This window comes from Neobacillus kokaensis (assembly GCF_014656545.1).
Lineage (GTDB): Bacteria > Bacillota > Bacilli > Bacillales > Cytobacillaceae > Neobacillus > Neobacillus kokaensis.
The window spans coordinates 19388-77058 of record NZ_BNDS01000013.1; the positions used below are offsets into that span (position 1 = coordinate 19388).

The following is a 57671-nucleotide window of genomic DNA, read 5'->3' on the forward strand; positions in this document are numbered from 1 at the left end:
CCGCCTATTTTTGGCCTTCATTCCGCTCTTGAAACAACTGTCAACTGTCCACCTCAGAAGTACAAATATCCATGAGTGGTGCCTGACACCAATTTCCTATAATATAAACATAAACGGTTGTTGCCGCGTATTTTAAAAGATTGGAGTTTTCATTTATGGTTAGGGCTAATTTGAATTTATCAGTTTCTGAGATTTTGGAGCGCGTTAAGGAGTTTGCAGGTAGTGAATGTAAATTAGGGGCGGCCAGTTCTGAGGCTGAATTAGATGCTCAGATAAGAGCAATGAGTAAAGCACAATTGATGGATACATTTATTGATTCTTTTGAAGGAAGCATTAGCAGCACTGAGATTTGTAGTTTTGTAAAAGCTATATTTGATTTTGATTTAGATGTAGTCCCTGTTCTCTCAAAAGAATTGGCAGAACAGCCATCTGAGCCTGCTTCCAAGGAACCTCTAATCAGAAAAATTCTTGACTCGCAATTCAATCAGCCAGGGCAAAGACCAACGGGGGCGGCAATCCGGCAAATCATTAATCAAGTTACTGGGATTAATTTAGATGCCATTTCTTCTTTAGAGGGTGCAAGAATTTCTTTATTTTCAAAGGGAAAATGGGTAGTTCAAAATAACCATGATCTGTTCGTTGTTGATACAGGAGATGGTGATGTAGATGTGAGCGTCTACCCTACAAAGTATTTTACTGCCCAAACGGGATTAACAGAGCTGCCGGCAGAATTACAGTACTCATTGTCCGAATTTGGCTTTAAACATGAAAAACAATCCGGAAATTTCTATTATTCCAATCCGGCTTGTGAGGCTGTCCCGGATTCTTTTAAAGGACAAACCATGGGAGCTATTCTTAAAGTTATCCGAGATTCTTATCGAGATTTATAATGATATATATGTAAACCTGCCTGTTATTGTTTATCCCAGGAGCTTTCTGGCGACACTCCGGGGAGCCTTCTCATGCGCGGCTAGGGGCTCCCCTTATCTCTTACTTTCCAAACGAGGATAAAAACTTCACCCGGTCGCCCATTGGCGGCACATTATTATCGACCAGCGCTACCTCAAGAACAGCAGGGCTATTTCCATTCAACAAGTTATCGATCATGTCTTGAGTGATATCTCTAAGCTCCGTCACCCTAAAACTTGGTATATTCATAGCCGCCGCCATCGCACTAATATTAATCCCCTCTTGTTCAAAGGAAGGATGAGTCCGATTGAACTGCAGGGCATGACCATGGTACACCATTCCTAAGCGAGCATTGTTCATGACAATAAATAGAATCGGCAAATGATATTCCTTAGCTGTTAAAATTTCCATGCCGTGCATGAAAAAGCAGCCGTCTCCTGTAATACAAACCACCGGACGTTCAGGCTCAGCCAGTTGAGAGCCAATAGCAGAGCCAATACCGCTTCCCATCGCTCCAAAATGTACATTAATATTATATGAATCAGTATCTACAACCTTCATGTACTGAATCACATAAGACATAAACTCACCAATATCAACCGTATATCTCGTTGAGACAGGCAAATATTTTTGGATGTTCAAAAGTACATTTTTTGTATTATACTCCTGCCCATCTCCTGCTGCATCACTCTTCACTTCAGCAGCTCGTTTTACCGCTTTTCTTGTGAGTCCCAACGCCCTTAATTCCTCAATCAAAAATAGTAAACTTAAATTAATATCACCAAGAACAGGAAGGTCCACCTTATACTTACGGTTAAATACAGTATGGTCAAAATCCATTTGGACCATAAACCGATCTTTTGTAAGGTTTGCATTATAATTATTCGTTGCTGTTTCACCCAAGCTTGATCCTACAACCAGTAATACTTTACCATCACCTTCGTTAATCAAGTTGGAGGCAGATTCATGACCGGCAAATCCAAACACTCCGGCTAAAAGAGGGTAATCCTCAGGAATATATCCCTTTGCTTGCGGTGTAGTAATAATCGGCCAATTCAGCATTTCTGCCAGCTCTTGTAAATGCTCAACAGAGTTCCGGATTCCCTGTCCCGCGAAAATATACCCATGTTCTCTTGTTACGAGTTCCTTTGCTGTCTCTTTAATGACATTCAGGTCTGGAATAATCGGATTTCTTTTAGCCGCAGCCGGGATGGCCGCTGCCTCAACCTGCTTGTGCTGTACATCGATAGGAAGCGCAATGTGAACAGGTCCCGGCACCCCGGAAATCGCTATTTCCACTGCTTTAACTACTTCCTCAAGAACATTCTTTGACTCCATCACGGTCACGCTATATTTCGTGATCGGCTGAAAAATAGGCTGTGCATCTAATTCCTGTGACGCATTTAACCCTATTGTCGTTACAGGAACAGCACCCGTAATAAATAAAATCGGTAAATGCTCACGCATAGCATTTGCAGCCCCTGTCACAAGGTTGGTTCCGCCAGGACCGCTTGATCCAATACAAACGCTGATTTGATTGGTGTATTTGGCATAAGCCGCAGCCATATAAGAGGCCGCCCCTTCATGTTTGGTAACAATAGGGGTGATCTCTGGCATTTCATTCATTTCGTCAAAAAATGCGTTGACGGAGCCTGCCGGAATCCCGAAAATATGCTTTACGCCACTTCTTTTTAAATACTCCAAAACAATTCTTGCTGCTTTCATAAGCACACCTCACTGTTGAAAATATTTATTTACAATCTCATCCGCTGTTATAGGGCGGCTGAAATAGTAACCCTGCATCAAATAACATTGTCGAGATGCCAAAAATTCAGCTTGTTCCTCTGTCTCTACACCCTCTGCAATCACATTCAGATTTAAGTTTTGGGCTAGTGTAATAATCGTATTTGTTATGGCGGCATCACTCTTTGACATATGCCTTATAAAGGATTTATCAATTTTCAATGTAGATATTGGCATATTCTTCAAATAACCCAAAGAAGAATAGCCTGTCCCAAAATCGTCAATAGCAATATTGATTCCTAAATCTTGGAGCTTTCTCATCGTTTTTAAGGTCAACAATGTATTTTTTACAATTAAATTTTCAGTAAGTTCTAGATGTAAAAATTCAGGTAGCAGCTCTGTTTCTATTAAAATGCTTTTTACCTTGGAAAATAAATTGTTTTGTTCAAACTGTCGGGCTGATAAATTTACAGACATGCTGATTAGCGGATATCCTTGATCATGCCATTGCTTTAATTGCCCGCAGGCTTTTCTTAGAACCCATTCCCCTATAGGAATAATTAATCCTGTCTCTTCTGCAATTGGAATAAATTTATCTGGAGATATAAGGCCATGTTCGGGATGATTCCATCTCAGCAAGGCTTCTACTCTCTCAATCTTCTTCGTTTTATAGTTCATAAGCGGCTGGTAATAAATCACCAGCTCATCTCGTTCAAGAGCTTTGTATAAAGCATTTTCCAGCTTAATCGTTTCAAATGTTCTTGTATCCATTCCTTCACTGAAGAAATGGTAGCTGTTTCCTGATATTTCCTTTGATTTGTACATAGCCGTATCGGCATTTTTAATTAAAATTTCTCCGGTATCGCCGTTATCAGGAAATAGGCTTATCCCAATACTTGTTTTTATATACATTTCATAATCGTTTAGGTGAAATGGACTTGAAAAAGATCCAATAACGCGATTCACTATTTTTAAAACTTCATTTTCATTTTTGATATTAGGTAAATAAATGGTGAATTCATCACCGCCTTGCCGTGATACAGTGGCACTTTCCGGAACACAAACCGTTAACCGATTGGCGACCTGTCTTAGCAGCATATCCCCATAACTGTGCCCCATCGTGTCGTTAACAAACTTAAAGCGATCTAAATCTAAGTATAGAACCGCTAATTTTTCTCCATTTATTTTCGCATGCGTCAGACCTTGATTTAACCGATCTTTTAACAAAACCCTATTCGGCAAATCTGTCAAACTATCAAAATAAGCATGATACCTAATTTCTTCCTCCAATTGCTTTCTTTCAGTAATATCTTTGAAGGTAACGACCTCGCCGACAATCTGATCCCCTTCCTTTATGGAAGAGATGACGTATTCTACCGGAAAGCTGGATCCGTCCTTTCGAAAAAACTCCGCATCCTTACTATTTTGCTTCGTGCAGTTTGCTGTTTGTTTACTAAAAATCAAACAGGCTGGCTTTCCGATTAACTCATTTTTCCTTTCATAACCTAACATCGCGGCTCCAGCCGGATTACAAAACGTAATTTTTCGATTAAGATCCAGTCCAAATATGCCTTCACCTGCGGAGTTAAGAATTAATTCCTTTTCCCGGCTTAAATTCTGTAATTCCGCTACAACACGTTCCAATTCCTTATTTTTCACTTTTACTTCTGAAGTTCTTTCCTCGATAATCAACTCTTGTTTTTCCATAAACAAAAGATTTGATAATGTCGAAGCAGTAGCATCCACTATTGATTGAGCCAGCTGTATTTGTGCTTCAGAATAAAAGAACTCCGAATCATCAAGATTCACAATAGATATTTGCCCTAAAGCCTCCCCCATTGAAATTAACGGAAGCATGAACAGACCGGTAATACCAAAGTTCCTGCAGACCTCATGGTTCGGTCTATCATCAGCAAAAACATCTTGAATGAGGATGGGCTTTTTGGTTTCAATAACCTCTTGCATGACAGCATCATTGCTTTGATCAATGATGATTTTTTTATGCGTATTCATCCAATCTTCTTCTGTCCAGTCACTATCCTTACTTAACTTCGCTGGTTTAATTCTTTTCCCAGCTAATGGATCGAGCAAATGAACTCCCGTATTATAATTATCTAGGACCTTTCCAAGATAGGAAAAACAAATATCAAGACTTTCTTGCATCGTCGAACACATAGATAAACCACGGGTCACATCGAGAAGCAGCTGTTTCTCAGCTATTAGGTTTTCTTTATATGTTAAATTTCTTGAGTTTTGTATTGCAACAGCAGCCATATTGACATAAGCTTCGACCGTTTGAATTTCATCCTCGGTTAAGTTCATTGGAATGCCATAATCAAACAAAAAGACAAGGCCAAATAGCTCTTCTTCAAATGAAATGGGAAGTACAAGTAACGATTTAATTTTAAAGCCTTCGACAGCCCGCGGGTCTGGCCGGCTGTCCTTTGAGGTATCAGGAATATAAATGGCACGTCTGGTTTCTATCACTTCTTTGGCCAGCAGGTCAATTTCCGTATCAATCACATGCATGTCCAGTGTCCAGCCATTAATCACCTCTGGTTTTCCGACATATCCTCTAAATGTCCCATCTTCCTGCGGTAAGTAGATTCCCACAGAGTCACATTGAACAATTTCTTCAGATATTGCGATGGTTACTTGTTCTAATACTTCGCGTAAATCCCGCTTTGTATTAATGATTTTTGTTATGTTTGCAAGTCGAGAATACCTCGTTTGTTCTTTAAACATTCAGATAAACTCCATTCCTTGGCATAGTTTTTTCATTGAATTATCGTCATGTGCTTATAAACATTTTTCGACTTTTTTCTACATTATTCTTATCTAAGTTTACAATACTATTGGTACCATGGATAGATAAATATACATAAATTAGTACTTTAGATAGATATAAATACCCTATTTATTTTGGAAAAACCTGAAGTAATAAAATAGTATTTAGACCTGAATTCAAACCACTTCAAAAAATGACCAAATATAAAAGGCACGAAACCATCTAGGATTTCGTACCTTTTAGAAAAATAAATATCTAGTTATTCAGATAAGCCCAGGCATATTGTGCGTAGAGTTCCGCTCCCGTAGTAAGGGCGTCTTCGTCAATGTTGAATTTGCCGTGGTGGTGTGCCCATTGTGTGTCTTTTTCAGGATTACCGCAGCCTACAAGAGCAAAGCTTCCCGGTGATTGATCCAAATAAAAGCTGAAATCTTCACCGCCCATGGTCGGCTTTTCATTGTACAGTACACCATCTCCGAATGCCGCAGCAGCTACCTTTTGGACAAGGTTGGCACTTTCCTCGTCGTTAATAACTGCTCGGGTGCCGCGGATGTAATCTACCTGCGCCTCCGCTCCGTAAACGGCAGCCACCTGATCAGCATAATGTTTGAGCTGATTTTCAATGTGTTCTCTAGTTTTTGGGTCAAAACAACGTACGGTCCCTTCAATCACCGCATTTTCTGCAATGACATTGAAGCGTGTCCCGACGACCATTTTACCGATTGTAAGTACAGCCGGCTGCTGTGGATCAACCGTTCTTGAGACGACCGTTTGTACATTCATTACGAAAGAAGAGGCAACGATTGCTGCATCAATACAAGCATGTGGTATTGCTCCGTGACCGCCTCTGCCCTTGAATGTTACGGTAAAAAGATCTGCTGATGCAAAAGATGGTCCTGGCGAACAGGAAACTTTGTGCGTTGGCATTTGTGACCAAATATGGATGCCGAAAACGTTATCGACACCTTCCATCGCTCCCTGTTTCACCAATTCATTCGCACCTGTTGCCACTTCCTCAGCTGGCTGGAAAATCAAACGCACATTTCCAGGCAATTCTTCTTTTATTTCACTTAACGCTTTGGCCGCAATTAAGAGCATAGAGGTGTGGGCATCGTGGCCGCATGCATGCATTTTTCCTTCTTCTATTGATGCATAGGGCAGATCCTTGTTTAATTCTTCGACCGTTAATGCATCCATATCAGCTCTTAGCGCGACGGTTTTACCTGGCTTACCGCCTTCAATTGTGGCAATTACGCCAGTCGGTTCAGTTTTTCGATAATGAACCCCCAGCTTCTCAAGATACTCGCAGACAAACGCTGTTGTCTTAAATTCTTCCCACGATAATTCCGGCTCACGATGAAATTTCCGGCGCAGCTCAGTTAGTTCCCCGCTATATTTTTGAATAGCTTCTTTTATTGCTGCATGAATCATTTTTATTCCGCCTCCGTTAATTTCTTTGCTGCCTCATATAGAATCTGTACAGCATTTGCTAAATCCTGCGAATCGGACCATTCTTCCGGACAATGGCTCAGGCCGTCTTTACTTGGGACAAACAGCATGCCTACATCTGTAACATCTGAAAACACCATCGCATCATGGCCAGCCCCGCTGTTTATCGAACAAAACGGAATATTTAATTCACTGCATTTTTCGCTCAAAAGGGCGATAATCTCTTGGTTCATTGCCTTTGGAGGCATATATAATTGCTGCTGCACTGAGTTTTTAATCCCAAACGCATGAAAGGATTCGACTAATTGCTGCACCTGGCCAATCATGTTAAGAATATGTTCTTCTCTTCCGGAGCGGAGATCGACTGTAAAAACTACTTTGTTCGGAATCACATTTGCTCCATTTGGAAAGACGTGAAGGCGCCCCGTTGTGATAACTGAGCCCTCCCCTTCACTTAAAGCAATTTCCGGCAGCTGTGCAATCATCTTAGCAGCCACAACTAACGCATCTGAACGGCGATCCATCGGTGTTGTTCCCGCATGTCCTGCCTTACCCTCTACTGTTATCTCTAATTGGGCTAGGCCAACAATAGCTTCTACCATTCCAATTGGAATACCCTTTTCCTCAAGAATTGGTCCTTGTTCAATATGCAGCTCCAGATAGGCTTTCATTGTTTTCGGATCTCTTTTCTTCGGAAGCGATGGATCCAGCCCGATTTCAGCCATAGCTTCAACTGTTGTAATACCACCCTTATCGGTTAAATTTATAAACTCTTCCTCGCCCAATGACCCGACAATCCCTCTAGACCCCATCAAGCCGCCGCCAAACCGTGAGCCTTCTTCTTCGATTAAAGCGATCACTTCTAACGGATATTTCGGTTTAATTTTATTTTTAGCAAAAAGGGCTGCAACCTCAAGCCCTGCTACCACACCGGCGGGACCGTCATAGGAACCGCCGTTTGGTACAGAATCAAAATGGGAACCGATTAATACACTAGGTGCATCTTTTAATGTCCCTTCAAGCTTGCCGAAGATATTCCCAAGTCCGTCCTCGCTAACTTGTAAACCGTACTCCTTCATTTTTTCCTTTAAATATTCCCTAGCTTGCAAATCCTCCTTGCTATAAGTCAGCCTTGTCGTGCCCTGCCCAGGTGTTGCTGTAAATTGACTTAACGCCTCAATATGACCTTCAATTCGTTGTTTCAAGTCGTTCAATGAATTTCCCTCCAATTATTTCAAGAATCCAACAAATATACCTGCTAAGATAACCGATACAATCGTTACGGTGACGAACCCGCCCACGAGCATCGGCGGCAGCATCCGGCTTGTCAATATCTCTCTTTCCTTTTCATCCTCAGTTAACGATTTTATGACTTCATTTGTAATAATATAATCAGCCGGAAATCCGTATAAAGCTGTTAGTGATACGGCGAACGCCATCTCCTTGCTTACTTTTAACAGCTTGCCGGCAATAAATGAGAAGATATACATCCCGATGACACCTAAAACAATCGTTCCAATCAGCGGATAAATAATTTGAAGCATCATCCCTGGTGTTGCCTGTTTTAACCCATCAAAAATGAACAACATTAACGCCAATAGCGCAAAGCCAAAGCCATTTGCTTTTTGTAGCACCTGCTTTTCGAGAAAACCGACACTTGAAGCAATCACACCGAACAACAGACACAGAACAAACGGACTGATGGATACATACGGTGCCGTTATAGTAGAAACTAGATAAGCAAGGTAGGCCACAACTGCTAATCTAAAAAACTTAAAGAATTCAGTGTTATATTTTTCCGGCATGTGTTTAAACAGTTTAAGTTCCATTTTGCCAGATGCTGATGCCGCAACTACTTCTGCAGCTGCCATTTCTTGTTCATTGAATTCCAATTTCCCGCTGCGGTATTGGCTAAGAAGTCTTTTTCCTTCTTTCTTTAATACAATAGAAGTAAGTGGATATCCTGCAAATCCCTGCATAACGTAGATAACGATGGCAAATACAGAAAGGGAGACAAGGCCCGCTTCCTTTGCGCCTTCTGACATGATCAGGGCAGATACAACGCCGCCGACTAATGGCGGGATAGCAACAACCACTGTGTTAAATCCAAAAATCAGGCTGCCAACTGTTAAAAGAACGACGATAATGCCCAAAATCCCTGATAGTGCAATGACAATGGTCTTCCACTGATTCTTTAATTCCTTTAGCGATAACAATGTGCCCATATTGGTGATTAATAAGTACATCATCATAGTAGCTACAACTGGCGGGATCCCTGCTATCGCAACAATATCTTTTGGAAAAAATGTCCAATAACCTGCTAGGAATAAAATAGCACAGATAAAAATGGACGGCACCCACGCTTTTGTGCGGACAGCCACTGCGTCCCCGATAAATAAAATTAAAATTAAAATGACTAATGCTAGCATTTGTGACAATTGAATCACTTCGCTTTCTCTAGGATGTATTATTCAAATTATTAAAAATTATGTTACTAGAATAATAATATAATTATATTTTTCAGTCAATTTATATTATTTAAATTTTTCTTGCAACCGTTTCCAACACACGCTATTACTCATGTGGTATTTTTTGTTATAGGGGAATAAAGAAATTATTAATATTTGAATAACAAAAAGATGCCTGACACCAATTGGGTGTCAGGCACCTATATTTAAACTATCTGCAAAATTCTACGAATATGGAATTGTCGTCTTGTCGCAGCATTCGAGTGCCGCGCCATCCTTGTGCCAGTTTCTCCTGCTGAGCGGAAATATCCCCCATGTTGATAAAAATGGTTTCCTTCCAGATTGGCTGCTCAGTTTCCGGCAGTTCTTTTACAAAAGTATAGCGTAATTGCCCGCCGTATTTCTCTTTCAAGGCAGTAATCTGCATCCCTTGGGCAAACTTATCTTTCAAGCTTGGGATGTTAAACGGAGCCACAGTACAGCAAACATAACGAAAATCATGCGCTTCCTTTCCCAATTCCTCCATAATCAGTTGGGCAAGCTTCTTTTGCAAACAGTTCCCGCGGTATTCCGGCAGTACATTCGAAATTTCTTGATAAATAACAGCAGGCAGTTCTGCCATCGTTAAACCGATATCAAATCCTAAGTGTTCCGGGTCATCATGCTTCGGAACGAGCAATGCTCGGAAGGCAATCAATTCTTCTTCGGCAAACGCTCCAACCATCATTCCATTTCCTTCCAGGATATATTGGTACTCCTCTTCCGAAAGCGGCTGAAGGGCTCCCTGTTTATCCATGCTTGCTACAACCCGCTCCTGGACACTTAAAACACTTGGCAAATCTATTGATGATAATCTTCTGACTGAAAACGGTACATCACCGTTTTTTGAGAGTATACCGTTAAAAATTGCACTCACAACAAACTCCCTCCTACCGAACATTGTCCTGAAATACTGTTAACTCCTTAAGAATTTCCTCGTTGACCTCGACTCCTAGACCTGGCTGCTCTGTTAAACGGATAAACGGAACGTCGTAGGCCAGATTACCAATATCCATTGAAAACTTTAATGGCCCCGTTAACTCAACACTGGTAATCACTTTTTTGGAAAAAGCTACATGAAAACCGGCTGCCGAACCAACAGATGATTCAACCATAGACCCTACTTGGCACTCCATTCCTGCCAGCTCCGCCTGATGAGCTAATTTTACCGCCGGGTAGATGCCGCCACATTTCATCAATTTAATATTCACTTTGTCCGCCGCTCGTTTTTGGATAATTTCCCGCATTTCCCTTGTTCCCTTTAAGCCTTCGTCGATCATAAGGGGAATGGTTGTTTTAGATTTCACCTCAACCATCGCATCAATGTCATCGGCAGCAACCGGTTGTTCTATCCAGTCAATTTGGTAGTCTTCCAATTGTTTTACCGCCGTCAGTGTAGCTGCGCTGGTTTTCCAACCTTGGTTTACATCCACTCGGATCGCTATGCCAGACCCGGCTTGAGCCCGCACTGCCTTAATGCGTTCAATGTCATCCTTAACATTTGTCCCCACCTTCATTTTAAAAGACCGATAGCCCTTCTCCACCATTTGCGCAGCTTCTGCCGCCATTTTTTCAGGTGCTGCAATACTTAACACATGAGTAATAGGGAATTTCTCATGATAGCGCCCGCCAATCAGCTGGTACACTGGCTGCTGCAGTTTTTTCCCCATAATGTCAAAGCAGGCAATATCAATTGCCGCCTTAGCTGCTGGTGCTGAATAAATCGTATTGTTCATCAGCTCATGAATTTTCTCAATTTCCATCGGATTTTTCCCTATTAAAACAGGTCCAATCGTGTTTTTAAGGATATGAAATACACCTTCCCAAGTTTCGCCTGTTACATGTTCATCCGGCACCGCCTCGCCATAACCAACAATTCCTTCATCGGTCACTATCTTCGTAATAATAGAAGGCATATCTGGATAAGTGTGATAGCTGATAACAAAAGGTTCAATTAAAGGTAAGCGAATGGCATAAAGTTCAATCTCAGTAATTTTCATCATGATTCATCCTTTCAAAATTTACAAGATTTCATTCATTTGATATAGTTGTCGTTAAATAGACGCTAATTCGCACTAGGAGGCGCTGAAAACGTGAGTACAAAGATTGCTGTCATTGGATCAAGCGAGTTTATTGCAAGAATTCTACCTGTCGCATCCGATTTTTCAGATGTTGAAATTGATCCATATGTTTATCAAGAGCCACAGGAGGCCGCCGAGCTGGTAACACAATTAAAGCCGTGTGATATAGTGTTATTCGCCGGTGCCTTAGCATACTTTTTTTCAAAAAAGCAGCATGAAAAACTGCCAATCCCATCCCTTTACCTAGCAACAGATGAAATGACAGTAGCCTCTTCGTTTCTTTCTATATTATACACGAAAAAACTGGCACTTGAACGAATTTCAATCGATATGATTGACTCGTCTGTTGTTCATAATGTATTGACAGAACTTGGCTCAAATGTTCCTCCCATGCATGTACTCGACTACCAGGACATGGTGGATATCCAATTTGAATTAGATAAAATTGTTGCTTTTCACAAGAAGCTATGGGACCAAGGAAAAATTGATCTTGCTCTAACAAGTGTGCATGCTGCTTACAATCGCTTAGAAACACTCGGAATTCCTGCCATGAGACTCACTGATCCAAAAATTTCATTGCTCCGCGGCCTCGAAAAAGCCAAAGCACAAGCGGAATTGTTCAAACGCAAAGCCGCTCAAGTGGCGGTTGGTTATATTTCTGCAAATGTTTTAGTCGACCAACCTAACAATCTCATCCGTGAGCTTCCTACCCCTATTCAGGAGTTGAAAACAGGATTATTTGTTTTCTACAGTACCAGGGGTGAAATTGAGGCCATACTCAGCAGGAATCAGCTCTTTAACTTTGTTAAAGATTGGGATGATCTCATTAAAATGGGCATAGGCTACGGTGCTACCCTTACAGACGCCGAACAAAATGCCAAGGCGGCATTAAGGTTTGCCGAAAAAGATACTGATGACTTATGCGGGTACATCCTGACCGAGGAAAAGCAATTGCTGGGGCCCTTCCCGCATGAACATAAACAGCATCAATTGAAGAATGATCATCCCGAAATTGTCCAGGTTGCGAAACAAACTAGATTAAGTCCCGGCAATCTCTCCAAGATTATCGAATTCAGCAAGTCACGGAAGGACGTGCATTTCACCGCTGCCGATCTAGCCGACTACTTAAAGGTAACAAGGCGTTCTACGGAGCGGATTCTGAAAAAATTGGCCGATCACGGTTTTGTTAAAGTTGTTGGCGAAGAAATGACTTACCAACAAGGCCGGCCAAGGGCGATTTATGAACTAAATATGCCTGTTTATCTATAAGAATAAGTTAAAGGAAAGTTTGTTAAGGGAAACTTTCCTTTTTATATTTGTGCGTTACTTGTGGATAGCTGCTCATTACACGCGGATGCGTCCCGACATCTGTGGATAAAGCTCTTTTCCTTGGATTTAATCGGCTTCTTGCGAATACCCTCCTTTATTTGTGGATGCTTCCGTATTAGCTGTGTATAACTACCGATTGTTTGTGGATAGTTTTACTTTTATTGTGGGTAACTATCCACTGATTGTGGGTAAATACCCCACATTTGTGGATATTTCTCCTTTTCTAGTGGATAACTCCTTTCCACTTACAGGACTCCCGCTTATACGTTTTACACGGCCGCTGTTTCCTCTTCTTCTTTTCCAGCCTGAAGCATCTCGGCTTCTGATAGCTTAGTAATCGTAATTCCTGTTAAAGCATAAAAAATTGAAATAATCGGTACGATGAAATTTAAGATAGCAAACGGCGCATATTGAAATGCCTGGACTCCAAGTGTTCCAGCAATGAACACACCGCACGTATTCCATGGGACAAATACAGAGGTTAAGGTCCCTCCATCTTCTAATGCCCGGGATAAATTTTTCGAATGAAGTCCTTTTTCCCGATAAGCATTCGCGTACATCCGGGATGGAATAACAATGGAAATGTACTGTTCGGAACAAGTGGCATTAGTCGCAAAGCAAGAAACAACGGTTGATGCAACAACCCCTTTGGCGGTCTTTGCCAGTTTTAAAATTTGTTTGACAATCGCATCAAGCATTCCTGTATTTTCAAGAATCCCGCCAAAGGTCATGGCTACGATAGTCATTGAAACCGTATACATCATTGAATCCAAACCGCCGCCGGTAAACAGTTTATCGACCATTTTGTTCCCTGTATCAATCACATACCCGCTTTGAAGAGCAGTTAGGGCAGATGAAACTGAACCGCCTTGAATGAAAATTTGCGAGAGAAATCCTAAGATGATCCCAATAATTAAAGCAGGAATGGCTGGTACCTTTTTAGCTACTAAAACTATAACCAGCACCGGAATGATTAATAGAAATGGCGAGATCACAAAGCTTTTCTGAAGTACATCCATTGTTTGGTTAATACTTGCCGTATCCATACCTGCAGCTCCGAACTTGAATCCCATGATACCATAGGCAACAAACGCAATAACCAGCCCTGGGATTGTTGTGTACAGCATATGGCGGATATGAACGAATAAATCGGTACCTGTTAAACCTGAGGCAAGGTTGGTCGTATCGGAGAGCGGCGACATTTTATCGCCAAAATAAGAGCCGGAAATAATCGCACCCGCTATCATCGGTGCCGGGATTCCCATGCTGAGCCCAATCCCCATACCAGCAACACCGATTGTCCCCATCGTTGACCAAGAGCTGCCAATAGCTAACGAAACTATGGCACATATCGCACAGATGGAAACTAGGAAAAGTGAAGGGGTAATGATTTTTAATCCATAAAAAATCATTGTTGCCACAATTCCGCCGCCAATCCAGGCACCGATCGTAAGTCCTACGAGCATGATGATGACAACTGCCGGGAGGGCAAGGCGAATCCCTTTATACATCATTTTTTCAATATCATCCCATTTAAATCCAACACGCCAGGCCACAAGTGAAGCAATCGACGTTCCAAAAATAAGCGGCATATGCGGCCCCTGTTCAAGATAAACAACCGTTATGGCCATTACGATAATCATCGCGGCGAGCGGAATAATCGCCAGCTTAAAAGGTATTTCTTTTTTCATAAAGCTCCCCCTAAAGTAATTTATTTTGAATTAAGAAGCAATTCATTTAAACTAACTAGTTGTCGTTAAATAGACGTTAATATTATAGTAAAACACCCCTTAATATTCCGTCAATTTGTTTTTCGATTTTTCGGAAAAATAAATACAAAGAGGGTGTCCCAAAAGTAGATAACTTTTAGGGACATTCCCTCTTTTGTTTATGTACTCTGAATTTGGTCTGTTGGTTTCCGCTCCAATCAACAGAGTGAAAAAAATAAGTCATTATTCTTTGTACAAAAAAATAAGAAAATCATCCCATTTGGTAAACATAACAGGGGTTTCAATCGCTTTTCGTTAAGAGGCCCTTTCCAAAAATATTACGGAATGGGGTGTTATTTGTGTTGTCCATAATTTAATGAAGTGGGAATCAATAACTAAAAATCAGTTAAAGGCAGCAGAAGAATAAGGGGAAAATAAGGGAGGATTTCCCCTGGGGGGAGTAAATCTTTAAAATTTAAAAATAAAATGGATGAAAAAGGAAACTGACTCAAAAGAGTCGTTATTCAACGACCTTTTGAGTCAGCCTCTTAGGCTTTTTGTAATGTTTCTGCTAAAATCCGTGCACCTAGATCGAGAGCTGAGCGGTCAAAGCTCATTTTGGGGTGGTGTAATCCAGGCTTAAGGTCTGCCCCTACGCCTATCATGGCCGCTTTTAGCTCTGGTTTTTTTACTGTATAGAAGTGGAAATCATCGGCACCGGAGGTAATAACCGGCGGAGCCAGGACTTCATCGCCCGCTGCAGCTCGGATGGCTTCTCTTGCAATTGCCTCAGCTTCAGTGGAAACCTCTGCCCCTGGTACAAAATCATACCAATCCCACTTGATTTCGATGCCATAAAGTGTGCTTATTCCGCCAAGTCCTTCATCTATTTTGGATTGCAGCTGACGTAAGACATCATTTTTCTGTGCCCGAACATCAATGGCAAACTCTGCCGTCCCCGGAATGATATTCACACTCCCTCCGCCAGCGACAATTTTTGTCAGTTTTGCGGAATAGGATTCGAATGGTGAAAAATAAAGTGATTTTATGAACTGATGGATTGCTGCAACAGCATCAATGGCATTTTTACCTTGGTGAGGTCTTGCGCCGTGGGCGTCCGTTCCAATTATTTTCCCCTCCAGGAAGACACCGGCTCCATGATGAATTGAAGGAGTCACCTTTCCTAACGGCAGCTCCTCTGCTGGACGAAGGTGAACTCCAAATAGATGTGAGACATTTTCTAATGCGCCGCGCTCAATCATGGCAAGTGATCCATTTCCCTTTTCTTCAGCAGGCTGAAAGATAAAGCGAATTTTTTTGTTAAGCGATTTGTCCTTAAGATACAAAAGAGCCCCAAGAACCATAGAAATATTGGCATCATGCCCGCAAGAGTGATTTCCCTGCCAGACGCCATCCACTTCCTGCCATAATGCATCGATATCGGCCCGGACAGCAATCACTTCCTCACCCTCCCCGATTTCTGCCAGTAAACCGGTAACATCATCAAACCTTCTATATGTAACGCCCAGCTCATCCAAAATAGCGGCAATCTTCTCAGTCGTCTTAAACTCCTTCCAGCTCACCTCAGGATTCGCATGAAAATGATCAAACCAAGTCAAAATCTGATCTTCAAAATTCTCTTTCACTAAAATACACTCCTCTTTTTGGTGTCAGGCACCTTACTTAAATCTCCAGTAGCCTTCCTGCATTTTAAACAGCTGCTCCTGCTTTGTTCCGTTCAACGTCACCAAGAATGGGGTTTCACCTTTTTCTTGTAAAACTGTTTGGGCAAAGCCATCTCCCATTGGTGTACAGAATACGAGTCCTGTTCCAGCAAGTTTTAAAGTTTTGCACCGTGCATTCAGTACTGGATCGATATACTCTTCCGAAATAGGCAAGTCCAATAGTTTTCCCCACCCTTGAAGGGTCTTCTCCAAGTCCCTCACAACGAAGACCACATTATCGAATGTTAGATTACCTGCTGGATGAGCCCCGATCAATCCTTGTTCTTCAAACTCTGCGTGTCTTTCTTCATCTGTTTTTTCCCATTGGATAAAGAACGGCAATGATAATTCGCTAGTATTACTTTCTGGAAACAGGAGCGACCATTTGATAACCTGACCATCTGCTCGAATCCTTTCTCCAGGAAGCGGACCATAGACTTTAAAGCCTTCGTGTTTGAACTTTTCAGCTAATTCCTCCAATTGATTGGTCCGAATCGCAATTTTCGCGGGACCCTCCTTGGTTTCATGAACCAGCTTTTCCACGATCTCCGTAACCAATCTGTTATCCTCTTGCTGCTCAGCAATTGAAGGGTTTTCCACGCCAAGGAATTCGATATAGCTTAACCCAAAGTATGTCAGCGAATTATATGTCCCCCAGTTTTCATGGCGCCCGCCATTAACGGCATGAATCCCTATATTTTTTAACGGAAGAATCGCGTTCTCCGGTTTGTTTGAAAAAATGACAAGGTGGTCAAATGCAAACTCCATCGTGATTCTCCTTTCATGAATGGCTGTATAAATTTTCAGATATATCCATTATAAAATAAATGAGCCCAAAACTTAATTTTTTTGGGCTCTTGGAAAAGTTATTTCAATTGTTATCCCTTTTCCAACACGGGTTTCGACCTTTATTTTTCCATGTTGTTTTTCTAATTATCAGACATCATCAAAAGACTGCAGCCATGCACATGATTTCCTTGTTTTTGTATAAGCTAATTTCGAAGGTTTTTACAGTTGTTTAATGGGAAGTGTAGTTTTATGCAGCATTTGAGTGGACTTATTGAGCATTATGGATACTTCGGTATAATTATGGCATTAATTGGCGGTATTGTAGGTCTTCCAATACCTGATGAAGTGCTTCTAACGTATGTTGGGTATAATGTTTATCAAGGAAAAATGCTCTATCTGCCAGCTCTCATGAGTGCGTTTTTTGGAGCATTCGGCGGTATCACCCTTAGCTATTTGTTAGGCATTAAATTAGGCCTGCCGTTTTTAAAGAAATTTGGTCCTAAATTTCACATGACAGAAGAACGGGTAGAACGAACGAGAAAATTATTTATGAAATTCGGTCCTTACCTCTTAATAATCGGATATTTTATACCGGGAGTTCGGCACGTTGTAGCCTATCTTTCTGGTATTAATGGCTATAAGTATAGAAGGTTTGCACTCTTCGCTTATTCGGGAGCGCTCATTTGGTGTTTTACTTTTATTACATTGGGAAGAACACTCGGTGAAAACTGGATGCATGTTGGTGCTTATCTTTCAAGGTACAGTACCTATGTTATTTTGCCGCTTATCGTCGTCTGCCTCCTCCTCTTTACTTATTGGAGAAAAACAAGAGTATTTGGTAAGTAATATTAGTTATAAGAAAAAGGCCCTTTCAACTTAGAAAAAGGGCCCTGTTTATTATCTTCAATATCCAAAATAAGCATACTGTCCACTGGAGACGTGCAAATGTCCACGAGCGGTGCCTAACACCATTATTACACCATTATCCCGTTCGTGTCAGGCACCTTTTTAGCTGTTTGCGTGCCCGGTAGAGTCTGGTTTTGACTGTTCCGGATTTTAAATTTAAAATGTTTGCGATTTCGGCTTCCTTTAATCCATATTGAATTTTCAAGATAAGAACTTGCTGTGATTCAACGGATAGGTTCTCTACCGTCCGGTCCACTTCCTCTTGAAAGAGACGGACACAGACTTCTTCTTCGATATTTTCGCCGTTCACAGCGTGCCCCGCCATTGGTTCTAATACAGTTGAATCCAGCAGGATACAGCCTTTTCGTTTTTCCAATCTTAAAAAGTCAATCGCCGTTCTCGCGGTAATCGCAGACAGCCAGGCTCCTATTTTCCCCGTATCATCCACTGAATCTATTTTTTTATAGGCCTTTAAAAATGCCTCTTGAACCACATCCTCCGCGTGGAAGCTGTCTTTAGTATATTGATAAGCAATATAGAGCATCCGCTGGGAATACATTGCATATAACTGATTGAAATCAAGCGCGCCCAGGTCGCCACCCCCTAGTAACCTCTTCTATCTAAAATGCCTCTTAACAAAATCCGGTGCATGCTCCTCATCGAAAGACATGATTTCGACATAATCACCAAATTTATAGTAAAATATCACCTTGTACTCTCCTCGGTCATATGCTGATGTTGCATCAAGCAGCTGCTCCATTTGCCGCTTCTCTTTAATATCTAAGGAATCCTTTTTGCTCTCAAGTTCCTCCTGAGAGATCTCTAAATCATTACTATTAGAGACATCACCCTTCACAACCAGCACATGCGATAAATCTTCGCCGGTTACTTTCACTCTATCAGTGAGTCCCTTCTCCTTCAGCCAGTTTGAAATATTTTGATACGTAGGTTTTATTTCAATTGAATGGATAGAATGATTATCACCTAAATAAATTTCCACGATTGAGCCGCGGTCCCGGAAATAAAGACTATCCTCATACGATTCAGCTAACACATCTTTCCGTAATGCTTCAAGGACCTCTTTCGTTTCTTCCGGATTAGACAATGTGACCGTCTTATTCATCGGCCCATTCGCCCGAATGTTAAGGCTCTTAATTTCACTGTCTTTTATTTTGAAAATTGGCTTTGTTGCCTGCTTATATTCCTTCGATTCATAGATTGATTTGAAAAAATCATCGTAAAGCCGTTCATTTACTTGATATTCGCGAGTCATAGAACTGCCGTTTTTCAACTCATATCGAACAAAATAATTGATTGTCTGTTCATTTTTCTTATGCTTCAATTTACGATCTGCGAGAATTTGCTGGTGCATCCTGCGGACTGCCGTTATATTCGCTTCTTCTTTCAACGGTTTCATCCTATAGTACTCCTCATCGGGTTCGGCATTATTCCATATCCAATATGGTTCATTTGTCAATTGAACACCTTGGATATCCGCAAGATCGGGAACTCGATTTTCATAGATTCCAAGCGCTTTTATTCCGATAACTAGGATAGCCACCACCGCAGCAAAGACAGCTAATCCCTTTAACCGAGCGAAAATCCGCCAAGTTTTTTGCAGCACCATTTCGGCAATAAAATAACCAAATACAGCACCAATCACGTACCCGAAGATGATCCACGAAATGTTATTGTTCGAAACACCTGAGAAATAGGTCCCGCCAACAAGCATCGTACAAAACGTGACACCATATTTAAAAATTAAGCGCAGTTTAGGGAACGCAATCGCTTCCGATGCCTGCTCCACATTTCTTTTTTTATAAAATAGAAGTGCCAGCAGGTAAAAGGCCACAGCTAAAATGAAATAAATAATAGCATCGCTCCATTGAAAAATCCTGCCGTTAAGACTTGTCGCATAAGTGATTGGTGACATTCTTTCCAGCTGCTGTTGAAGGAAAAACTCACTTGGAAAGCCATACAACAGTATCTTCAAGTTATAAAACAGCAAAAGCACAAAGCCAACTGGGAAAAATAAGAAAATATACGCCAGCACGGCATGTACTGCTGATATTCCCGTCATCATTGCAATCATGACACTGGCTGTATATAAAAGCAGTGTGATAACAATGGTAGTTCCCGCCCAATAAAATATATCTTCCAAACTGTATAGACTGCCAAGGTCTAACAGATTACGCAGGATTAGGATCATTAAGGTGATGACAGCAACAGGTACAGTTAAAAACATAATTCCTGTAATCGCATAATGATGAAAGATCTTTTCCCTTTTTAAAGGCAGGCTGTGCATCAGATCAGACGCCTGCTTTACATGAAGGAAGCGGAATAAGAATACCGCCAGAATCACAGGCACAATCACAAGCAGACCAAGCTGCAATTCAAAATTCACTTGAAAAAGGGTATAGCTTTCTCCCTTATAATAATCTGGAAGCCGATCTTCCGAGTACATCATCATCAACTGAATTGGCAGGATAAATAGCAGACCGAGGAAATATACAATCGAAATCCAGCCTGTGCTTCTTACGATTTGCATAATCATTTCCTTATTAAACCACGACATTTTTGATGGCATAGCCGATATCCCCCATTTCATAAATAAAGATTTCCTCAAGTGTGAGCGGGAGTAAATCAAAAATGACCGGATTAGTCTCACGAATTTGTTTAGCTAATGAATCCTCATTGCCCCTGACAATGAAAAGGCTGACGCTCCCTCTTTTCTCGGTATGTAGAGGGTTCAATTTTTTCAATAATTGCTTCGGTACATCATTGCGGTAGGCCACTTGTACCTTATGAATATCCGCCTTCAGCTCATCCAATTCTTTTTGCATGATGAGCGCACCTTTATGAATAATGCCGATATGGTCACAAATATCTTCAATTTCCCGCAGGTTATGCGATGAAATGAAAATGGTCATCTCCCTTTCCGCTACATCATTGATCAGCAGATTTTTTATCTTTTTTCGTACTACTGGATCAAGGCCGTCCATCGGCTCATCTAGTATAAGAATTTCCGGGTTAGCGGACAAAGCCAGGATAAAGGCAATTTGCCGCTGCCATCCTTTAGAAAAGGTTTGAATTTTTTTCTGTAAATTCACTTCAAATAACTCCACAAGCATTTCGAAACGTTCTTCGCTCCAGTTTGAGTAACAGTTCTTATAAAATCGGGCCATCTGCTTTGTTGTATAGTGGGAGAAAACATATGGGTGATCTGGTATATAAAAGATTTTTTGCTTCAAGCCAATATTTTCGTAAACCGGGGTCCCATCAATCATGACATCACCATTGTCCTGCCGGTAAATCCCTGCCAGCAGCTTGATTAATGTGGTTTTCCCTGCCCCATTTGAACCAATCAGGCCGTAAATTGAGCCTTTTTGAATCGATAGATTAACGTTTTCCAGCGCTTGAAACCGGTCAAAACGTTTGCTCACTTGTTTCATTTCAATCATTCCGTTCCCCTCCCCCTTTTACACCATCTAGCTTTTGGATTAATTGAATCAGTTCATCCGGCGGTATTCCGAGAAAGAGCGCCTCCAAGATTAGTTTTTCAAGCTCCTGTTTGACCGTTTTAATTTTTTCTAAATCTTTAATCTTATGGTTTGGATTGACGAAGCTTCCTTTCCCTTTAACCGAGTAGATAAACCCTTGGTTCTCGAGCTCGCGATAAGCTTTTTGAATGGTATTTGGATTGATGGTAAGCTCCGTAGCCAGGGTACGGACGGACGGCACCTGTTCATCAGGCTTCAGCATCTCATTCATAATTAGCTCCTTCATCTTGTCAACCAATTGTTCATAAATCGGCTTTCGGCTCCTCATGTCCAGTTCAAACATAATGGGGGCCCCCAATCTGTATTAAGTGTACTATGATTCGTAGTACAGTATTATTATATTCCAACCGTTTCCAAAAGAAAAGAGGTATTTTAAAAAAAAGGCTGTGTTAAACTTGGCTGTTTGATTTACGCTACAGGGGCTTTGCTTTCCGCGGGCGTTCCGCTTCAATCAACAGAGTTAAAAAATCAATAATGATCTTTTACACAGCCTAAAAAAATAAGGCACATCCCTAAATATGGAATCTGCCTCGTTTTTTATATTAAACTATCAATGGATGTCAGGCACCCAAGCCTTTGCCTTTTTAATAAACACAAACGCGAAGATCCCGATAATCGCCACATACACTTCGACAATCCACAAATTTGTTAGGTGGCCTGTTTGAAAGAAAACAAGTGGAAAGTCAATTGCGGCATGAATGAGAATGGCATAAAAAACATAAGAAAACTTCTTTTTTATCACAGCTGTTAATACTAATAAACTAAAGGCAATTTGCATAAAAACGGCGAAGAACCGTTCCACACATGCTAACAGATAAAAGGATATTCCTTGGTTTAACACGGTTTCCTTAATAGCTGCCATTTGCTCAGCGGGCATTTGACCAGCTAAACTTTTCTCAAAAGTTCCAGCATTAATCATAGTGGCGAAAAGGATATTTGGGACGATAATCATAAGCATTAACACGATCGCTTCAATCCCTCCCCAGCCAATGCCAAAGGAGATTCCGCCTTTATAATCATGATATTTCTTTAGCAGCCAAGTGAATAAGAGAAACCTGCCTAACTCCTCAAATACTCCAGCAGCCAGCCCTCCATATAGACCAAACCACCAAGGGTGATCGGCATAGTTCGGAAAGCTGGTAACGACAATAACATGCAATATCTTTTCTAACACTTGTGTAAAAACAATAAAGCCAACGCTTCCAATGATTAATGGCTTTAAGGCGACACCGGTTCTCTTTCTATAAAATAAAACTAACCCCGCAAATAAAACAAATGAAAAAATAATTGGAACAAACATTGAAATGATTGTGGCCGTACTAATCATGGTAATCTCCCCTTGTATTATTTATATCTCTTTTGATTATTATCATTATCAATAATGATAATAATACATCTTTAAGCTCCCGTCAATTACTTTTTTGGTATTTTTTTCAACTTGGTGTCAGGCACCACAAAAAGACAAATAGACGCAAGAGATTATCTTCAGCAACAGGGTACGATAACAGAATCGGTTACCCGGCAGATTGTTTTTATGAAACGGAAAATGAAACGATTAGGTTTTACCAATTTGGATATATGCGTCACTCGTCATATTTTTATTGATAAACAGCGGGTGTTGAAAACCGTCGATCATGCAAATGTATATAAACAGAAACCCATACCGGTACGGTTGTTAAATACAGTATCCGAACTTGGATTAATGGACCTCTTTTTGCAGCAGGTCCGAGACATGGACCAGGAATTCTATTCCGAATGGAAGAACTATGTCCATGCCCGGCGGAGCAAAAATGAAGATTGATTGCAGCAAATAAGGCTGCGCAGTTTTACGTAAGCAAAGGGACAGTTCTTGTGCTTTTTTTCTAGGAAGGACAAGAACTGCCCCTTGTTTTTTGAATTCACAGGGTCTACAGTTTTGACCTCCTTGTCATCGATTACTAAAAATAAGCCAATGACTCAAATTTTTACACTTAGTGTATTCCTCATCACCTCATATTTAACGAGTGAATATGATAAAAGCATCTATCCCGGATTAGTGATCGGAGGAGTATCTTTTTATGGATAACCCTTTACATTCAACTGGATCGGCAAAAATGCCATATTTAGACGGATCGGAGTCAAAAGCATTAAACCGACCCTCAGCACTTGATTTTGCGAAGAATATGTTAGAATACGATATCATTTCGATTGATGTGTTTGACACATTATTACTAAGACCGTTTTCAGAGCCTCACCATTTATTCATGATTATTGGAGAAAAACTTAACTGTACAAATTTTATGTCTATCCGGATGAAAGCGGAAAAGGAAGCACGTTATCAAGCGGAAATAAGAAAAGGAAACAAGGAAGTAACACTTTACGATATATATGAACTTATTGAGTTACAAACAGGAATTGATAAACGATATGGTGTACAGGTAGAGTTCCAGACAGAATTAGAATTTTGCTTCGCTAATCCATATATGAAGGATGTTTTTGAATTACTTAAATCGCAAGACAAGAAAATGATTGCGATTTCAGATAGTTATTTAACAAAGTCGATGGTTGTAAAATTGTTGGAGAATGCAGGTTTCAGTGGATTTTTAGATGTCTTTGTTTCAAGTGAAAACAACGGCAGTAAACAAGATCAACAATTATTCAAAATAGCTTTACAAAAATTAGGCAAGGATATCAGGTTGGTCCACGTAGGTGAAAATATCGAGTCGGATATAAAAAATGCCCAAGAACTTGGAATCGCAACACGCTATTACAATAATGTTCACGAAACAGGAAACCAATTCCGTTCAGACGGCATGTCCGAGTTAATCGGCTCCACATACAGCGGAATTGTCAATACGCATTTGCATAATGGCAGCAAACAGTACACCCCCCATTATGAATATGGTTTTATTTATGGAGGGTTATATATATTGGGCTACTGCCAATGGATTTATGATTATGCAAAGCAAAATAATATAGATAAAGTGTTATTTCTTTCAAGAGATGGAGATATTTATCGCAAAGTATTTAATTTTCTTTATACAGATATCGATCATGAGTATGTTTACTGGTCCCGCATTGCCAATATAAAATATACAATCGAAAAAAATCGTTATGACTTTTTAAAACGAATGGTAAAACATAAAGCAAATGGTGTATTAGCCATTACAATAAAAGGACTCTTAGAATCTTTGGAATTAGATGACATGGTTGACCTGCTGCCTCTTTACCAGCTTAAACAAAATGATTTGATTCATAAAGGCAATGTAAAAATCATTCAAACCTTTTTTGTGGAAAACTGGGACCAAGTCGTAAAGAAACTTTCTGAAGACAACGAGCTTGTAAAGGGGTATTTTTTAAGCATCCTTGGGGGAAGTAAGAAAGTCGCTGTAGTGGATGTTGGCTGGGTTGGATCAGGAGGTTCGGGAATTAAATATTTAATCGAAGAAAAGTGGAAATTAAATTGCGAAGTTCATAGTTTAGTTGCTGGCTGCAGACACTCCAACCATACCGGTAATCTTACCCAAATTATGAAAAAGGACATAGCAGCTTATATTTTTTCTAGAATGTATAACAGAAATTTATATGATATTCATTCAAGTAAGAAACATATTAATGTCTTTTTTGAGCTATTTACTCAAGCATGCTATCCTTCATTCTCAGGCTTTAAGAAAACCGATGACAGTTTTAAATTCCTATTTGATGTTCCGGAAGTGGAAAACTATAAAATCATCAAGCAAATTCATCAAGGTATTTTTGATTTTGTCAGATTATATAAAAACGCTTTTTCAAATTATGAATATCTCTTTAATATTTCGGGATACGATGCGTACTTGCCTTTTAAAATGATTATAAAAGATCTTCGATTTATAAAGAATTATTTTGGCAGCCTGCGTTTTTCAAGGGGAGTCATTGCAGATACAGAAAATCAAACCTTCGAAACCTTGAATGAAATAATGGACCAGGCTGAGCTTTGCCATCAAAATCACTTAAACGAAAATTCATCTATTGAAAATTCCGCTCATTTTTCAAATGACATTGACTATTCGATGACATACCATTATGAGTATGCACTTAAAATAATCCATGATTTATTTAGTCCCCCTGCTATTTATGAAATGAACACAGATAAACTTCTTCTGGAAAACCTATTAAACATTTTCGAAAATCGAATAAACCTGAGCGTGAATAGCATCAAAAATTTACGGCAGATTCCCGGTAAAAGTGTGGTGCTCATTGATGATTTTAACCACGGCGCATTGCCAGAACCCAAAGAGATGATAAATTTTTTAAAATCAGCAGATAAAGAGTCTGTCATCATCTTTTTGAACTCCAATAAGGAATATCTTTTCTATAATTACCCTGACAAAGAAATATTAGAATTTATCGTGCCAGTTGAGATACTTCGTTACAATGCTGCTGATGAGACTCAGCAAGACTCAAAGACTATTTTTCTTTATTCAAAAAGGAAGGATCGAAGGAATATGGTTAATCAACAATCATTTGAAAAAACACTTGACGGTTCAAATGAAAAGATAATAGTAAAGAAAATGTCAGAAGAGCAGCTAAGGATAAAAGTTTTAGAAGGGATTTTAGAGGCAACCGAAAAACGATTAGAGCATTATATTAAGTTGGAATCGGAGCTGAGAACAAAGTTAAATATGAAGATGACGGAGTGAAATAAATGTGTTCCTAAAAATAAACGAAGCCAGTTCGCTTATATTTAATAAGACAACTGGCTTCATTTATTACTGACCTTATTTAAAAACTGCTGTTCCGAATCACCAATTTAGTGGCTATACATATTTTTTTAGCGGTATTTCTACCTTCCATTCTTTCCAAAAGTGTATCAACCGCAGTACCCCCCATAAGCTCGGTGTAAACCTTTACCGTGCTTAAGGACGGAAAAACATACTTCGAAACACTTACATCATTGACCCCAATGATGTTTACTCGTTCAGGTACAGGAATTCCTGCTTCCAGAAGCGCCCTTAGCGCACCGATGGCCAATGAGTCATTACCAGCAAAAAAGGCCGTTGGCAGATTGTCCCCACACGTTTGAATTGCTTGTTTCATAAGGGAGTAACCATCATCAACTGAAAAGGTTCCGGTAAACATAAACGCTTCGCCTAATAGTTCTTTTTCAGCCAAATAGCGTTTAAATGTCCGTTCCCTTTGGTCTTCAATCATAGAGGTTTGATCTTTAAAAAGCTCTCTTCCACCAATATAGCCAATTCGTTCGTGCCCTTTTTCTAAAAAATATTGAAGGACTTTTTCGGTCGCTCTTTCAAAGTCAATCACCACGGAATCAAACCGTTCCTCATCAGGTGATGAATCGACGAAAACAATGTTTTTACTGACCGAACGGAGTTCCTTTACTTGCTTAGTGCTAAATTTGCCAATCGCAATCAACCCTTGAATATCTTCCTGTTTTAATGCTTCATAATTATCTTGAAAACAGCGGATAACTTGAATTCCTTGCTCCTGGCAGCGGTTTTCCACCCCAAGGCGAATGGACATGTAGTATAGATCGTCGAGCTCTTCCTTTTCAGAATACCAATGTACAAGGCCAATTTTTCCGGTTTCAATTTTACGAGGCGCTGACTTCTTCTTATAGTCCAATGCCTCAGCCACTTCAAAAATTCTCTTTTTCGTCTCATCACTGACCGAAAGAGTCGTGTCGTAATTTAACACCCGAGATACGGTGGCAATTGATACTCCTGCTTTTTGTGCAATATCTTTAATCGTAGCCAAACTACCTTCTCCTCATTGCTTAACTAAGAAACGATAAGTCGTTTCCTGGTAATATTTTTCCTCTGGTTTAAGAACCACAGAAGGAAATTCCGGATGATGAATGGCATCAGGGAACCCCTGCGTTTCAAGGCACACACCTAAATAGTTTCTTGCTGGCACACCGTCAATGGAAAAAGGCCCTTCTAATTGATTGGATGTATAAAGGACTACACATGGCTGGTTAGTTGTAACCTCAAGCGAGCGGCCGCTTTCTTCATCACTTAAAAGAATGGTATTCTCCCCCTCTTGTGAAAAAACAATCGGGTGATCATATCCATTTCCAGCAAGGATATTTTGTGGGTGGGTCGATTGAATCCCATCCTCAATTTTTCTGCCTTCACGAAAATCAAATGACGTTCCCTCTGCATGAAGAAGTTTTCCTGTTGGAATCAGATCTGGACCAAGCTCTATAAAGCGATCATTATCAAGTTTCAGCGTGTGATCAGAACAGTCTCTTTTGCTGTTTCCGCTCAAGTTAAAATAAGAATGGTTCGTTAAGTTAACCGGCGTTTTTTGATCAGTCTTTGCCTCATACGTTATCTTTAATTCATTATCATTGTTTAATAGGTACGTAACCGTTGTTTCCAAGTTACCTGGGTAACCTTCCTCACCATCTGGGCTATGATAAAAAAACTTTACCCCAACTGATTGGTTATCTTTAAATAGTTCAGTTTGCCAGATCACTGAATTAAATCCCTTCCTGCCACCGTGAAGATGGTTGGGCGCTTCATTGGCTGCCAATGTAAACTCTTTCCCATCCAGTTCAAACCTTGAACCTTGAATTCTCCCTGCCACGCGGCCGACAATAGCCCCAAAATACGGGGACCACTCTAAATAATCTTCTAAGCTGTCAAATCCAAGTACAACATTTTCAACCTTCCCGTGACGGTCAGGTACCATCATTTTGGTAATAACACAGCCAAAATTTAAGCAAGAAACAGTCATGCCTAAATCATTGGCAAGGGTATATTCAATAACGGTTTGTCCATCATACTGGCCAAAATCCTTTTCAGTAATATTCATTCTCTACACTCCAATATTGAAGAAAGCTAGTTTGATTTCTTTTCATCCGTTCTCTTTTTATTCTACATGATTTAGGGTCAATTCTACATAGATGAAAGCTTTTTCTACAAAAATTGGTTCTTTTTTGGAAAGCCAAGACTTTTTCTACATAATTTAAGACCTTTTCAACATAAATTACTACTTTTTCTACGTAATTTGAGATCTTTTCAACATAAATTACTACTTTTTCTACGTAATTTGAGATCTTTTCTACAAAAACTGGAAATAAATCACAGTTAAACTTAGTTACAACGTCCTAATAAACCGTTCAAATCCAGCTCTGCCTTCTTCATCCCGCTTGAACACACCTGCGTCCTCTAATACTCGTAAAAATTTCTTTCCTACCTCTTCCCGAACAATCGCAGCAATATTCTCTTCGTTGGCAGCTGTCCCATATTGGCTCTTCAGCTCTTCCGCCCAATCAAGATGGTATGCAGCCATTGCTGTCTCCCGGCCAAGAATATAGTTTTCCACTTCCACCAGTTCATTTTTTAGGCGCGCCGGTAAAACCGCCAGACCCATTACCTCAATCAGACCAATGTTCTCCTTCTTAATATGGTGAACATCTGCATGTGGATGAAAAATCCCAAGCGGGTGATCCTCACTTGTCCGATTATTGCGTAACACTAAATCTAATTCAAACACGTCTCCCCTTTTTCGGGCAATCGGGGTAATCGTATTATGTGGGGTTTCTTCTGTCCAAGCATAAATCCCAACTATCTCATCACTATAGGCTTTCCATTTTTGCAAAATATGTGTCCCTGCTTCCACAAGTGCAACGGTTTCCTTCGAACGAAGCCGGATTACAGACATCGGCCATTTCACTACTGAACCCTGCACCTCCGGAAAATCAGCTATTTTAAACGTCCAGTCATCCTCCGCCTTTGCCATCGCAAATTCATAGTTCCCGCCCTGGTAATGATCATGCGATAAAATCGAACCACCGACTATCGGCAGGTCCGCATTTGAGCCGAGAAAATAATGCGGAAATTGCTCCACAAACGATAACAGCCTGCGGAACGAATCTGGACTGATTTTCATATCCGTATGCTTCTCTGATAATACGATACAATGCTCGTTATAGTATACATATGGTGAATATTGCAAATACCAGGTTTGGTCTTGCAGATTAACGCGAATCATCCGGTGATTAGAACGTGCCGGATGACCGATTCTCCCGGCATAGCCTTCATTCTCCACACAGAGCAGGCATTTCGGATAAGCCGTCTGCTTCGCTTCCCGTTCACGTGCAATACTTTTTGGATCCTTTTCCGGCTTTGATAAATTAATTGTAATATCGAGTTCACCGTACTCTGTAGGAACCTTATACTCGATATTATTGCGGATCCGTTTCATTTGAATGTAATTGCTATCTTTACTTAGCTTATAAAAATACTCTGTTGCCGCTTCCGGACTTTGCTGATATTTTTCAAAAAACAACCGATTGACTGTTGACGGGCGGGCAATAAGGCAATTCATGATTTTGCTGGCGAAGATTTCTTTTTCATCGAAAATGTCTTCGATGATACCCTGTCTGCAGGCAAATTCAACAATTCCCTCTAGTATATCCGGAATCTCCTCACGATTAGCCTCAGCCAGGAGCTCCAGTTCTTTAAAATCCGCTGTATGCAGCAGTGATAACATTTGATTCCGCGCGTAGACTTCATCTTCTTTCTCTATCAATGCTGCTGCAATGGCCTGGTCAATCAGCTGCTGGATTAATAAATCAATCATTAGTGTCACCCTTTCCTTATTTCACTGTGTCTAATTTGATTTCCTTCGCCCCGTCACCGATGCTTGCAACATAGAAATCAGCTGCGTAACCAATTTTCTTGAGATAGGCGTCTCCAACATTCGTAATAAAGTTTTCCACCTCGTTATTCTCAACAATGGCAATCGCGCAGCCGCCAAACCCAGCTCCCGTCATCCGGGCACCAAGAACCCCCGGGTGATTCCAAGCTGCTTCTACTAAACTGTCTAGTTCAATGCCCGTTACTTCATAATCATCGCGTAAGGAAATATGTGACTGGTTCATCAATTGACCAAATACTTCAAGATGTCCTGCCTTTAATTCTTCGAGCGCCTTTAAGGTTCTGATATTTTCATAAACCGCATGTTTTGCCCGTCTTCGAACCGTGTCATCTTTAATTAATTGCTGATGTTCGTCAAATTCTTTTTCCGATAGCTGTCCTAATGCTTCAATCGGAAGCTTTTGCTGAAGCTGCTCCAGCGCTGCTTCACACTCACTTCGGCGTTCATTGTACTTTGAATCAGCCAGTTCCCGACGCTTGTTTGTGTTCATAATGATAATTTTATGGTTTTCGAGTTGAATAGGAGCGTACACATACTTTAATGTCTGGCAGTCTAATAGAATTCCAGCATCCTTCTGCCCCATGCCAATCGCAAACTGGTCCATAATACCGCTGTTAACACCGATGAATTCATTTTCAACCCGCTTGCCAATTTTAATCAACTCAAGGCGGGGAATTTCTAATTGGAATAGTCCGTTTACAACAACTCCGGTTAGCAGCTCAATCGAAGCTGACGATGAAAGCCCTGCCCCATTTGGAATATTACCTTCAATGGCACAATCGAATCCATTTGCAATACTATATCCCTCTTCGATTATGTAGCGAATCATCCCTTTTGGATAGTTAGCCCAACCGTGTTCTTGTTTGAAGTCCAATTCATTTAAATTAAATTCGATTACACCTTTTTCAGGAAAGTTTTTCGAGTATAAACGGATAAGCTGGTCCTCCCGCTTTCTTGCTACAGCATAGGTTCCATAGGTAATCGCACATGGAAACACATGACCACCGTTATAGTCCGTATGTTCTCCGATTAAATTAATACGGCCTGGAGCGAAGAATGCTTGTTTTGGTAATACTTGAAATGCATCTACAAATGATTTATTTAATGTTATTACGTTCATAGCAAAATCCCCCTAAGTAATTATCATCTTTTCAAAATTTCTATCTTTAATGATATTTTACTCCCTAAGGTAAAAACAAAGCAATGTATTTACTAAAATTTTTACTAAAATTATAAATAAAAAGGACGGAAGATTACCGTCCTCTTCATCTACAACTATCTTAGCTTTATCTCCCTAGACGTCCTAATTCCACAGCTGTTGTATCTTCTATATTAAATGAAGAAATCCGGAACTCCAACTTAAAGTCTTCGAACTTACAACGGTATTTTTCAAGCTGATCTTGTCCGCAGGAGTTGCTGCCCAGCCCGTTTTGTTTGTAGTCAAGGTTTAAGATAACATAGTCTCGCGGCTTCAAATCAATCGTATGTTTAGCATGTTCAAGGTCGCTAATTTCATAGCGTGAAGCACTGAAATCAAATGTCTCTTCTGCAACAAAAATAAGTCCCTTTGCATTACTGTCCGTTAAGCTGACCCAGTCACAGTCAGAACGGTTGCCGTTTTCCTGTGGTTTTACATAGTTGGTGAACAACTCGTCCACAGTTTTTTGATAGACACCTGGGTGATTCGCCTGTTTAGAATCGACATAGCTTTCACCAGGCCCTCTGCCGCGCCACATGGTGTCGGTAAAATCTTTATTCAAGCGCATATTCACACCTAGACGTGGAATCATGACCGGAGCATTTTCTTTCATGCCGGATGCGATTCCATTAATTCGGCAAACTATATCACCATCTGGGTAGATGCTGTAGCCGTATTGAAGCTGATAATACCAAGAGCTGTTGGTTGTCCCGTACAAGGCATCGGTCTGCCATTCAAATACACCGTCTTTTAACTCATATCGTACATCTTCGGCAATCTCATGGCCTAAATGCATGAAATATTTCGTGCGATAATCGGTCACATAGTACATATCATTATCAATTGGAGCACGCCAGAAATTAAACTGCGGTCCTTTTTCGATTTGAACCTTCCCATTTCGGGTAACTTCTTTGATTGAACCTTTAACAGAATCAAAGGTTATGGTAAAATCAGCACCGCTTACCATTACAAGGGCGCCATCATTCGTTACCTGAAGTTCGCCGTCAGCATGCACCTTTGGCAGCTTTTCTTTTCCAGGAAGTTCAAAGGAGGCATTTGCCAGCTCATGACCTTTGGAAGCCCATGCTGTATCTTCTTTCAGTGTGTAAGAGAAGACAAAATAATATTTCGCACCGTTCAATTTTTCGAGCTCACGCCCTACAGGCAGCTCAATCTCAGCCGTTTCACGTCCCTTAAGCTGCGGAAGTTCCACGATAAACGAATCTAGCAATTTATCATCCTCAAACAAGGAACACGTTAACTGCAAATGATCCAATGAAATAAAATCATAGCGATTGATTAAACGGAAGAGACCTTTTTCAATATCCAAACACTCGGTTTGAACTGGTTCAATCACCTTTTTATATTCAAATAAGCTTGGTGATGGCGTTCCATCAGGCATAATCAGCCCATCAATACAGAAATTTCCGTTAGTCGGATCATCACCAAAATCACCGCCATAGCGATAATACACAGAGCCATCTTTAGCCACCGTTTCAATTCCATGATCAAACCATTCCCAAATGAAACCGCCTTGGAGTTTATCATGCTTGTAAAATAAATCCTGGTACTCTTTTAAGTTCCCCGGTCCATTTCCCATCGCATGCGCGTATTCACAGAGAATATGCGGCTTTTTCGATTTTTCGATGATTTTATCCATTGTCAGCCTGTCATCCTTACGTTCCAGCCATGTATACATCGTGCTGTAAACATCGGTGACCTCCGCTTCGAAATCTCCTTCATAATGAACAAGCCGAGTCGGATCCATTTCCTTAGCCCGCTTAGCCATTGCACGGAAGTTGTGGCCAAAGGATGATTCGTTTCCAAGCGACCACATAATAATACAAGGATGATTTTTGTCGCGTTCAATCATCCGTTCCATTCTTGATACATACGCCTTTTCCCATGCCGGGTCATCACTAATCCATTTATAGTTGCCGGTTAATTCAAAGCCGTGGCATTCTAAATCGGTTTCATCAATAACGTACATGCCGTATTGATCACAAAGATCATATAGGTAATGAGCATTTGGATAATGCGCAGTCCGCATAGCATTAATATTGTTCTGCTTCATTGTAATAATGTCGCGCTCAATTTCTGCCTTCGTCACGACGCGGCCCGTTCTAGGGTTATAGTCATGACGGTTAGCACCTTTAAACTTGATTGCCACTCCATTGACAAGGAAGGTTTCACCGGAAATAACGATGGACCGGAAACCAACCTGCTGATAGATGACCTCAATTGTTTCACCATCAGCGTTTTTTACAGTCATATAAAGTTGATATAAGTTAGGCTCTTCAGCACTCCACTTTAATGGCGCCGCAACAAATTGGCTGAATGGCTCATCTGCCTTTTTCTCTACGTTCCATACCTGTTCGCCACTTGAATCCATCAATTCATAACTGATGGTTTGGCCGGTCTGCTCTGTGAGTTTAACAGAAACAGCCAGAACTGCGTTTTGATTGTCACTGTCCAGCTCGGTATTGACAGTATAATCATATAATCCTGCAGCCGGTCTTGTATAAAGTTCAACATCGCGGAAGATACCGCTTAGCCACCACATATCCTGGTCTTCTAAATATGTCCCGTCCGACCATTGAAACACCCGGACTGTCAGACTGTTGCGGCCCTTGCGGCAAAGCTTTGTTACATCAAATTCTGCTTGAATCCTTGCCCCTTTGCTGTAGCCGGCAAACTCGCCGTTTACATATAATTCGTAAGCCGAATCAACACCATTAAAACGAAGAATTAATTGTTCCCCTTCAAGGTCACGGTTTAGTTCAAATTCCCGGCGATAAATCCCCGTTGGATTATCTGTCGGAACGCGCGGCGGAATAATCGGGAAGTTATACCAAAGGTCGGAATAATGCATCTTCCCATAGCCTTGCAGCTGCCAGTTACCAGGGATCGTAATATCATCCCAGTTTGTTGTCTCAAGCTCCTCGGCATAAAAGCCTTCAGGCGAATATTCTGGTGCTTCAAGGAAGAGAAACTTCCATGTGCCGTTCAAGCATTGATAATAATGACTTTTACTAGTATCCCCTGATTGGGCAGCTTCCCTTGATGGAAAGCTGGTAAAATGCGCGCGGGGTTCCATCCGATTTATTCCGTCCGTATGAATGTCTTCCCATCTTTTAAACTTTTTCATAAAATACACCTCTTATTCTTTAACAGAACCACCTAAAATTCCTGAGATAAATTGCTTTTGCAGCAATAAGAAGAAAATCATAATTGGAATCGTTGATAAAGTGGTTCCGAGCATTAATTCTCCATAATCAATTCTCGCCATTCCAATTAAGCTGGATAATGCTACAGGAAGGGTAAACATATCCTTCGAGTTTAGCGTAATGAGCGGCCAGAGTAAGCTGTTCCATTGCGACATAAATTGGAAAATGGCAACGGCAGCGAGCGCCGGTCTTGTTACTGGTAAAATGACGGTAAAGAAAATTCTTAGCTCTCCTGCCCCGTCCACACGTGATGCTTCAATAATTGAATCCGGAACCACCTGCATATTTTGCCTCATTAGATAAATCGAAAATGGTGCAGCCAAGCTTGGCAGAATAATCGCTTGATACGTATTTAACCAGTCAAATGATACCATCATTTCAAACAATGGAATCAACGTTACTTGGAATGGAATCATCAAGGAGCATAAAATGACAAAAAAGAAACCATTTTTTCCTTTAAAACGATATTTTGCAAACGCATAGCCTGCCATTGCACTAATAAGAGTACTAAGAACAGTATAGACAATTGCAATATACAAGGAATTCCAAAAGACTTTGGCAATCCCTAAGGACTCACTAAGTGATTCAAAATTTTTAGCTAAGTAATTACCGGGCAAAAGCTTTGGCGGAACGCGAAAGATTTCCCCCGATGGATGGGTCGAGCCAACTATCATCCAATAAAATGGAGCAATTGATAGAATCACACCGATAATCAGTAAACTATAAATTAAGATTTTCGTCGAAAGTTTCTTAGAAGTTATCATTGTTCAGTATCACCTACCAATTTCATCTGAACCCATGAAATGACTGCAGTGATCAAGACCAGTACGTACGCAATGGCTGATGCATAGCCAAAGTCAAAAAACTTAAAGCCTGTTTCATATAAATAAAGCGTAATAGTCATCGTCGCGCTGTTCGGTCCGCCATGTGTTAAAATAAACGGCTCGTCAAACAACTGAAGTGTACCAATGGTTGACATGACAACTGTGAAAATAAACACCGGTTTCAATTGTGGCAGCGTAATCATAAAAAATTGTTTGACCTTGCCTGCCCCGTCCATACTCGCTGCTTCGTATAAATCAGCCGGGATATTTTGCAGTCCCGCTAAAAATATCACCATATTATATCCGGTCCATCTCCACGTCATGACGAAAATGACAGAGACTTTTGCCCAGAAAGGGGTCGTTAACCAAGGAATATTATCTAAACCAATTAGTGATAATACATAGTTTACTAATCCAAAATGCTCGTCTAATAGAATCATAAATACAATAGATGCTGCGACAAGTGCTGTAATGGCAGGCATAAAATAAGCAATCCGGAAAAGTGACTTCGCCTTAATTAAGGTCGAATTAAGCCCGACAGCGATTAGGATAGCCAAAAAAATCATAATCGGCACTTGAACAATTAAGATTTGAAACGTGTTAATCAACGATTTATAAAAAACCGGATCATGGATTAAACGCGTATAGTTGGATAAACCAACAAACGTTTTTTCTACCCCCCGCACCTCTTGAAAGCTTAAAATAAACGAAGAAATCACGGGATACACAGTAAAAATCAAAATTAATATAAACGCCGGAGCGATAAATACATATGGAGCACTTTTAGGAGTTAATATGTTTTTTCTAGTTTTGGTACGATAATTGGAGGCAGTACTGACTACCTGTTCCGTTTTTTCCACTTATGGGCACCTCCTGGCGTCGGAATTTCTTCCATTTGATAGAAATGAGAGAAGGCGATTCCCTCCTCTCTCATTTCCGAACGGCCATTTATCTCATTTGATTTTCCAGCTGTTTTTGCGCATCCTTTAATGCAGATTCTACTGATTTATTTTCTAGTAATATAGCTGCTTGAGCATTAGCCATAAGGCTGCTTGCCTTTGCGAAATTTTCAGTTAAGTGAATTTGTGGCACTTTATCAACAATGTCAGCAAATTTCTTGAATACCGGGCTGTTATTGAAGTACTCGCTATTAGCTGTAAATTTCGGGTCATTATACGTATCCTTTAAGGATGGGAAAAGTCCGTATTTTTCAAAGCCTAACATTTGAGATGCCTTATCTGTTGTAAAGAACTCAACAAAGGCATAGGCTGCAGATTGATTCTTAGCTGTTGCAGGAATCAATAGTGATGATCCTCCAACGTTCGCATATCGCGTGCCGCCTTCTTTAAAGCTTGGCAAGAAAAATACATCCCACTTACCTTTTAAATCCGGAGCCTGGTCCATAATCGACCCCGTATACCAAACACCATAAGGAACTGTAGCAACTTCACCGTTGACTGTTGCTGTAACGATACCGTCCCAGCCTTTATTATTTAAGATTAAATCTTCGTCATGAAGCTGTTTGATTACCTTCATCGCCCGAACTGCTTCCGGAGACTGCAGCGTAATTTTTCCATCTTGGTCAAAATAAGAAAGTCCCTGCTGCTGCATCATCATTTGGAATACGCCATCATAATTAGGGATATCAATTGGCAGCATCTTTTTGCCGGTTGCTTCTTTAATCTTTTTTCCAGCTGCAATATAGTCATCCCATGTTTGGATAGAATTCGGGTCAACACCGGCCTTTTTAAAATAGTCGACGCGGTAGAATACACCAGCTGGACCAATATCCCAAGGTGCCGCAACAAAATTTCCATCCTTATCCTGCACGGAAGCAACCTTTGCTGGGTTGAATGAATCCTTGTATTTGTCATATCCAAGCTTATTTAAGTTCAAAAAGCCTTGCGGGAACTGATGAATATAACCTGGAATTCGTTCATCCTCCATTAACACCACGTCAGGCAGACCGTTTCCTCTTGCAGCTAAACCGACAGTCAGCTTTTCATAAAGGTCTCCGCTATTGAAATCTTCTACTTTTACTTTTACATCAGGATATTTCTTCTGGAAGTTTTCAACAGCTGCCTTCATTGTTGCCGCTGCTACGTCCCAGCCCCAAACAGTAATGGTGCCTGCCGGATGTTTCGCATCACCTGTTTTCGCTTGATCGTCAGATGATTTGTTCGAACAGGCCGACAGCACTAAAAGAAATACGGCAAGTAGAACAGACAAATACTTTTTCATAATTGGTCCCCCAATTTTTTATGGTTTAGTTTTAACACTCAGTTTTTGCCTTTTTTAAATAAGAACGCCATGTAATACACCATTTTTCAGGATCATCAAGAAAATCCTGCTCATCCATTTTGTGAATCGTACTATTATGTGGAGCCGTTTTGACAATTTCCGGATTTTCGTAAGCTTCTTTCGAAATTTGCTCGAGCGCATGAATATATTCATCCAAATCTTCTTTCGAATAGGATTCAGTCGGCTCAAGGGTAAATGGCTGCGGCACGATATATGGGTGATGACTTGTCCAGTAATGAAGACCGAAGTCTGTCATTCTTCTGGTCACATCTTCTGTTGTGACTCCTGTCTCATTCGCCATCTGCTCCCAGCTATAGCGTACCTGCTCGAGGCGGTGTCCTTTTACATATGGTGCACTGGCCCCGCGAATCGCTAATACCTTATGGTACATATAGTTATTGTTTAACACGGCAATTTTCGCCACTTCCTTCAGACCATCGGGACCGAGCGCGCGAATCCACGCATAGGAACGCAATACCGTTTGCGCTACACCATGGAAGGAACGAACCTTTCCGATTGAATGCTTAAGATCATATTGAAGTGAATATTTGCCGTCTTGATGCTCAACAATTGGTGCAGGCAGATAATCTCTCAATTCCGCTATGACACCAAGTGCACCCGTTGCCGGACCGCCGCACATATGTGGTGCCGCAAACGTTTTATGGAGATTGAAGAAGCACATATCAAAGCCCGCTTCTTTCGCTCTAGTAATTCCTAATAGACCATTTGCATTTGCCTGGTCATAGAAACAAAGACCGCCAGCTTCATGAACGATATCGGTAAATTCTTTAATCTTTGGATTAAAAATGCCGGTATCTTCTGGGTTAGCTACTACAAACCCTGCTGTTCTCTCAGATACTGCTGCCTTTAGCTTCTCGATATCAGGGAAGCCATTTTCATCCGGATGCAGGGTAATAATTTTATAGCCCTTTACCGCTGCCGTTGCAGCCTGAGATGGATGTGAGAAAATCGTTGTAATGATTTCATCACGCTGATCCCCTTCGCCTCTTGTTTCATGGTACTTTCTTACAATGGAAGCCATTGTAAACAATGCTTGTGTGCCGCTGCTTGGCTGGAAGGAGAAATAATCCATTCCGGAAATTTCCCGCATACATAGATCAAGATTATGGAAGATTTCAAGCATCCCTTGAACCGTACCTTCGTCTTGTAACGGATGCAGCTCCATCATTTTCGGGTCACGAATCAGCAGTTCATTAATTTTAGGGATGTATTTCATCGTACAAGTCCCTTGACCGATTTCTACGTTGAAATCAGAACCCAGCGTTTCCTGTGAAAGTCTTACATAGTGACGTAATATACGGGCCTGACCGATTTCAGGTAAATTTGGTTTTTCATTTCTTTTCATCGTATCTGGAATGACTGATACCCCATCGCCAACAGCAGAGACGATTTGCTCATTTACAGGTGGCAGCTCAACACCCTTTTCACCAGGCTGATGAAGTTCGAAAACAATCGGTTCATTCCATTTCGCCTGATGAAAATCGCGGGTTTTGCTCGTACGCTTAATCCTTTGCATATCAAAAAACTCCTCTCTATTTCGTCAAAATTTCTTTAATCGATTGAATAAGATGGTCGATATCCTCTTTCGTATGAACCTCGGTTACACAAAATAATGCTGATTGTCCAAACTCATGGAACTCTTCTGAAAGATCTTTTCCACCAAAAATTTTCTTCTCCAGCAATTTTTCATTGATTTCTTTAACCGTTAATCCAGTTTGATTGAAATCAACAATAAACTCCTTAAAGAATGGAGAATGTAAACGCGAGCCTTTAACACCTTCAATTTGACTTAATTGCTGTGCGGCATATTGACTATTTTGCATAATCGTTTGACCAACTTCCTGCATGCCCTCTGGTCCTAGCAGTGCTAAATAAACCCCTGCTGTAATTCCCCATAAAGCTGTCTGCGTACCAACCGATTCTTTTCCTTTTTCCCGTAAGGCAAATGATGTTCGGTCATAGAAGACATCCCCAAATCCGTATTCTCCTTCTTTTACAGTAGGAACAATTCCAAACAGGCGGGAAGGGTACTCTTGAACGAATTCAACCTCATCACGTGTTGCGATAAAGCCAGCCTGGCCGCCGCTGAAATTCATATGCATTCCTAATGGCTGCAAGTCGCCGCAGACAATATCTGCACCATACTGACTAGGAGGAGCAATAACTCCTAGAGAAATAGGATCCACACCGACTACAAGCAGAGAATCATTTTCCTTTACTAACTTGGAAATCTCAGGTCCCTGTACTTCAATAAACCCAAGGTAGGATGGATTTTCAAAATAAACAGCGGCTACATCTTCTGTTAATTTTGCTTGTAAATCTGTTAAATCCATCGCGCCAGTTTCCGTATTAAATTCAACAAATTCAAATTGCAGCTCAGGTGTACCGTAATTGATGATAATCTTACTGCGTTCTGGTGCAACCGTATTGGCAAGAAGGATTTTCTTACGTCCTGTAATACGTGCTGCCATCCGTACGGATGTTGATGCGGCTTGTCCCCAATCAAATGTCGGTACATTGACAACATCCATATCTACTAACTCAGCTACTAAACTCTGATACTCGAAAAGTGCCTGAAAACGACCGTGATCTTCATACGGTTCGCCGGCATATGCCGTTAAAAATTCAGAACGCTGATTAACTTCGTCGCACACTGCAGGAATAAAATGCTGCCAGCATCCTGCTCCAAGGAAATTTACATATTCCTTTGTGCTGGTGTTTTTATTCAAAATCCCTTCAATATGGCGTCTAAGCTCATACTCAGTCAGCGCCGGAGGAATATTCATTTCCTCTTTAAGCTTTAATTCATCAGGTATGCAAGAATATAACTCCATAATGGACTCCGCACCGATTACCTTTAACATCTCAGCCTGTACTTCAGGGACCATATTCGGTATATAAGGATGTACCTTTTGTGACATATAAATATCCTCCTTGTTATGATTAATTTTGGTTCTTATGAAAAAGACGAACAGTACATTTTATCCGCGAAATTTTGGACGATATCCGCGATTTTGTGTAATTTATCCGCGAATTGAAGAGAATTATCCGCGAATATCAACCATTTATCCGCGAATCAATAAACTATGCCAATCCCCCGCCATCAACGATTAAATCTGTGCCAGTAATCCATGATGACAAGTCACTCGCTAAGAATAATACACCCTTGGCAATATCCCTTGGTGTTCCTAGTCTTTCTAACGGGCGGCCTTTTGCAGATGATACTAGGAAAGCATCTTCTTGTAGGTTTAATTGCTTCGCTTCACTTCTTAATAGCGGTGTGTCAGTATCACCAGGACAAATACAGTTTACTCGGATGTTTTGCGGGCCATGGTCAATTGCCATTGCTTTCGTTAAATTTACAACTCCTGCTTTTGCAGCACAGTAGGCAGCAGCCTGGTCTCCCCCTTTTAACCCCCATCCAGAACCGGTATTGATAATACTTCCACCGCCGCCTTTTGCCATTAGCGGAATTAAATATTTTGATAGAAGATAAACTCCTTTTAACGAAACATCGATGACTAGATTCCAATCAGATTCTTCTAAATCGACAACTGTTTTTCTTCTAATCACACCTGCGTTATTAAACAGCACATCAACAGTACCGTAATTTGCTTCCATATGATCTTTTACTTTGCCGCAGTCATCGGCATCTGTGACATCACAGCGGACAAACTCTGCCTTATATCCTTGCTCGCGAAGGTCTGCAGCGGCTTTATGTCCATTCTCTTCATTAATATCTAATAGAATAACTTTAGAACCAACTTCAGCTAACAACGTTCCGGTCGCCAAACCGATTCCGGAAGCGCCTCCTGTTACCACACAAACTTTATTCTCTAAACCGAAATAATCTTGTAAAACCATCCTAATTCCTCCTATTTATTTATGGTTTTCCCGTCTTTTTTTTCTGTCAATAGATGACCCAACATTAAAAACACGCTTGAAGTCCATGTAAAGGCGGGGTCACGCAAGCCCTTACCGGTAAGGGCATTAAAGTTTTCGGCCATACCGGATGTATTAGCCATTGCACAAAACTTGCGGGCAATCTCTAAAGCCAGATCCTCTTCACCGGAGGACAGCAGCCCGTCGACAATCAGCATTGTGGTTGGCGCCCAAATCGGCCCGCGCCAATAGCCATCCTCTTTATAAAACGAGCTTGAAGGCAATTCTGTTGCAAGACCATACTCCGTTAAAAAGCCTTTCTTCTTAATACCAGCAACCAGTTTTTCAAGAATCTCTGCCGGTAGTCTTTTTCCAAGAATAACGGGAATATAGACAACAAGACTGTCTGCATCGATCACTTCATGGCTGCCTGATTTCTTCGCCGTAAACTTCTCTCCATTCCAGAAATGATTTATCATTCTTGTTAATAGGTCCCGAGATTCCTCCATCCACATGTCAGCCTCATCTTCTCGGCCTAGTTTCGCTGCGATTTCAGCCAATACTTCCATCTGCAGTACTAGGAACGAGGATAAATCCGGGCTTTCCACGGGAGTACCCTTATGAAAAATCGTGCTGTTATCCCATCCGCTGTCATTCCCGTGATTATATTGTGGAATTCCGTCCAGGTCATCATCCTGATAGGTTAACCACCACTTCGTCCATTTTTGCAACGGTTCATAAACCTCTTCCAGTTTTTCCGTCGACACATAGCCGCTTTGTCCCCACATCCGCCTCAACGTCCAGCCATGGATAGGCGGCTTTGTGAAATTCCACAATGCAAACCGATTATTAACGAAATCCGGAAGCATGCCGGATGTATCCTGCAGATCGAAAAAGATCATAAACTGATCCCAGGCCAATTCAGGGGAATTTTTCGCTAACGCCATAGCGTTAAAGCAATGGTCCCAGCTCCAAATATTTGTCATCCAGTTTTTGGACATATACATAGCCGGACGCGGCAGAATTCCTTCCGGAGGAACAACACAAGACCAGGTAATGTAAGCCGCAAGATTTTTCCCCTGACTATATTCTTCAGGTGTCTCAAGCGTTTTTTCGTACCAAGCTTGAAACTCTTCAGCAACCCGCGTCCGCCCCTCCTCAAATGAAGGATAAGAACGCGGCTGATAAACGGTTGTAAATTCTTCTATTACACATTCCATCTCATCTTCGGAATCTGCAGGTAACAGGTCCGCGATAATTTTTTCACAGTGCTGCTCGATAAACGGAGCATCCATGACAATCCGCCCTTTGAGCGTGGTGAGCATATAACGCATTTCCTGCATCGAATGATTGACTTCCCAACGATTTTCCTCCAACTTAACCGCATAATCATACGCTCCGGTAATTCCCGTCAGTCTTACCCCAACTCGATGACATCTGATCTGCAGGACCCTGCCTTCTGTTATACAAAACTCTGCAAAGCCTTCACCGCTTTCAAGCCGAAGAACGCTGGGCTCAAGCACCGGCTTATAAGATAGCGTCTGTCCCTGCCAAATCAGATCAAGCCGGAATACTTCGCCAAAATCATCGTCGCCATTGCGGATGTTGCGGAGGTAAAGCGGCCCGCCTGCCCCTTCCTGATGGCTGGGTGAGATTGTGATAAACGAGCCGTAACGGCTAAACGGGATTTGTCGTATATCAAACATAAGTCCACCTCTTATTCAGTAATTCTATACTTCATTTGTAATTTGTTTCTGACCGTCAGAATAAACATCTCTATTCGTTTTAAAATATTTCGGTATAATCACCCGGAGAAAATAAAAATAACCTGCAAGTAAAAATAGGCCTGTCAATAAAAACGGGAGCGTGTAATTTTTTTCAGCTATAATACCGCCAATCCCAAAGGCGACTAAGGCGGAACCAATACTGCGAAAAACAACGCTCATCCCCGCATACAAATCCCGTTCTTCATCTTTAAACGATGACATAGAAAGGCTGTCGGTCAAATTTGTCAGCATCGTAAAACTTCCGCCCCTCATAACAAGCAGAGCTGAAAAAAAATAGGCAGGAATGTTCAAAAATAAAATAAAGCAGAAAATTATATTAACCAGGTAAATATAGAAAAAAGTTTTATTCATCCCAAGCTTTTCAATTAAAAATGGAGAAAAAACAGAACCAATAAACAACGCAAAACCATTTAGTGCTAATAAGATCGAGACAGCCTCGTTTGAAAAATCAAATCGAAATTTTACGATTAGGTTTAGATACGGCTGCAGGCAGGAAACAGCACCTCCAGTTAGAAACGCAAAGACTGAAAATAACAGTAGTTTTTTCCAAAGGTCTCGTGAAGGTTTTTTCATGACAGCAGAAATATTCTTTTCAACATTCCGTTGAATTGGTGCAGTTTCTTCTCTCTGTTCAGTTGGAAGAAGTAAAGCCCTCGCACACACTAACAGGATAAATACTATAGATGTGACTAATAATGTATTCTGGTATCCCCTTCCGGAAGAATCAAACAACTTTGGGAGATAGCCAGCAAGTAACATTCCTACACCTGTAAAAGCTGTAAATACAGCAAACATAAAACTATATGCTTGAGTTTCCTCTCTTTTTGAATGACTATAATAGAACAGCAGCTGAATTTCAGTTGTTTCAACCAGCGTGAAACCGATAGAAACGATGATTTGGGCCAAAAAAAATAACATAAAGCTTTCAGATACCGCAAAAACCATACACCCTAGAGCAACACTCCCGATACCTGTTACCAAAAGCTTTTTCCTGCCTATTTTTTTAGCAAGGATCCCTACTGTTATTGCAAGGATCCCCTTAACTAAAATTCCCGATGAAGTAATAAAACCAATCTGTTTTTCAGAAATACCCAATTCATATAGGTGAAGATTTAGGATGAATGTAAACATTCCGATACTTAGCCCGTACAGTGATTCTGTAGCCAAAAACCGTTTAACACCGGGCGATAAGGATAAAGTTTGTAACATGAATGTCAACCTTCCAACTAAACTTGCTGGCCAGACAGGAGTCCACCTTCAGATCAGCTTTGTCATTTCAGCCAAATAATTCGATAAATCTACCCTTTTACCCCACTCTTCGAAACGTCTTCCATAATGTAGCGCTGAGCAACAAAGAAGAGAACAAGCGGCGGCAGACAGATTAGGAAGGTGATGGCCATAATTCCTTCCATATCGACTCCAAACATCCCTTTAAACTGCGCTAAACCAAGTGTAAGGGTATATTTGCTTTGATCATTTAAAAATACCAGCGGTCCTAAATAATCATTCCAACAGCTCAAAAAGCTAAATACTGTTACAAGAATTAACGGAGGCTTCATCAGCGGAAGGTAAATTTTATAAAAGATCTGAAAGGCGTTGGCCCCGTCTATTCTTGCTGCTTCATCCAGTTCCTTAGGGATTCCCATAATGAACTGACGAAGCAAAAAGATGAAAAATGGTCCCCCGAACCAGGCCGGGACAATCAGCGGTTTTAAAGTGTTGATCCAGCCAAGGAAATTAAATTCCATATATAACGGAATCATCGTTACCTCCCAAGGAATCATCATTGTTGCAAGAAGCACAACAAATAGGAAATCCCTTCCCTTGAACGTAAATCTTGCAAACCCGTAAGCTACTAACGAAGAAGATACCACCTGCCCCAAAGTTGCCAGAACTGTTACAGTCACTGAATTCATTAGAAATTGTGTAAATGGCTGTGAAATCCAGGCATTCTTGAAGTTTTCAAAATGAAAGACGGACGGAATCCATTTTGGCGGAAACTGATACAGCTCATCGGGCCCTTTTAATGATGTTGTTACCATCCAAAATAACGGTGCTAAAAATAACAATGAAAAAAGGATTAAAAGGGCATATATAAAGGTCTTATGAACCCTGCTTTTCGTTTTCATCGTACAACTCCTCGTATCCATAGATTGTATGAATCTATTTTTTCTTCTTCACTTCTCCTTCGTAGTACACCCAGGCCGACGAGGATTTAAACACTAATAACGATAATCCTAAAACAATCAAAAACATAAACCAGGCATTAGCTGATGAATAGCCCATTTTAAAATATTTAAAGGCATTTTCGTATACGTACATCGCATAAAAATAGGTTGAGTTCAGCGGTCCGCCCCCAGTTAACAAAAGGGCCAGCGTCAATTGCTGAAATGCGGAAATAATTGTTGTAATTAAATTAAACAGAATTGTTGGTGTAAGGAGCGGCATTGTGATTTTAAAAAACTGGGTCACCTTATTAGCTCCGTCAATCGAAGCCGCTTCATACATTTCTTTTGAAATTCCTTTTAATCCGGCCAAAAAGATGAGCATCATTTGTCCTTGGCCCCATAGGCTGGCAATAACCATAGCAACCAGCGCCCAGCTCATATCGTTTAGCCAGTCAGGACCCTGGATGCCGGCTAAAGATAGGAAATAGTTAAGAATACCGTATTCCCCGTTAAACACCCAGGCCCAGATCATGGCGAGTGCAACGCCGGAAATGACAGATGGAAGATAGAAAAATGTTCGAAAAAATGAATGTCCCTTTACATTTTGATTCAATAGCAGAGCTAATACTAAAGCGGTAATGATGTTTAACGGAACGAAAAAGGCCGCAAATTTTACTGTTACCCACAAAGATTTCCAAAATAACGGGTCGTCCGTAAACATCGTTTTATAATTGGCAATTCCAACAAATTTCGCCTCACCCACAACAGGCCAATCAAAAAAACTAATCACGAGCGAAAATAATAGAGGTCCCAGCGTAAAGGCTAAAAACCCGAACACCCAGGGGGATATGAAAAGAAAGGGGACAAGCTTGTCCCACTTTATTTTCTTTTTTTGATTAAACTCCATATACGGTTTACTAGAGGCATGGATAGCTTTCATGATGAACACCTCATTAAAGTTTGTCTTACTTCAAGTATTTGTTTGAGTCCTCTGCTGCAGTATTTAATAGTTTTTCAGCATCCTGCCCAAGCATTACGGCATTAATAGCCGCGGAGAGATTACGATTAATTTCATTCCAGTTTTTGTTCAATAGGAATGCAGGTGTGTTATCAGAACGTTCAAGCATTTTGTAGAACGGGCTTAATAGTGGATCCTGCTCCATTTTCATTTCCTTCACGACACTGATGCGTACTGGTAAATCAGCTGTCCGCATTTTAATTGCTTCCGGAGAAGAATAGAATTTTACAAATTTATAAGCTAGGTCTTTATTTTTTGAATCCTTTGCAATCGATACGGCTGAAGAAGCAATAACCCCTTTTGCCGGTTTGGAACCAAATGACGGAACCTCAACTGTTCCGAAGTTAATCTTGGCTTCTTTGAATCCTTCTAATGGCCAAACTCCACTTTCCCACATCGCAATTTTTCCGGCCTTGAAAATATCGTCGCCGCTTTGTTGGTTTTTACCGCCAACCAGTACCGCGCTTTTCTCTTTTAACATTTCACTTAAAACACTTATAGCTTCAATAGTTTCTTGGCTGTTCATATACCCTTTAACTTTCCTGCCATCGTCGCTAATAAAGCTGCCTCCGTTGCTCCAAACAAGCCCTTGAAGGTCATACGTATCCGGCTCAGGCACTACCCCAAAACCGTATTGCTTTTTGCTCGGATTAGACAGCTTTTTAGTAATTTGCTTGAAATCATCCCATGTCCAGCCATCCTTTGGATAAGGAATTTTTGCCTTATCGAATAAATCTTTGTTATAATAAACAACCCTCGTGGTAAAACCAGCTGGCATACCATAAATTTTCCCATTTAAACTTGAGTAGTTAAATAAACCTTGGTAAAAATCGTTTAAATCCAATTCTGAATCACCTTTAATATATTGATCCAGTGGTTCAAGAGATTCTACATATGCCGGGAAATTCCACATATACATAACGTCTGGAGGATTTTTTGCCCCGAAGGAAGCAGCAAGCTTCTGATCAAAACCATCACCGTATGCTTCAACTTGAACCTTTACTCCAGGATTCTGCGCCTCAAACTTTTTCGCTATTTCCTGTTGGATTTTTAACGCTTCACCAGAATCCCATGTTGCAAAGCGGAGCGTTGTAGTCCCTTTTCCTTCTGACTTTCCATTATTGCTTGCAGCTGTGTTTTCACTTGAACTCGAGTTTGAGCATGCAGCTAAGGAAAACATGCTTATTAGTAATAAAATAAATGCTTTCATACTAATTTTCCTCATTGGTAAAGCCTCCTTTTAGACTAAAAATATAACCGCTTTCATTTTATCTGTTTTGAAAGCGGCTACATACTGAAAATTATATTAAATTTGTCGTATTAATGTTTTAAGTTTTCTGTATCTTTAAAGAAAAGGGGTAAATTTGTTCGAATCCGTTCTCCTTTTTGTTTGACGGTACTCAGAAGGGGTTTCCCCTGTACATTTTTTAAACCATTTACTTAAATATTTTCCATCTTGAATCCCGATTTTTTCTCCAATTTCCTGCAGGGTGAGTGAGGTTGATTCAAGCAGTTCACAAGCTGCCTCAAGCTTCAGCCTTTCTGTAAAATCCGAAAAGCTTTCTCCGACTGATTTTTTAAAAAGCGTGCTAAAATGGCTTCGGCTAAGTCCTACCTCGTAAGCAATATCGACAGACGAATGAGACTTAGAAAGATCTCTGGTAATGAGTTGTACAGCTTTCTGAATCGGCTCAGGCCAAGCACCATGACCTTCTTTTTGATTGACATGGAGGGGATTTTCAGCCTGTTTCCCCTCTATTTCCTTTGAAAATGCAGCTAAATATTCTTCAAATTCCTCGTCCTGAAAGGCAGTTTTTAAAATATAACCTGAAGCCCCAAGCTTAATCCCTTCCATGGCATATTCAAAATCCCTGTGGCAGCTTAACAGCAATATTTTCGTGTCAGGTGCTTTTTGCTTAATTTTTCTAGCCAACTCTATTCCATTCATTTCTGGCATTACAATATCTGTAATGACAACCTCGGGAGTATGTTCAGAAAATTGCTCCCAGCCTTTCGCACCGTTGGCCGCATCTGCCACCACTTCCATATTGAACTTCTCCCAATGAATTGTGGCAATTAATCCTTTTCGAACGATATATTCATCATCTACTACTATTACTTTGATCATAAGATACACTCCTTTTTGGCCAGCACATGATGATGGTTGTCCCTTTTTTTAGCTCGGACACGATTTTGAGACCGTATTCATTCCCAAAGTGGAGCTTAAGCCGCTGATCAACATTATAGACACCGATTCCCCGCGATTTTTCATTTGACTCGTGAGGCTGGAGCATTATTGATGCTTGATCCGCTGTCATCCCTTTCCCGTTATCACTTAACGAGAGTTCGAAGGCATCAGCCTTGTCTTCAACTGTTAACTTAATCATACCATTGCCATCTTCAAAAGCATGGAAAAAGATATTTTCAAACAAAGGCTGCAATGACAGCCTCGGAATGAGATAATTCATAGCTTCAGGGCTAACCGTTTCTTCATATTGAAACATATGGCCATATCGAATTTCCTGTACCTTCAAATAGTGCTTGATAGTATTGAGTTCCTTCCTCAAAGGAATCAACTCATCGGAAAAATTTAAATTTTCATGAAGGACTTCGGTTAAATGATAGATCATTTGCTGGACTTCATGGGCATTCGCGAGCCGAGCTTTCCACTGGATGGAGTTCAATGTATTAAATAATAAATGCGGGTTAATTTGGTAATGGAAAGCTCTAAGTTCCGCCTTTCGCTTTAGCCTTTCCGTCTCGCTGATTTCCTCAATTAATTCCTTAATTTGCTGGACCATCTGATTAAAGCTGTTCGTTAAACTTGCGATTTCATCCTTTTCTTTTACTGGGACCTGTATATCAAGCTCACCAGCGCTCACCCGTCCCATCGAATCCTTCAGCTTTCTCAGCCGCTTTGCAATTGGATCAGCGAACAGCATCGCAAGTAAACTAGCGAGAAGTATGGAAAAGAAAATCGCCAGCAATGTATAGTTAAAAATCACCGTTGATGATTGATAAAACAGCTTCTCAGGAACCCGCACCTCGACCTGCCACCCATATGCGTCAAGATTGGTGGTTCTAACGATATCATCGGCTAGAGGTTTCCTATCTGAGGTGGAGCGATATAAAACTTTTTTCTTATCATTACGTATCGTGACAAACGCATGGACATCCCTTTCAAGAAACTTTATATAGGAAAAAAGCTCGTCTGCCTTTGTTTCAATAAGTAATTTGCTTCCCTTTAGAACACCATATTGACTTTGTATTGGCACGATAAGACCAATCATTTGCTCTGGAGGCTTACTGCTGTCATAATGCTGCGTTTGGTAAAAACCAATCCAGTGATCCCCATACTTTACGTTCTCACTCTCTTTCCAAAATGGCTCCTGAAAAAGTTTGTCTGTATTCAAATAGCTTCCGCCGTAGAAATAGCCCTTGCTTGTGATTAAATAAATCCCTCTAGTATTAAACGTTTTATGCGCTTCCAAAAATCGTTCAAAATTCTTTTTTTCGATAAACCCTTCATATGTCTTTGGAATCTCCTCTTTAATGACAATCAAGGTTGGGTCAGATAAATACTGTTGTATATCATTTGAAACCACAAACATCTGGTCAATTATATTCACCAATTGCTTTTCCAGCTGGGAAGTAGCAAACGTCTCATATTTATTAAATTGCTGATTTACAATAGCGGAGGAATTTTTATAGGAGGCATAGCCAAATAAAAGTAGCGGTACGATTGCCACTATTATAAAAAACAGTACTAACTTAGCCCGAATGCTGCCATATAGGTGATCCGTTAATTTTTCTTTGAAATGCTGGAAGTATCTCACCATTTAATTTTGCCTCCCTTTGACATCCATTCTACATGTCCGGAATGGATATGAGCAACAGGGCGGGGCAGTGATATCCAGCAAAAAATGAATAAATTTTTTTTTGATGAATATGCCGTTTCTTTTTATCCACTTACAGCATGTACTATATAGTGAAACATCATTATAATATAACGAATTGAGGTGATTGATGTGGGCTTAAGAGCAGTTCCAAAATTTCGTTGTTGTGAATATGAAATTTGTGGTATTACAGTTAGAAAATGCGTTCCAGCAAATGAAACATGCCAAGATCTCGTTATTCAACCAAATGATCCAACCCCGCCCCTCGTTGATGATTGTGAAGATTGTCCAGAATGCCCTGAGTAAGATACCTGATCCAACCCTTCATCAAAAATGGCGAACAGTAGTTCAAGTTACTGTTCGCTATTTTTAAAGGAGAGGATTGTTTATGAAATTGGTCGTATTCAAGCAGGAAAATTGTCCAGCTTGTAAAATGCTTGATGCTATTTAGTGCAAGGTGAAATAGAAGCTGACCAAATCGTAAACCTTTCAAAAACAAAGGATGAAAATGACTTAGTATTAGCGGAAAGGTACGTTATTAAAAAAACTCCTACACTAGTTCTTCTAGATAATAATGGTAAAGTAATAGATAAGTATGCAGGAGTTGGGCAAAAGCGTATCAATTCAAAGTTTCTAAAGCGGGGCTTCACATTAATATTAAAATGCATATTTTCTTAGGTGGGAAGGGCCGGTCAATCTTACACGTTTTCGTTTATGGTCCATCTTCTCAATTTATGCAAGGATACCATTCGACTAGCAGCGCTTGAAGTTCAAGGTCTGCCGCTAAATTACCACCCACGCCCGGCACCACCGCCGCCGGAAGATCCCCCTCCGCCGCCGCGGGGGCCGCCGCCTCCTCTGCCTCCACCACGGGAGATTATCGAGAGCAGTAAATAAGTAAGGGTACCGCCGAAGAATTTAATGTCTAGAAAGACAACCACAAGTACGATTATGATTACCAGCCAGGAGGGTATTCCAACCCCTTCATCTTGTCCAGCTGCCGCTTGCGGCGCCTGATTCTCCCGCTGCCCGAGCCCGCCTTCAATACCGTATTCAGCAAGAACCTCTTTAGCAAGAGCCTGGTACGTCGAAACAATGGCCTGACTAGGCTGCCCATTCTTAAGCTTAGGAATAGCATATTCATCTAAAATCCGCCCTGCTTTACCATCAGGAATCCTGCCTTCAAGCCCATAGCCGACTTCAATCCAGACTTTCTTTTCCTGCATCGCCAGAACCAGCAGCACGCCATTGTTTTCTTGCTGATTACCTATTCCATATTTTCGAAATGCTTCATTAGCAAATTCTTGAATCGAACGGTCCCCAATAGACGGGACTGTTAATACTGCAATTTGTGCTGTTGTTTGGCCTTCAATACTTCTGCCATATGCATTTAATTGCGAAACCTCTGTTTCACTTAAAACATTAGCAAAATCCTGTACATAAATATCGCCAACAGGTTTTGGTATTTGAACATCCTCAGCAAGTACTGTGGCTGCACTAACAAAAATAGTGACAAGCAACACAAAAAGGCTGAAGATTCGTTTTATGTTCATTAACCATTGCCCCCAAAGTCAACCTTTGGTGCTTCTTGAGCTTTCGGGTCGGCTTTAAAATATTCCTTTTCATCAAATCCAGTCATTCCTGCGATCAGGCTTCCTGGAAACCTTTTAATTTTTCTGTTATATTCCGCAACTTGGTCATTATAATCTTTTCGTGCCACAGCAATTCTATTTTCCGTCCCTGACAGTTCATCCATGAGCTGGGTGAATTGCTGGTCTGCTTTCAAATTTGGATAATTTTCCACGACTACCAGCAAACGGCTTAATGCACTTGATAAATCGGCATTGGCTGTTGCCTCTTCTTGTGGAGTTTTTGCACCAGCAAGTCTTGACCGCGCTTCTGAAATAGAAGCAATGACTTCTTTTTCATGTGCAGCATAGCCCTTAACAGTGCTAACCAAGTTTGGAATTAAATCCAGTCTTCGCTGTAATTGATTTTCAATTTGCGCATATGACTGGTCAACATTCTCCTCCAAATTAACAAAATTGTTGTAGCTGGACATTAGCATGAGCCCAAATACAACAATAATCGCCACAACAATCACAATGGATAATAAACCTTTTTTCATGGTAACCACGCTCCCTTCTCTCACCTATAGTATGTATCACTGCTAAAATAACTTACCTTTTTCTACAAAAAAGACAGTATTTTAACGAAGTTGAAAGCCCTGTTTTTTGGTTACCACAAAATTTTCACTTTAAACTTTAATCCGAAATAGCTAGTCCTTCATTAGTTGGTAAAAACCTCTTCCGATAAACGACTTTTGACAGGGTTACACTTAATTCATAAAGAACAAGCAAAGGAACGGTCACCATAATATCTGACATGAAATCAGGCGGCGTTACTAAGATTGAGATGATAATTAAGATAAAATAAGAAAGTTTCCTTACTTTAGCAAGCCGCATTGGATTTAAAATTCCTAATCTCGTTAAAAATATGACCAAAAGCGGCATTTCAAACAGAAGTCCGAAGGGAAGCGTTAAATTAATCATAAAACGGAAGTATTCTGCAGCAGTAAATAAGGTTTCAAATTGCCCCTGGGATAAAGAAGTTAAAAATCCTAATACCGTCGGAAATAAAACAAAATACCCAAAACCAATCCCGCATAAAAATAACAGAAATAGAAAAGGAATAAAGATTAATGTTACTTTTCTCTCCTCCGGTTTTAAGGCAGGCGCAACAAACTTCCAGATCTGATAGGCGGCCACTGGAATTACTGCTGCCACTGAAAACACCACCGCAATCATCATATACACCCATACAATATCTCCCGGACCCAGAATAGCAAGTTTTTGGTCCAGGTCCTTGATCAGCCAATGATAGATATCCTGAACATAAATAAACATTATGATAAAAATGACGATAAAAGCAGCCAGCGTTTTGATGATCCTACTCCGTAACTCTTCTAAATGCCCTATAACATGCAAGTCTTTGTCGTTCACTCACAATACCTCCTTCTTTCATCGTAATCCATAACGTAAAACTACTATCCTCGATAAACTAGATAAAAAAGAGAAGCAGACGAGTTCCCCCGCCTGCCCTCGCTAAGCATTTTATGTTCTATCCTTCTTTTTTCACTAAGGTTACCGCAGGTTTTTGTTCTTCCACTTTTTCCTCTCCTCCGACAAGTTCTTTGGTGGCGGATTTAAATTCAGATAAAGTCCTCCCGAATGCCCGGCCTATTTCCGGCAATTTAGATGGACCAAAAATAATGAGTGCAATGACCAAAATTAAGATTAACCCTGGTATTCCGATATTTGAAAACATAAATACTCAACTCCTTGATTAATTTGACTGCTCCTGAAAACTATGGTTTAGGTACTTTCATTCCTTTTTTCTCTAATTGCCTTTGATGCGCTCGGTTATGTGCTTTATTCCGGTCCTCTTCCACTTCAGTTGAAAGCTTCTGCCCTAATGGTATCTCTGTTGTAGAAATTTGCTTAAGTCCCATCCCATCTTTTTCAAAGACAAAAGATGCCCTTGTTGAAATATCTGCTCCTTGTGCAGAGACATAGGGAACGACGCGGTAATCCGCCTGCCAGCGGTCGGGAGTAACCTGACATCGTACATACCCGCGGAAGTCATTAAAGAATTTAATATTCGGGTTCAAACCTAATATCTTGTCAGTATCTGCCCGTTTATCTGCCCCATTACCGCCTGAAGTAATAGAGGTACCGACAAATTCTGCTCCAAAAATTCTCGAGTTATCATCATTAAAATCTTCCAACAAATTAGACGCCCAGTTTGCATGAACATCTCCTGTTAGAACGATTAAATTGTTTAATTGGTTTTCTTTTGCATAATCCAATACATGCTGACGGGCAGCAGGATAACCGTCCCAAGCATCCATACTGAACTTTGGCGAGGTTGCTGTACCGTAATTCCGCTGGGCAAAGAAGATCTGCTGCGCTAACACATTCCATTTTGTCTTAGAATGATCCAATTGATTAAATAGCCATTCTTCCTGTTCAGTTCCCAGCAGGGTTCGTTTTGGATCAAGAGATTCAGGTGTCTGCGGCGAGCTTTTATCACCATTTGCCTGGTCATCCCGGTATTGCCTTGTGTCGAGCACAAGGAAAGAGGCAAGATCTCCATATTCAAACTGGCGGTAAATTTTCATATCTGCTCCTTGCGGCAGCGATGACTTCCGAAGCGGCATATGCTCGTAATAGGCTTGGTACGCAGCCGCCCGCCGAATAATAAATTCCTCCACTGACTGTCCCTTTTCTGGAATTATATTTGCATAGTTGTTTTCCACTTCATGGTCATCCCAAGTGACAATCCACGGGAAAGCTGCATGGGCTGCTTGTAAATGGGTGTCTGAACGGTACTGGGCATAACGGTTACGGTAGTCTACAAGTGTTTTTATTTCCGGACCGCTATGAGTTCTGACATTTCCGCTTGCCGCAATATATTCATTTGGTCCGTATTCATATATGTAATCGCCTAGATGAAAAACAAGGTCCAGTTCTTCCTTTGCGAGATGCTGATAAGCTGTATAGTATCCATGTTCAAATTGCTGGCATGAAACAAAGGCAAACTTGAGCTGCGAGATACCTTTCCCTGCTTTAGGAAGTGTTTTTGTCTTTCCTGTCGGGCTTATTTCACTTCCGCTTTTAAACCGATAAAAATATTCGTGATTGGCTTTCAATCCACTTACCTCTACATGGATGGAATGGCCAAGCTCGGGTCTGGCAAGTTCAGTTCCCCGCTGAACAATACTGCGAAAATATGGATCAGCTGCTACCTCCCATTTTACTGGCACACTATGCGGAGGCATGCCGCCGCCATTTAACGGGTCGGGAGCCAGCCTTGTCCATAACACCACACCATCTGATAAAGGGTCGCCGGAAGCAACCCCGAGTGTGAACGGATAATCACTAAAAGTTGGATCTGCATTAACCTCAAATCCGCCCATTGATTGAGCAATTGCTAAACCCACTGATAGGCCTGCAATTTTCCCTGCTCCTTGGAGAAAGCGGCGCCTGTCCATATTATGCTGCAGCCTTTCCGAATTTAATTTCTTCATCCACTCATTTAAAGGTATCTCTCGCATCATTTTTCTTTCCCCTTTCAAAATTGTTTCTGACTTGCAATTTCGATTATAAAGAGGAATTTTTAAGACACTGTAAACAATTGTAAATCAAGAAATATATAGATCCCGAAAAACTAGGCATTTATAAATAGAAAAAGGAACTTTTTTTTACATCAAATATGATTTTTTCCATTTTTCATATGACAAAACACCTATTTTTCTTTATAAATTCTTCACATAAATAATACAAAAAAAGACAACAGCACTATTTGCCGTTGTACCTCTCACATCTGCTCACACTCGCTTTAAATCCCTAATTTCTATGGTTTATTGCCTTTCTGTTTTGCTAAAAAACCGCAATACGGAATTAACAGCATAGCCACTTGAAATTCCCGATTCTTTGCTCCCGGACGCCAATTAACTTCAAACAGCCATAGCTTTTGCTCTTGATCTACCCCCACATCAATCCCTAATTCGTCAAATGGGTTTTCATAAAGAGTATCTAAATGCGCAGCAAATGATAACGCAAATTCCTCCAGTTTTCGCTTCATTTTCGGGTAATCATGCTTAAATTCATCCTTGAGAAAGGGAATTAATTCGCCGCGGTAGCCGCCGCTCGAAATATTGCTGACCATCTTGGTATTGCCGCTGATGCGCGGATATATTAAGGTAATTTCCCACTGGCCGCTTCCGTTTTTTTGAACATGAAGCCTAAAATCATAAATTAAACCGTTTTTTGTTTTACATTCAATAAAAGGCTGAAGTAAATACTTTTGTTCTTCGGTCACGTTTGAAATAAAAACCTCAAGTTGTTCTTTGTTATAAACATGTGTACGGGACCCATCTTTCAATTGATACGTTTCATCAGTCTTTTGGATAAAAAAAATTCTTCTCCCACGATTTCCGGAGACGGGCTTGATTACCGCAGCTGGGTAGGATTCCAAAAAGGTCAGAAGGTCACTGCTGCCATTTAGGAGGGCTGAGGGAATCAAATAAGAAGCAAAAGCTTTGGCTTTCATGACCTTTTTATATACCTTTAGTTTACTTCCAACGGGAAAGCTCGTAAAAACAGCAACTGATTTCAGCCTTTGTAAAATTAAGGAATGCTCAGTTGTTTTGGGATTACAGCTGTTAATGATAACCGTAGGAAATTCCCTTTGTTCCCTAATCCAGCCCCCCTTTTCGTAAACCCAGCCGCTCACAACATTTTGTTCAAAATCAACTCCATCAAAGGGAAAATAAATAAAATCAATTCCCTCCATTTTGGCGACTGCCGCGAATGGATAGGCTTTCTTCACCATATCAGGATGCTTCCGATGGTGCAGCATTCCAATAAGCACCATAACCTCACTTCCTTAAAGAGGGTCTAAATAAAATCTAATTTCATTAGCTGCTTTTCCTGCTATTCTTTTTGCCTTTTCAGTTGTATCGGCAACAGCCACCACATAGGCATAACGGTCCCCTAAAGACAAAGGTTTTCTTAAGATCGCCCCTTTGCGCGGCTTTACGAATACCACTTTCACTCCATCATGTTTTAACGCTCGATTCCTGCCGGTCACTTTGATTAATTTTCCTCTAGATTGGACGGTTACAAATTTTGCATAAACGCATTTCATGGCCGTTTTTTCAAGATTAGGCTCCATTCCTAAAAATAATTTGATCGTTTCTTTAACCAGATTAATCCCTGTCCCTTCTTCAATAATTCGATTCATTGCCCCGCCTGACATCCTTGGATTAATCTCAATCAGTTTCCATTCTCCATTTACAATCCTCATCTCCAGATGACAGGTTCCATTCTCTAACTCAAGCTTCTTGATAATACTAAAAACAGCAGTTTGTAACTTTTCATTCTCTTCAATACTTAATAATGCTGGATAACTATATCCAGTTATTATAAATCTCGTGCCATTTAAAATTTCCTGATCAATGATGGCAACGATTGAAATTTCACCGTTTATTACCATAACTTCAATTAAATACTGCGGTCCAATCAGATATTCTTCGATTAAAACAGTATGGTTTGGAAGCCGTTTCTTTAAGTATTTTAATCCTTCTTGCAGTTCATCAGCTGAGTTCACAAGCAGTACGTCCTTTGAACCATTGGAGACGGGTGA

At 40.7% G+C, this 57671-nt stretch carries 45 protein-coding genes (1 of these 45 cut by a window edge); 5 read left to right on the forward strand and 40 right to left on the reverse strand.

Going from position 1 to position 57671, the window contains the following annotated elements; translation table 11 throughout:
* Positions 1-155: 155 nt before the first annotated feature.
* Positions 156-890, forward strand: a complete 735-nt coding sequence (locus IE222_RS15300) for a hypothetical protein (protein ID WP_223282729.1) — start codon at positions 156-158, stop codon at positions 888-890.
* A 100-nt stretch (positions 891-990) separates the two neighbouring features.
* On the opposite strand, the gene IE222_RS15305 is transcribed toward IE222_RS15300, so the two are convergent.
* The 7 genes from IE222_RS15305 to IE222_RS15335 all read right to left on the reverse strand — a co-directional run bounded on the left by IE222_RS15305 (position 991) and on the right by IE222_RS15335 (position 11396).
* Positions 991-2634 carry a thiamine pyrophosphate-binding protein gene (locus IE222_RS15305; RefSeq protein WP_191274264.1) on the reverse strand — a complete coding sequence of 548 codons (1644 nt, stop codon included), beginning with the start codon at positions 2632-2634 and terminating at the stop codon, positions 991-993.
* A 9-nt stretch (positions 2635-2643) separates the two neighbouring features.
* Positions 2644-5397 carry a bifunctional diguanylate cyclase/phosphodiesterase gene (locus IE222_RS15310; protein WP_191274266.1) on the reverse strand — a complete coding sequence of 918 codons (2754 nt, stop codon included), beginning with the start codon at positions 5395-5397 and terminating at the stop codon, positions 2644-2646.
* A 298-nt stretch (positions 5398-5695) separates the two neighbouring features.
* On the reverse strand, positions 5696-6871 hold the full coding sequence (locus tag IE222_RS15315) for an amidohydrolase (protein ID WP_191274268.1): 1176 nt from the start codon (positions 6869-6871) through the stop codon (positions 5696-5698).
* 2 nt (positions 6872-6873) lie between these two features.
* Positions 6874-8103, reverse strand: a complete 1230-nt coding sequence (locus tag IE222_RS15320) for a Zn-dependent hydrolase (protein ID WP_191274270.1) — start codon at positions 8101-8103, stop codon at positions 6874-6876.
* 15 nt (positions 8104-8118) lie between these two features.
* On the reverse strand, positions 8119-9327 hold the full coding sequence (locus IE222_RS15325; protein ID WP_191274444.1) for a hypothetical protein: 1209 nt from the start codon (positions 9325-9327) through the stop codon (positions 8119-8121).
* Between the two features lie 241 nt (positions 9328-9568).
* On the reverse strand, positions 9569-10273 hold the full coding sequence (locus tag IE222_RS15330) for a GNAT family N-acetyltransferase (protein WP_191274272.1): 705 nt from the start codon (positions 10271-10273) through the stop codon (positions 9569-9571).
* Positions 10274-10286: 13 nt separating this feature from the next.
* Positions 10287-11396: a mandelate racemase/muconate lactonizing enzyme family protein gene (locus tag IE222_RS15335; protein ID WP_191274274.1), complete on the reverse strand. Its 1110-nt coding sequence runs from the start codon at positions 11394-11396 to the stop codon at positions 10287-10289.
* A 93-nt stretch (positions 11397-11489) separates the two neighbouring features.
* Between IE222_RS15335 and IE222_RS15340 the strand changes: the two genes are divergently transcribed.
* On the forward strand, positions 11490-12746 hold the full coding sequence (locus IE222_RS15340; RefSeq protein WP_191274276.1) for a helix-turn-helix domain-containing protein: 1257 nt from the start codon (positions 11490-11492) through the stop codon (positions 12744-12746).
* A 329-nt stretch (positions 12747-13075) separates the two neighbouring features.
* Here the strand turns inward: IE222_RS15340 and nhaC are convergent, their stop codons facing one another.
* The 3 genes from nhaC to IE222_RS15355 all read right to left on the reverse strand — a co-directional run bounded on the left by nhaC (position 13076) and on the right by IE222_RS15355 (position 17007).
* Positions 13076-14497 (reverse strand): Na+/H+ antiporter NhaC, encoded by a 1422-nt coding sequence (gene nhaC, locus IE222_RS15345; protein ID WP_191274278.1) that lies wholly within the window; start codon positions 14495-14497, stop codon positions 13076-13078.
* A 566-nt stretch (positions 14498-15063) separates the two neighbouring features.
* Positions 15064-16161 carry an amidohydrolase gene (locus IE222_RS15350; RefSeq protein WP_191274280.1) on the reverse strand — a complete coding sequence of 366 codons (1098 nt, stop codon included), beginning with the start codon at positions 16159-16161 and terminating at the stop codon, positions 15064-15066.
* Between the two features lie 33 nt (positions 16162-16194).
* Positions 16195-17007 carry a VOC family protein gene (locus IE222_RS15355; RefSeq protein WP_191274281.1) on the reverse strand — a complete coding sequence of 271 codons (813 nt, stop codon included), beginning with the start codon at positions 17005-17007 and terminating at the stop codon, positions 16195-16197.
* Positions 17008-17277: 270 nt separating this feature from the next.
* Between IE222_RS15355 and IE222_RS15360 the strand changes: the two genes are divergently transcribed.
* Complete coding sequence (locus IE222_RS15360) at positions 17278-17874, forward strand: DedA family protein (protein ID WP_191274283.1); 597 nt, start codon at positions 17278-17280, stop codon at positions 17872-17874.
* 136 nt (positions 17875-18010) lie between these two features.
* Here IE222_RS15360 and IE222_RS15365 read toward each other — a convergent pair whose 3' ends face one another.
* From IE222_RS15365 to IE222_RS15385, 5 genes are all read right to left on the reverse strand, one after another.
* A complete protein-coding gene (locus IE222_RS15365; RefSeq protein WP_223282736.1) occupies positions 18011-18526 on the reverse strand; it encodes an RNA polymerase sigma factor in 516 nt (171 codons plus the stop codon).
* A gap of 24 nt (positions 18527-18550) precedes the next feature.
* Positions 18551-20521, reverse strand: coding sequence for a DUF6449 domain-containing protein (locus IE222_RS15370; protein ID WP_191274287.1), 1971 nt, complete (start codon positions 20519-20521; stop codon positions 18551-18553).
* A complete protein-coding gene (locus tag IE222_RS15375; RefSeq protein ID WP_191274289.1) occupies positions 20496-21395 on the reverse strand; it encodes an ABC transporter ATP-binding protein in 900 nt (299 codons plus the stop codon). Before IE222_RS15375 ends, IE222_RS15370 begins: the two co-directional genes overlap by 26 nt.
* Positions 21388-21777 carry a GntR family transcriptional regulator gene (locus tag IE222_RS15380; RefSeq protein WP_191274290.1) on the reverse strand — a complete coding sequence of 130 codons (390 nt, stop codon included), beginning with the start codon at positions 21775-21777 and terminating at the stop codon, positions 21388-21390. The genes IE222_RS15375 and IE222_RS15380 overlap by 8 nt, the downstream gene beginning before the upstream one ends.
* Before the next feature lie 267 nt (positions 21778-22044).
* Positions 22045-22821, reverse strand: a complete 777-nt coding sequence (locus IE222_RS15385; protein WP_191274291.1) for a YhfC family intramembrane metalloprotease — start codon at positions 22819-22821, stop codon at positions 22045-22047.
* A gap of 207 nt (positions 22822-23028) precedes the next feature.
* On the opposite strand from IE222_RS15385, the gene IE222_RS15390 reads away from it, so the two are divergent.
* Positions 23029-23295, forward strand: coding sequence for a hypothetical protein (locus IE222_RS15390; protein ID WP_191274292.1), 267 nt, complete (start codon positions 23029-23031; stop codon positions 23293-23295).
* A 256-nt stretch (positions 23296-23551) separates the two neighbouring features.
* Complete coding sequence (locus IE222_RS15395; protein ID WP_191274293.1) at positions 23552-26152, forward strand: HAD family hydrolase; 2601 nt, start codon at positions 23552-23554, stop codon at positions 26150-26152.
* 82 nt (positions 26153-26234) lie between these two features.
* On the opposite strand, the gene IE222_RS15400 is transcribed toward IE222_RS15395, so the two are convergent.
* From IE222_RS15400 to IE222_RS15525, 25 genes are all read right to left on the reverse strand, one after another.
* Complete coding sequence (locus IE222_RS15400; protein WP_191274294.1) at positions 26235-27227, reverse strand: LacI family DNA-binding transcriptional regulator; 993 nt, start codon at positions 27225-27227, stop codon at positions 26235-26237.
* 12 nt (positions 27228-27239) lie between these two features.
* Positions 27240-28289 (reverse strand): aldose epimerase family protein, encoded by a 1050-nt coding sequence (locus IE222_RS15405; protein WP_191274295.1) that lies wholly within the window; start codon positions 28287-28289, stop codon positions 27240-27242.
* 285 nt (positions 28290-28574) lie between these two features.
* Entirely contained in the window at positions 28575-30062 is a 1488-nt protein-coding gene (gene galT / locus IE222_RS15410; RefSeq protein ID WP_191274296.1) for a UDP-glucose--hexose-1-phosphate uridylyltransferase, read from the reverse strand.
* A 16-nt stretch (positions 30063-30078) separates the two neighbouring features.
* Complete coding sequence (locus tag IE222_RS15415; protein WP_191274297.1) at positions 30079-31260, reverse strand: galactokinase; 1182 nt, start codon at positions 31258-31260, stop codon at positions 30079-30081.
* 166 nt (positions 31261-31426) lie between these two features.
* The gene (gene ebgA / locus IE222_RS15420) at positions 31427-34486 is read right to left on the reverse strand and encodes a beta-galactosidase subunit alpha (RefSeq protein ID WP_191274299.1); all 3060 of its coding nucleotides are present in this window, start codon (positions 34484-34486) and stop codon (positions 31427-31429) included.
* A gap of 12 nt (positions 34487-34498) precedes the next feature.
* The gene (locus tag IE222_RS15425) at positions 34499-35329 is read right to left on the reverse strand and encodes a carbohydrate ABC transporter permease (RefSeq protein WP_191274301.1); all 831 of its coding nucleotides are present in this window, start codon (positions 35327-35329) and stop codon (positions 34499-34501) included.
* Complete coding sequence (locus IE222_RS15430; protein ID WP_191274446.1) at positions 35326-36186, reverse strand: carbohydrate ABC transporter permease; 861 nt, start codon at positions 36184-36186, stop codon at positions 35326-35328. Before IE222_RS15430 ends, IE222_RS15425 begins: the two co-directional genes overlap by 4 nt.
* A 151-nt stretch (positions 36187-36337) precedes the next feature.
* On the reverse strand, positions 36338-37630 hold the full coding sequence (locus tag IE222_RS15435) for an extracellular solute-binding protein (protein ID WP_191274303.1): 1293 nt from the start codon (positions 37628-37630) through the stop codon (positions 36338-36340).
* Positions 37631-37661: 31 nt separating this feature from the next.
* Positions 37662-39227 (reverse strand): aminomethyl-transferring glycine dehydrogenase subunit GcvPB, encoded by a 1566-nt coding sequence (gene gcvPB / locus IE222_RS15440; RefSeq protein ID WP_191274305.1) that lies wholly within the window; start codon positions 39225-39227, stop codon positions 37662-37664.
* A 16-nt stretch (positions 39228-39243) separates the two neighbouring features.
* Entirely contained in the window at positions 39244-40632 is a 1389-nt protein-coding gene (gene gcvPA, locus IE222_RS15445) for an aminomethyl-transferring glycine dehydrogenase subunit GcvPA (RefSeq protein WP_191274308.1), read from the reverse strand.
* A gap of 163 nt (positions 40633-40795) precedes the next feature.
* Complete coding sequence (locus IE222_RS15450) at positions 40796-41575, reverse strand: SDR family NAD(P)-dependent oxidoreductase (RefSeq protein WP_191274310.1); 780 nt, start codon at positions 41573-41575, stop codon at positions 40796-40798.
* Positions 41576-41586: 11 nt separating this feature from the next.
* Positions 41587-43299, reverse strand: coding sequence for an amylo-alpha-1,6-glucosidase (locus tag IE222_RS15455; RefSeq protein ID WP_191274311.1), 1713 nt, complete (start codon positions 43297-43299; stop codon positions 41587-41589).
* 24 nt (positions 43300-43323) lie between these two features.
* Entirely contained in the window at positions 43324-44589 is a 1266-nt protein-coding gene (locus IE222_RS15460; RefSeq protein WP_223282730.1) for an MFS transporter, read from the reverse strand.
* Positions 44590-44678: 89 nt separating this feature from the next.
* On the reverse strand, positions 44679-45509 hold the full coding sequence (locus IE222_RS15470; protein ID WP_191274317.1) for a carbohydrate ABC transporter permease: 831 nt from the start codon (positions 45507-45509) through the stop codon (positions 44679-44681).
* A gap of 34 nt (positions 45510-45543) precedes the next feature.
* Positions 45544-46455: a carbohydrate ABC transporter permease gene (locus IE222_RS15475; protein ID WP_191274447.1), complete on the reverse strand. Its 912-nt coding sequence runs from the start codon at positions 46453-46455 to the stop codon at positions 45544-45546.
* Positions 46456-46513: 58 nt separating this feature from the next.
* On the reverse strand, positions 46514-47791 hold the full coding sequence (locus tag IE222_RS15480) for an ABC transporter substrate-binding protein (protein WP_191274318.1): 1278 nt from the start codon (positions 47789-47791) through the stop codon (positions 46514-46516).
* Between the two features lie 120 nt (positions 47792-47911).
* The gene (locus IE222_RS15485; RefSeq protein ID WP_191274320.1) at positions 47912-48694 is read right to left on the reverse strand and encodes a response regulator transcription factor; all 783 of its coding nucleotides are present in this window, start codon (positions 48692-48694) and stop codon (positions 47912-47914) included.
* Positions 48669-50405, reverse strand: coding sequence for a sensor histidine kinase (locus tag IE222_RS15490; protein WP_223282731.1), 1737 nt, complete (start codon positions 50403-50405; stop codon positions 48669-48671). Before IE222_RS15490 ends, IE222_RS15485 begins: the two co-directional genes overlap by 26 nt.
* An 845-nt stretch (positions 50406-51250) precedes the next feature.
* Positions 51251-52015, reverse strand: coding sequence for a TPM domain-containing protein (locus IE222_RS15495; RefSeq protein WP_191274322.1), 765 nt, complete (start codon positions 52013-52015; stop codon positions 51251-51253).
* Complete coding sequence (locus tag IE222_RS15500) at positions 52015-52590, reverse strand: LemA family protein (RefSeq protein WP_191274324.1); 576 nt, start codon at positions 52588-52590, stop codon at positions 52015-52017. Before IE222_RS15500 ends, IE222_RS15495 begins: the two co-directional genes overlap by 1 nt.
* A 136-nt stretch (positions 52591-52726) precedes the next feature.
* Positions 52727-53464 carry a twin-arginine translocase subunit TatC gene (gene tatC / locus IE222_RS15505; protein ID WP_191274326.1) on the reverse strand — a complete coding sequence of 246 codons (738 nt, stop codon included), beginning with the start codon at positions 53462-53464 and terminating at the stop codon, positions 52727-52729.
* A 118-nt stretch (positions 53465-53582) separates the two neighbouring features.
* The gene (gene tatAD / locus IE222_RS15510; RefSeq protein ID WP_191274328.1) at positions 53583-53789 is read right to left on the reverse strand and encodes a sec-independent protein translocase protein TatAD; all 207 of its coding nucleotides are present in this window, start codon (positions 53787-53789) and stop codon (positions 53583-53585) included.
* Between the two features lie 40 nt (positions 53790-53829).
* Complete coding sequence (gene phoD, locus IE222_RS15515) at positions 53830-55581, reverse strand: alkaline phosphatase PhoD (RefSeq protein WP_191274330.1); 1752 nt, start codon at positions 55579-55581, stop codon at positions 53830-53832.
* A gap of 296 nt (positions 55582-55877) precedes the next feature.
* A complete protein-coding gene (locus IE222_RS15520; RefSeq protein WP_191274332.1) occupies positions 55878-56900 on the reverse strand; it encodes a YheC/YheD family endospore coat-associated protein in 1023 nt (340 codons plus the stop codon).
* Positions 56901-56912: 12 nt separating this feature from the next.
* A protein-coding gene (locus IE222_RS15525) for an ATP-grasp domain-containing protein (RefSeq protein WP_191274333.1) crosses the window boundary here: on the reverse strand, positions 56913-57671 show its 3' portion. It continues 465 nt past the right edge of the window; 759 of the gene's 1224 nt are visible here — the last part of the coding sequence; its start codon lies off the right edge, out of view; the stop codon is at positions 56913-56915.

Bases quoted from the DNA above. Each gene is read 5' to 3' on its own strand.
- IE222_RS15300 (WP_223282729.1), top strand. From the start codon at position 156: ATGGTTAGGGCTAATTTGAATTTATCAGTTTCTGAGATTTTGGAGCGC.
- IE222_RS15305 (WP_191274264.1), bottom strand. From the start codon at position 2,634: ATGAAAGCAGCAAGAATTGTTTTGGAGTATTTAAAAAGAAGTGGCGTA.
- IE222_RS15310 (WP_191274266.1), bottom strand. From the start codon at position 5,397: ATGTTTAAAGAACAAACGAGGTATTCTCGACTTGCAAACATAACAAAA.
- IE222_RS15315 (WP_191274268.1), bottom strand. From the start codon at position 6,871: ATGATTCATGCAGCAATAAAAGAAGCTATTCAAAAATATAGCGGGGAA.
- IE222_RS15335 (WP_191274274.1), bottom strand. From the start codon at position 11,396: ATGAAAATTACTGAGATTGAACTTTATGCCATTCGCTTACCTTTAATT.
- nhaC (WP_191274278.1), bottom strand. From the start codon at position 14,497: ATGAAAAAAGAAATACCTTTTAAGCTGGCGATTATTCCGCTCGCCGCG.
- IE222_RS15355 (WP_191274281.1), bottom strand. From the start codon at position 17,007: ATGGAGTTTGCATTTGACCACCTTGTCATTTTTTCAAACAAACCGGAG.
- IE222_RS15360 (WP_191274283.1), top strand. From the start codon at position 17,278: ATGCAGCATTTGAGTGGACTTATTGAGCATTATGGATACTTCGGTATA.
- IE222_RS15370 (WP_191274287.1), bottom strand. From the start codon at position 20,521: ATGCCATCAAAAATGTCGTGGTTTAATAAGGAAATGATTATGCAAATC.
- IE222_RS15375 (WP_191274289.1), bottom strand. From the start codon at position 21,395: ATGATTGAAATGAAACAAGTGAGCAAACGTTTTGACCGGTTTCAAGCG.
- IE222_RS15380 (WP_191274290.1), bottom strand. From the start codon at position 21,777: ATGTTTGAACTGGACATGAGGAGCCGAAAGCCGATTTATGAACAATTG.
- IE222_RS15385 (WP_191274291.1), bottom strand. From the start codon at position 22,821: ATGATTAGTACGGCCACAATCATTTCAATGTTTGTTCCAATTATTTTT.
- IE222_RS15390 (WP_191274292.1), top strand. From the start codon at position 23,029: ATGAAACGGAAAATGAAACGATTAGGTTTTACCAATTTGGATATATGC.
- IE222_RS15395 (WP_191274293.1), top strand. From the start codon at position 23,552: ATGGATAACCCTTTACATTCAACTGGATCGGCAAAAATGCCATATTTA.
- IE222_RS15405 (WP_191274295.1), bottom strand. From the start codon at position 28,289: ATGAATATTACTGAAAAGGATTTTGGCCAGTATGATGGACAAACCGTT.
- galT (WP_191274296.1), bottom strand. From the start codon at position 30,062: ATGATTGATTTATTAATCCAGCAGCTGATTGACCAGGCCATTGCAGCA.
- IE222_RS15415 (WP_191274297.1), bottom strand. From the start codon at position 31,260: ATGAACGTAATAACATTAAATAAATCATTTGTAGATGCATTTCAAGTA.
- ebgA (WP_191274299.1), bottom strand. From the start codon at position 34,486: ATGAAAAAGTTTAAAAGATGGGAAGACATTCATACGGACGGAATAAAT.
- IE222_RS15425 (WP_191274301.1), bottom strand. From the start codon at position 35,329: ATGATAACTTCTAAGAAACTTTCGACGAAAATCTTAATTTATAGTTTA.
- IE222_RS15435 (WP_191274303.1), bottom strand. From the start codon at position 37,630: ATGAAAAAGTATTTGTCTGTTCTACTTGCCGTATTTCTTTTAGTGCTG.
- gcvPB (WP_191274305.1), bottom strand. From the start codon at position 39,227: ATGCAAAGGATTAAGCGTACGAGCAAAACCCGCGATTTTCATCAGGCG.
- gcvPA (WP_191274308.1), bottom strand. From the start codon at position 40,632: ATGTCACAAAAGGTACATCCTTATATACCGAATATGGTCCCTGAAGTA.
- IE222_RS15450 (WP_191274310.1), bottom strand. From the start codon at position 41,575: ATGGTTTTACAAGATTATTTCGGTTTAGAGAATAAAGTTTGTGTGGTA.
- IE222_RS15455 (WP_191274311.1), bottom strand. From the start codon at position 43,299: ATGTTTGATATACGACAAATCCCGTTTAGCCGTTACGGCTCGTTTATC.
- IE222_RS15460 (WP_223282730.1), bottom strand. From the start codon at position 44,589: ATGTTACAAACTTTATCCTTATCGCCCGGTGTTAAACGGTTTTTGGCT.
- IE222_RS15470 (WP_191274317.1), bottom strand. From the start codon at position 45,509: ATGAAAACGAAAAGCAGGGTTCATAAGACCTTTATATATGCCCTTTTA.
- IE222_RS15475 (WP_191274447.1), bottom strand. From the start codon at position 46,455: ATGGAGTTTAATCAAAAAAAGAAAATAAAGTGGGACAAGCTTGTCCCC.
- IE222_RS15480 (WP_191274318.1), bottom strand. From the start codon at position 47,791: ATGAGGAAAATTAGTATGAAAGCATTTATTTTATTACTAATAAGCATG.
- IE222_RS15485 (WP_191274320.1), bottom strand. From the start codon at position 48,694: ATGATCAAAGTAATAGTAGTAGATGATGAATATATCGTTCGAAAAGGA.
- IE222_RS15490 (WP_223282731.1), bottom strand. From the start codon at position 50,405: ATGGTGAGATACTTCCAGCATTTCAAAGAAAAATTAACGGATCACCTA.
- IE222_RS15495 (WP_191274322.1), bottom strand. From the start codon at position 52,015: ATGAACATAAAACGAATCTTCAGCCTTTTTGTGTTGCTTGTCACTATT.
- IE222_RS15500 (WP_191274324.1), bottom strand. From the start codon at position 52,590: ATGAAAAAAGGTTTATTATCCATTGTGATTGTTGTGGCGATTATTGTT.
- tatAD (WP_191274328.1), bottom strand. From the start codon at position 53,789: ATGTTTTCAAATATCGGAATACCAGGGTTAATCTTAATTTTGGTCATT.
- phoD (WP_191274330.1), bottom strand. From the start codon at position 55,581: ATGATGCGAGAGATACCTTTAAATGAGTGGATGAAGAAATTAAATTCG.
- IE222_RS15520 (WP_191274332.1), bottom strand. From the start codon at position 56,900: ATGGTGCTTATTGGAATGCTGCACCATCGGAAGCATCCTGATATGGTG.